We start from the raw sequence: 57671 nt of genomic DNA, 5'->3' as shown, positions 1-57671 counted from the left end.
CGTTAATCGCAGGACGTACGCCAGCGTTAAACAAGTCAGTTTCCAAGAAGATCTGACCGTCGGTAATCGAAATGACGTTTGTTGGAACGAATGCAGAAACGTCACCAGCTTGAGTTTCAATAATTGGCAGCGCGGTCAAAGAACCTGTTTTGCCTTTTACTGAACCATTTGTAAATTTCTCTACATATTCAGCATTTACACGAGCAGCGCGCTCAAGCAAACGTGAGTGGAGATAGAACACGTCGCCAGGGTAAGCTTCGCGGCCTGGTGGGCGACGCAAGAGCAAAGAAATCTGACGGTATGCAACGGCTTGTTTTGTTAAATCGTCATAAACGATCAATGCGTCTTCACCACGGTCACGGAAATATTCGCCCATTGTGCAACCTGCATATGCAGAAAGGTACTGCATCGCTGCAGAATCAGAGGCACTCGCTGCAACAACAACGGTGTACTCCATCGCACCCAATTCGGTAAGTTTGCGAACCACGTTAGCAATAGTAGAAGCCTTTTGACCAATCGCAACATAGACGCAATAAACGCCTTTGCCTTTTTGGTTAATGATCGCATCAATCGCAACAGCTGTTTTACCGGTTTGACGGTCGCCAATGATCAACTCGCGCTGACCGCGGCCAATTGGAACCATTGCATCAATCGCCTTCAGACCAGTTTGAACTGGCTGGCTAACGGATTGACGTGCAATCACGCCTGGAGCCACTTTTTCAATAAAGTCAGTTAACTTTGCATTGACTGGGCCTTTGCCATCAATCGGCTGACCGAGTGCGTTTACAACGCGACCGAGCAACTCTGGACCAACTGGAACTTCCAAAATGCGGCCAGTACATTTAACTGGGTCGCCTTCTTTAATGTGGGTGTATTCACCCAACACCACAGCACCAACTGAATCACGCTCAAGGTTCAAAGCGAGGCCGATTGTGTTGTTTGGAAATTCCAACATTTCGCCCTGCATAACACCAGACAAGCCGTGTACGCGGCAAATACCGTCGGTCACTGAAATTACAGTGCCTTCGTTGCGAAGTTGGGAATCAACACCCATTTCGCTAATTCGGCTTTTGATCAGTTCACTGATCTCGGAAGGGTTGAGTTGCATTACTTACTCCTGGGTCTTATTTCGTATGTTCTTAATAGGGATAACTTATGCGCCAAGACTTGCTTGCATTTGAGCTAACTGTGCCTTTACTGAACTATCCAATACCTCATCACCAACTTGAATGCGAACTCCGCCAATCAATGCTGGATCTACTTGAATAGTTGGGCGCAATTCCTTACCCCCAAAGCGCTTCTTCAAACTTGACAACAAATCATTTAGCGCAGAACCCTCTAATGGGAATGCGCTAGTAATCATTACTTCTGCTGCACCTTCGCTCTTATTCTTCATCGCCTCAAATTGACTTGCGATTTCAGGGATAGCGGATAAGCGGTGGTTTTGATTTACAAGACTCAAAAAGCTTGCGATTTTGCCGTCCAGCTTTGTCTTCACCATGCCGGAAAGCAATTTGCTTAAATCCTCCGCAGAAACTTTTGGATTGTTTGATAAAGCAGCAACCTCTGGCAATGCAGCAAGCTGCGCCAGCTCATTTAACTGCTCCAAACAAGTGGCAAGCTCTGCAGGCTTAGTGCTTTGAAAAAGCGCTTCAGCATAAGGGCGTGCAATCGTGGCTAATTCAGCCATATCAAAGTTCTGCCTTTAGTTGATCAAGCAATGCGCCATGGGCTTTTGCATCAACTTCACGACGCAAAATTTGCTCGGCACCTTTAACAGCCAACACAGCCACTTCAGCACGCAACACTTCACGAGCTCGAGTTACTTGTTGATCTGCATCTTGCTTAGCTTGAGAAATGATGCGGGCTGCTTCTGCTTGTGCATTGACGCGAATTTCTTCAGCGGACATTTGCGCACGTTTTTCTGCTTCTGCAACACGCTGCACACCTTCTTGGCGTGCTTTAGTTAATTCTTGCTCTGCTTCGTTACTTGCCAATGCGAGCGCTTCTTTACCACGCTCGGCAGCAGCTAAGCCTTCGGCAATTTTGCTTGAACGCTCGTCTAACGCCTTAACCAGCGGTGGCCACACGAAGCGTGCAACAACCCACCATAAGACGAAGAAAACGATCATTTGCGCGAATAGGGTCGCGTTCAGATTCACGATATTCCTTTCAGTATTGTTGAGAACGGTTGGATGACCCGGTGGTCATCCACGCCAAAACAATTACTTAATAACTGCGAGCAGTGGGTTTGCGAAAGCAAACAACATTGCAACACCAACGCCGATCAAAAACGCAGCGTCGATCAAACCAGCCAAAAGGAACATCTTAGTTTGGAGTGGCTCCATCAATTCTGGTTGACGTGCACATGCTTCGATGTACTTACCACCCATCAATGCAATACCTAAACAAGCACCGATCGCGCCGAGGCCGATGATGATGCCGATAGCGATTGCTGTGAAACCTTGAATGTTTGCGAGAAATTGTTGCATGTTGCTGACTCCTGAAGTTAAAGAGATAAGTTAAAAATAAAAATCTTAGTGATGGCTATGCGCTTGCCCGATGTAGACCAAAGTCAACATCATGAAAATAAAGGCTTGCAACAAAATAACCAAAATGTGGAAGATGGCCCAAGCTGATCCAGCAATAACATGGCCCACCAATCCGAACAGGGATAAATCTAAATTAAATGTCCACACGCTACCTAGCAAGGCGATCAAAAGGAAAACCAACTCGCCAGCATACATATTGCCGAACAGTCGCATACCCAAAGAAACACCTTTAGCAAGATATTCGATGATGTTCAAAGCAAGGTTGAATGGGGCCAAATACCACTTCGCGCCAAATGGGGCAGAAATGAGTTCATGTAAGAAGCCGCCAAAACCTTTTACTTTAAAGCTGTAAAAGAAGACTAATAACAAAACAGACATAGACATGCCCATAGTGGCATTCAGGTCTGTTGTCGGCACCAACTTGTGATGGGGCACATGGACACCAAAACTCTCGATGAAATGGTTTACGCCCAAAACCCAATCCACAGGAACCAAATCCAAAGTATTCAGGAGGATGATCCAAAAGAATACAAACAGGGCCAGTGGCGCAATATAACTACGATCACCATGAACAATGCTCTTGGCTTGTGTATCAGCCATTTCCACAATCATTTCCACGAAGCACTGGAAACGGCCTGGAACACCTGGGGTTGCGCGACGCGCTGCAATCAACAAAATAAATACAGCGAGCAGGCCCATGGCGGATGCCCAAAAGATGGTATCTAAATTGATGATGCTGAAATCGACAATAGAAGCTTGATGCTCACCAGTGCTGGTGAGATTTTGTAAATGCTCAGAAATGTACGCTGTTGGCGTCATTTGCTCGGCTGCCGCGTGGGCTTGGTTTACTTCGCTAGACATCTCTTAACTAGTCCTTTGGTTCAATCTCATTTATTACTACTAGCGCCACAACCACGCCAGCCACACACACTTTAAGGCAAGTACATAAGTCACCAATAGCGGGACCCAAAGCACTCCTGGGATTAAATAAGCAACCCCAATAAACAACATCAGTGTCACGGCAATTTTGATAAATTCGCCTGAAACCAATGCCGCCAAATAATTCCCTGGATTCAATATCGGCGTTTTCTTCGCCAACTCCAGCCTGGTTAAAAACAAGGCCGACGGCAAGACGCTAATTAAACCACCTAAAAAGGCCGACTGAGTATAAAGGCTTACCCCTACCGGCTCCCCAAAAACTGACCAAACCACCATGCTAAGCACGGTAACCACTACTTGTGCAGCCAAAATTCTCCAGGGCGATAGCGGGGGATGTTTTAGGGCATTGCTTTTTTGCAACGCCGCCATTTCCGCCTTACTGAGTACCTGATACACCTCTTCTTCAGGCTCATCCCAGTCATTTGCCTCGGAAAATTGATTTTTTTGAGGAATCAATTTAGCCCCGTGAGTTTAATGTGTGCACTGCAATAGGTCAAATGTTTTAGGGTCATTTATGAAGACTTTTAAGACTCAACGCCTAGCTTTTTCAATAGTGAATCTAGCTCGTCAAACTGGCTAAAGCGGATTCTCAGCTCACCACCCTTGCCTTTGAACTTAAATTCAGCATTTAGGCCTATCAAATCGGCAATTTCTTGGGTTAAACGGCGCAGATCGGGATCGCGACTTGGTGTACCTGAATCGGCCTGAGTTTTGGCTTTTTTATCCCCAATTTGCCCCCCGGCTCGCGCCAGGGCTGTAGACATCCTCTCAGCCTCGCGAACGGATAGGCCCTGTGCAGCAATTTTTTGCGCCAAAGCTATCTGGCTTGCCCCAGGTAAAGGCAAAAGCGCACGCGCATGGCCCATGTCAATGTCACCCGCCAAAAGCATGGCTTGTACCGGCTTTGCTAGCTGGCTTAAGCGCAGCAAATTGGTGATTGCACTCCGAGATTTACCCACTGCTTTGGCGGCCTGCTCATGAGTAAAGCCAAACTCTTCAATTAATCGTGCCAAGCCCTGTGATTCTTCCAGCGGATTTAAATCTTCACGCTGCATATTCTCTATTAAAGCCATTGCGGCGGCAGCTTGATCATTAGCACCAGAAACTAAAACCGGCACCTCTTTTAAGCCAGCTAAAGTTGCCGCACGAAAGCGGCGCTCACCAGCAATAATTTCGTACTTTCCAGGAGCAACCAAACGCACCAATAATGGTTGCATCACACCTTGCTCGCGAATACTTTCTGCCAACTCTTGCAGTGCACTCGCTTCCATTTTTTGACGCGGTTGATATTTACCAGCCTGCAATGCGGTCAGCGGCAAACGATTAATTTCAGCCGTCGTTTCTTTTTGAGCCTTGTCACCGAGCAATGCCTCTAGTCCGCGGCCCAACCCTTTTTTCTTTATTGCAACCATGATATTTTTATTATTCCTAGGTTTTACATTTGTTTAATACGGTCAATCATTTCGGCACCAAACTCCAAATAGGCTTTTGCACCACGTGATGAGCCATCGAACGCCACCCCAGGAAGCCCGTAGGACGGGGCTTCAGCCAGGCGAACGTTGCGGGGAATAATGCTCTTAAATACTTTGTCGCCAAAGTGCTCGAGCAATTGATCTGAAACTTGTTGTTGTAATGTCATGCGCGCATCAAACATCACGCGCAATAAACCAATGATCACCAAATCGGGATTTAAGTTTGCGTGAACTTGTTTGATGGTGTTTACCAAATCCGACAAGCCCTCCAACGCAAAATACTCGCACTGCATTGGCACGATCACGCCATTGGCTGCACATAATCCATTGAGCGTTAACAGCGATAGCGCAGGGGGACAATCAATCAAAATAAAGTCGTAGTCATTCGCAACAACAGCAAGCGCATCTTTCAATCGTTGCTCGCGAGAATCCAAATCCACCAATTCAATTTCAGCGCCCGCTAGATCACGATTTGCCGGCAACACGTCGTAGCCAGAACTCTCGCAATGAACTGCCGATTCTTTCACTGATGAGAGGCCAATTAATACTTGATACACCGTGCTATTGAGATCTGCCTTTTCAATTCCAGATCCCATCGTCGCATTACCTTGTGGATCCAAGTCCACCAACAAAACACGTTGCTGATGCCCAGCTAAACCGGCGGCCAAATTAACAGCAGTGGTTGTTTTTCCAACCCCACCTTTTTGATTCGCAATACAAAATATTTTGGCCATAATTTTTTCTTAAAAATGTCGTGCTTTAAAGGGGTAATTTTCTCACGGGAGATAAGACCAAAAGCCGACGCTCCACCGCTAAATTTGGAATTTGCAGAGGAACATCCGCCACCAGTCGCCATTGATCCATACAAACATCCTGCAGCTCTTCGTCAGCTCGTTTAGCCTTCATGGCAAATACCAAGCCGCCGGGCTTAAGAAGGGGGAGGGAAAGCTCCAGAAAGTGGGCTAGATTGGTAAATGCTCTAGAAATCACGGCATCAAACTGTCCAGGCTGAGATTTTGCAACCGCCTCGACTCGCTCGCTCAGCACCTGAATATTCTTTAAACCCAACTTGCCACGCACGTGTTGCAAAAAAGCGGTTTTTTTGCGGATAGCCTCAATTAGAGTCACTTGCCACCCCGGCTGCAGAATGGCAATAGGGATTGCAGGTAGGCCGCCGCCCGACCCAAGATCGGCAATCTTGGGGTTTTGTAAGTCTAAAAATTTTCGCATTACCGGTAAAACTGTAATAGAATCAATAAGATGCAATCGTACTGAGTTTTTTTCACCCTCAATTGCTGTGAGGTTATGAACTTGATTCCAGCGGCCCATTTCCTGTAAAAAGAGCTCTAAATTACCGATATTGATGGGACTTAGATTGAGGCCTAAATCCTCAATTCCCAAGGAAATCAACTCATCACTCATGGGCTTCTTCTTGAGTGCGTCCCAAACCTTTTTTTAGATGCACAAGCAGCAAGGAAAGCGCTGCAGGCGTCACACCAGAAATTCTTCCAGCTTGACCTAGCGTTCCCGGCTTATGTAAATTGAGTTTTTGCTGCACCTCTTTCGATAAACCAAGAACCTGGGTGTAGTCCAAAAACTCCGGCAAAGGGAAGCTCTCGTTATGCTCTTGACGGGCAATTTCAACAGTCTGCCGCTCTATGTACCCTTGATACTTAATGGATATTTCTACTTGATCGCTAATTTGCTGCGCTAAACCCAAGTCATCATCCAATGTTCCGGGCGACCACATTCCGTCTGCCAACCCCGTAATAGCCTCATAAGTGATGCCTGGACGCCTCAAAATATCGGCCAAACTGCACTCGTGGGATAAATCCTGGCCTAAAAGCCCAGAAACTGCCTGCGCAGAACTATGTTTTGGCCCAATCCAAACCTCTTGCAAGCGGGATGTTTCACGTGAAACAGCCTCTTGTTTTCTACAAAACGTATTCCAACGGTAGTCATCAACCAATCCAAGCTCGCGGCCAATCGTAGTTAAACGCATATCTGCATTATCTTCACGCAAGCTAAGGCGATATTCTGCGCGACTCGTAAACATCCGATAGGGCTCTTGGACCCCCAAAGCAATCAAATCATCGACCAGAACACCAATATAAGATTCGCTGCGTTTTGGAATCCAAGGCTCTTTCCCTTTTGCTGCCAAGCCCGCATTAATACCCGCGAGCATTCCCTGGGCAGCAGCCTCTTCATACCCGGTAGTGCCATTAATCTGGCCGGCAAAGTACAGGCCAGCAATCGCCTTAGTCTCTAAACTATGGCGTAAATAGCGTGGATCAAAGAAGTCGTACTCAATGGCGTAACCTGGGCGCACAATCACGGCAGACTCTAGGCCGCGGATACTGCGTACCAAACTCCACTGAACATCAAACGGAAGGCTGGTAGAAATGCCATTGGGATAAAACTCATTGGTTGTTAAGCCTTCTGGCTCCAAAAAGATCTGATGACTATTTCTGGAGGCAAAACGGTGAATCTTGTCTTCAATAGAAGGGCAATAGCGTGGGCCAACACCCTCGATAACGCCGGTATACATTGGGGAGCGATCTAAACCGCCCCGAATAATGTCGTGTGTTTGCTCATTGGTATGAGAAATCCAGCAGGGAACCTGTCTTGGATGTTGCTCTGGCCGGCCTAAATAGGAGAATACGGGCACAGGATCTAAGTCGCCCGGCTGCTCCAACATCACGGAGAAATCAATAGTTCTTCCATCAATCCGTGGCGGAGTACCCGTTTTTAATCTTCCCTGGGGAAGCTTTAGCTCTTTTAGTCTTGCGGATAAAGAAACGGCTGCAGGATCACCAGCGCGCCCGCTGGCGTAATTATTCAAACCTACATGAATTTTTCCATCCAAGAAAGTACCGGCCGTTAGCACCACCTTCTTAGCCATAAACTTCAGGCCCATTTGCGTAACCACGCCCTGAACCTCATCCCCTTGTACCAGCAAGTCATCTACTGCCGCCTGGAAGAGAGTGAGGTTTTCTTGATTTTCAAGGCGGCGGCGAATCGCTGCCTTATATAACACCCGATCACCCTGTGCGCGGGTCGCGCGAACAGCGGGGCCTTTGCTGGAATTCAGGATCCTAAACTGAATGCCAGCCTCATCTGTAGCCGCAGCCATGGCGCCACCCATGGCGTCGATCTCTTTGACTAAGTGGCCTTTGCCAATACCACCGATAGAGGGGTTGCAACTCATGGCACCTAAATTCTCAATGCTATGGGTAATTAAGAGGGTGTCACAGCCCATGCGCGCAGCCGCAAGCGCGGCCTCGGTTCCGGCGTGACCGCCGCCAACCACAATGACATCGAAGTTCTTTGAATAACGCATGATTTGCCCCTGATAGGGCGATGATCATAGCATTTTGTAGGTTTCACGTGAAACAAATATGATTATGAAACGAAAATATTATCTATTAACTCTGCAAGCCCTTGATTTGATTGAGTATTAATAAAAATAGCTTCGTATGAGGTAATCATCAAGGCATGTCTTGGCCATGAAAATTTATAAATAAGTACGGCGCCGAAGCGCCGCACTAAAACCAACTAGAAGTAAATGAGCTTAGTTTCTGCTTTTAAAGAGGTGGATAATTTCGCCAACAACCCCACGACGAAATGCCAAAACACAGATCACAAAGATAAAACCGGTGGCAATCGTGCTCCAAGATCCGATATTGGCAAGGTAGTTTTGCAAGCCGACCACAATGCCAGCACCAACCACCGGACCAAGAATGGTGCCCATACCGCCAAGTAAAGTCATTAACACCACCTCACCAGACATATGCCAATGAACATCGGTCAATGTTGCCAACTGGAAAACCAAAGTTTTCAGAGAGCCGGCCAAGCCGGCGAGAGCCGCCGAAATAACAAACGAAATTAATTTAAAGCGATCAACGTCGTAACCCAAAGAAATTGCACGGGGCTCATTTTCACGAATAGCCTTTAGGACTTGTCCGAAAGGTGAGTGGACAGTGCGCACAATTAAAGCAAAGCCTAATAAGAAGATCGCCAATACAAAGTAATACATGCTCACGTCATCTTTTAAATCAATGAGCCCAAACAGCATTCCACGTGGCACACCTTGAATACCATCCTCACCACCCGTAAAGGGAAGTTGAACGGCCAAGAAGTAAACCATTTGGGAGAGGGCCAATGTCACCATCGCAAAATAAATACCTTGCCTGCGAATTGCTAAAGAGCCAATCAAAAATCCCAGCACTCCAGAGCCCAGCACACCCAAAATAATTCCGAACTCTGGTGATAGTCCCGCCTCTTTGCAGAGGTAGGCGGTAATGTAGGCAGAGGTACCAAAAAATGCCGCGTGACCGAATGAGAGGAGGCCAGTAAAACCCAACAGCAAATTAAAGGCGCAAGCAAAAAGGGCGAAGCACAACACCTTCATTGCAAATACTAAATAGATGAAATCCTGAAAGGGCAACAACAAGGCAATACACACCAAGATGCCGTAGAGTAATTTTGTTTTTGAGTTCATGTTATTTCTCCCGGCCGAAAAGTCCAGCAGGACGAATAAGCAACACGATTGCCATGATCACAAAAATAACAACGCCTGATGCTTCTGGGTAAAACACCTTAGTTAAACCCTCCACCAAGCCCAAAGCCAGCCCCGTCAAAATGGATCCCATGATGGAACCCATGCCACCAATGACGACTACCGCAAAAACCACAATAATTAAGTTCGAACCCATGAGTGGGTTCACTTGAAAAATGGGTGCAGCCAAAACACCAGCAAAACCTGCAAGGCCCACGCCATAAGCGTAAGCCAAAGAAATCATTAGAGGAACATTAATACCAAATGCTTGCAGTAGTTTTGGGTTCTCGGTGCCGGCGCGCAGATAGGCGCCTAACTTGGTCCTTTCAATCACATACCAAGTAGAGAAACAAACCACCAAAGAGGCGACTACAACCCACAAACGATACTTCGGCAAAATGATGCCGATTGACTCTAGCGGAATGGCGCCTTGCAACAACTCAGGGGCTGAGTAGCTCTCACCAGAGATGCCATACCAATGACGAAACATGCCCTCAATAATTAAAGCCAAACCAAAGGTCAGCAATAAGCCATAAAGATGATCTAGGTGGTAGAGGCGACGCAGCATGGTTCGTTCCAAAATCAAACCAAAACCCGCCATAACTAAGGGCACAAGAATTAATGCAAACCAATAATTAATTGAGAACTCAGGAAAGCCAATCCACTGACCAACTTGTGTCAAGCCAATCCAGGCAACGAAAGCGCCCATGGTGTACTGAGCGCCGTGGGAAAAATTAATGATGTTGAGTAGGCCAAAAATAATGGCCAAACCCAAGCTCAAAATGGCATAGAAGGAGCCATTAATAAGCCCCACCAAGAGCTGAGCAACCAGCCCTTGTGGGGTAATTCCAAGAAGTTCAAACATGCTTAATTAGAAATTAGTTACTTGTTAGTAACCAGCTTGCATCGTGACAATGAAAGTGGTTGAGTAGCCTCAGCAGCAGGAATCACTGCTTTGACGTTGTAATAATCCCATGGGCTCTTAGATTCAGAAGGTTTCTTCACTTCTAGCAAATACATATCATGCTCAAACTTGCCGTCAGCGCGGATTTTTCCTTTGAATAAACCATCGTCAATATTGGTCGACCTAAGCGCCTTCATAACAGCTTGGGTGTCATCTGTACCAGCCTTTTGAACTGCAGCTAGGTAAGCAAGAACGGATGAGTAAACACCGGCCTGAACACTAGTAGGCATGCGCTTATGTTGTAGGATAAAACGTTTAGCAAACGCGCGAGTCTTATCGTCTTTATCCCAATAGAAACCTTCAGTCAAATACATGCCTTGTGCAGCATTTAAACCCAAAGAGTGAACATCAGAAATAAACATCAACAAAGGAACAACGGTTTGCTTCTTATTAATACCAAACTCTGAAGCTTGCTTAACACTATTAATGGTGTCTTGACCCGCGTTTGCCAAAGCAACAACGTCTGCTCCGCTAGCTTGTGCCTTTAAGAGATAAGAAGAAAAATCACTATTGGGGAATGGGTGCTTACTAGTTCCCAACACTTTACCGCCGTTAGCATTAACAACGTTGGTTGAGTCCTTCTCCAAAGCGGCGCCGAAAGCGTAGTCAGCCGTAAGGAAGTACCAATTCTTTTTACCCTGCTTTACAACAGCTTTGGCTGTGCCATTTGAAAGCGCATAAGTGTCATAAGTCCAATGCACGTTATTAGCGGTACATTTTTCATTGGTGATTGGTAATGAAGCTGCGCCAGAAACCAAGGTGATTTTATTTTTCTGTTCAGCAACTTCCATCACAGCCAAAGCCACATTGGTGGATACCAACTCAACAATGACGTCTACGCCATCTTTGTCATACCACTCGCGCGCTTTGTTTGCGGCAATATCTGCTTTGTTTTGGTGATCTGCGCTAACCAATTCAATCTTTTTACCAATAACAGTGCCGTCTTTAGAAAAGTCAGCGATCGCCATTTTTGCCGCAATCACTGCGCCAGGGCCAGCCAAGTCAGAGTAGGTTGACGATAGATCTGTCAATACACCAATTTTGATTACATCACCACTGACTTTAGATGTTTGCGCAAATGCTGGGTTTGAACCAAAAAAGGTTGCCGCCACCAGACACGCGGTAATTTGCTTTAGCTTCATTTTTGTCTCCTATAAATAACTACTAAACACCAAGATACTCATTTAACAAGCTTGCTTTCTCCGTAAGTTCGTTTTGATTGACAACCTCAACCACGTTGCCGTGTTCAACCACATAATGACGATCAGCTAATGGCGCAGCAAAGCGAAAGTTTTGCTCTACCAACACAATGGTGAAGCCTTTATTGCGAAGGTTGGTAACCACCTCGCCCAGCTTTTGAACAATTACCGGCGCCAATCCTTCGGTAATTTCATCTAGTAATAGAAGTTTCGCGCCCGTTCTGAGAATGCGAGCCATGGCCAACATTTGCTGCTCACCTCCAGACAGGCGTGTGCCAGGGCTGTTACGCCTTTCGTAGAGGTTAGGGAACATCTCGTAAATCTCATCCAAGCCCATACCGCCAGGAGCAATCTCTGGCAACAGCATTAAGTTCTCTTCTGTACTTAAGCTTGCAAAAATGCCCCGCTCTTCTGGGCAGTAACCAACACCTAAGCGAGCAATTCTGTAAGTTGGCATGGTAATCGTTTGCGCGCCATAAATCTCCACCGAGCCCGTTCTTTTGCTTGTGAGGCCCAAAATGGTTTTTAAGATGGTGCTTCGGCCAGCGCCGTTACGGCCTAATAGGGTAACAACCTCACCATCACGGACAGCGAAATTTACACCATGCAGAATGTGGGACTCGCCGTACCAAGACTCTAGGTTTTTAACCTCTAATGCCATGGTACTCATATGGTGTCGCCCCCATGGCTGCCCATATAAGCCTCTACTACCAGCGGGTTGTTTGAAACCTCATGGTAGGAGCCTTCAGCCAAAACGGAGCCACGCTGCAAAACAGTGATCCGGTCAGCAATAGAAGAAACCACCTTCATGTTGTGCTCAACCATCAAAATAGTTCGACCTTTGGCCACCCGATCAATAAGCTCTGTAACGCGCTCTACATCCTCGTGCCCCATACCCTGTGTTGGCTCATCCAACAACATCAACTCAGGCTCCATAGCCATAGTAGTGGCGATTTCTAAGGCTCTTTTACGTCCGTAAGCCAAGTTTAGAGTCTCTTCGTGGGCAAAGTCAGCCAAACCAACCTCACACAAAAGCTCTTCAGCACGCTCATTGAGCACATTAAGAGAGTCTCCAGATCTCCAAAAATGGAACTCCGTCCCCAAACCTCGCTGCAGTGCAACACGAACATTTTCCAATACGCTTAGGTGTGGGAAAACGGCAGAAATTTGAAATGAGCGAACAACGCCGCGCCGCGCAATTTGCGCCGGCTTTTCTTTGGTGATATCAAAACCATTAAATAGGATTTGGCCACTGCTGGGCTCTAGAAATTTCGTTAGAAGGTTGAAGCAGGTTGTTTTACCAGCCCCATTGGGCCCAATCAAAGCATGAATGGTTCCCCGAGTCACATCTAAATTGACGTCGCTCACCGCGGAAAAACCCTTAAATGTTTTTCCAAGGCCAATTGTTTTTAATATTGTTTCTTGCAAGCTCAAATCCTCATACCCTTCCTTGGGCAAGACTTTGAGGATACCTGAAGACAACCCTTACCAATATAGCGATAACCCTAAACGGGATGGGGAATAGCTATTAAGTAGTTTGGGTGGTTTTTAAAAACTGATGGATTGCCGCCTGAGCAACCCCATCCAAAACATCCATGGGGACTCTTTGAGAACCTTGAACAATCATCAACGCATAAGGTTTTGCAAGTGCTACAGCCTCTGGACATAAGCGAAGCTCTTCACCCAGGGCTGGTGATTGGCTGCGCCAATAATTAATGGCAGCCTCTAGATCTTGGATGGTGAGAAACAGCATTACAAAAAGTATTACTTGTTATCAAGAGACAACATGGTTCCTCGACACTTCTTCGCACCACAACGACACTCATAATCTTTTTTCATTTGCTTGGTAATACGGCCCTCTACTCCAAGAGAGTAGTCGTAGAAAAGCTCCTCGCCCACCTTGAGGTCTCTTTTTGCATAAATGAAAACGCGGGGCTCACCACCAAAATTATCTTCATGTGTTTCACAAATTGGCTTGCATGAGTGGTTAATCCAACGCGCAGCATTACCTCCGTATTTGGCGTCAATACAGCGACCATCTTCTAGGGAAAAATAAAAGGTGTGGTTTGGGTCTTTTGGGTCATGGGGGTGGCGCTTCTCCGCAAGCTTCCAGCTGATACGCTCACCCTTGTATTCAATGATCGCATCGCCCTTTTTAATAGGATTCGCGACGAAGACGCCCCTCCCATGAATGGGTGAAGATTTCACAACAATACGGGAACGATCAATTTTTGGTGCTACTAATTTCTTTTTGCTCATAAATAATTACACATCGAGGTTGCGGGCGATTAAAGCATTCTTCTCAATAAAGGCGCGGCGCGGCTCAACCTCATCACCCATCAGGGTAGTAAAGACCTGATCCGCAGTAATCGCGTCTTCAATTTTTACTTGAAGTAGGGTACGTGATCCAGCATCCATGGTGGTTTCCCATAGCTGCAAAGGGTTCATCTCACCAAGGCCTTTGTATCGTTGACGACTGAGAACGCGCTCAGCCTCAGAAAGTAACCACGCAAAGGCTGCCCTGAAGTCTTGTACGGATTGTTCTTTTTGGTTTTTATCTGGATCACCGCGGCGAACTTTTGATCCTGGCAACACCTTGCCAGACAAGACGGCGGCTGCGTTGGCTAGGCTCTGATAATCATCACCATGGACAAAGTCAGAGTTGATGGCAGATAACTTCAGGTTGCCATGAATACGGCGTGAGAGCAAAAGCTTGAAGCGATCTGTACGCTCCTCTTTTTGCACGATAATTTCTGGGGGTAACGCCAAGGGGTTTAAGGCATCATCAAGAGCAACTCGCAAACGCCCTGCAGATTCTTGTGCGAACTGTTCGGTGTCTAGGTTTAGTTGTGTGCCAGACGCAATAGCACGCAGAGCATCCTCATCAATATTGCGTGATAAGCGATCAACAATCGATTGAATTACTTGATAATGTGTAGCAAGCTCACTTAGTGCGGCACCTTCAATGACCTCCCCTGTAGGTGTTTGAAGTGAGGCGGACTCTAGTGCAATCTTCAGTAGAAGTTGGTTGAGCTCAACATCATCTTTAATGTATTGCTCATTCTTGCCAAACTTCACTTTATATAAAGGTGGTTGAGCGATGTAAATATGACCACGCTCAATTAACTCCGGCATTTGTCTATAAAAGAATGTGAGTAAGAGTGTACGGATATGGCTGCCGTCAACGTCCGCATCGGTCATGATAATGATGCGGTGATAACGAAGTTTGTCCGCTTTGTATTCTTCAGCACCAATACCTGTACCAAGAACGGTAATTAAAGTAACCACTTCTTGGCTTGCTAACATCTTATCGAAGCGCGCCTTCTCAACGTTAAGAATTTTTCCCTTAAGTGGAAGGATGGCTTGGAAGCGACGATCGCGCCCCTGTTTGGCAGAGCCTCCCGCGGAGTCTCCCTCGACAATAAATAATTCGGATTTTGTCGGATCCTTCTCTTGGCAATCCGCCAGCTTTCCAGGAAGACCCAAACCATCAAGCACACCTTTACGACGAGTCATATCGCGTGCTTTGCGTGCAGCCTCTCGAGCGCGTGCCGCATCTACAATTTTTCCACACAGTATTTTGGCGTCAGCCGGACGTTCTTGAAGGTAGGCGCTTAAGGCCTCTGCAACAATCTCTTCCACAGGTCCACGAACCTCACTGGATACCAACTTATCTTTTGTTTGGCTTGAAAATTTAGGCTCTGGAACTTTGACGGATAAAACGCAGGCAAGGCCTTCACGCATGTCGTCACCAGAAATTTCTACTTTAGCTTTTTTAGCAACCTCATGCTCATCAATATATTTATTAATGACGCGCGTCATCGCTGCACGTAAGCCAGTTAGGTGGCTACCGCCATCACGCTGAGGAATGTTATTAGTAAAACAAAGAACTTGCTCACTAAAACTATCATTCCATTGCATTGACACTTCAGCGGTAATGTTGCCACCTAGGTCTGATGGGCGAATACCTTCTGCATAAAAAATATTGGGATGTAGAACGTTTTTGGTTTGATTAATGTATTCAACAAACCCTTTAACACCACCTGAGAATGCAAAATCCTCTTCTTGACCAGAGCGTTGATCAATTAATTTGATGTGCACCCCATTATTTAAGAATGAAAGTTCACGGATACGTTTGACCAAGATCTCGTAATGGAACTCCACATTCCCAAAAATACCTTCGTCGGCCAGAAAATGGACCTCAGTTCCCGTTAAATTTGTATCGCCGGTAATAGTAATTGGTGATGTAGCAACACCATTTTCTTCTTGAATGTTGCGATTCTGAATTACGCCACAGGCAAACTCCATGTAGTGGGCTTTGCCATCACGACGGATAGTCAATCTCAACCATTTTGAGAGTGCGTTTACACAACTAACACCAACCCCATGTAAACCACCAGAAACTTTGTAGCTGTTTTGGTCAAACTTACCACCAGCATGAAGCTCGGTCATCACAATCTCAGCCGCACTTCTCTTTGGCTCATGTTTGTCGTCGAATTTAATGCCAGTTGGAACGCCGCGTCCATTATCAACAATAGAAATAGAGTTATCAGTTTGAATGACAACGGTAATTTCGGAACAGTATCCCGCTAAAGCTTCATCAATGGAGTTATCAAGAACTTCGAAAACCAAATGGTGTAAGCCGGTGCCGTCGGAGGTATCCCCGATATACATCCCTGGGCGCTTACGAACAGCTTCAAGACCTTCTAAGATTTGGATCGATGATGCACCGTACTGCTCTACTACCTTTTTTTCTTCAGTCATTTTTTTCTAAATTAAATACGCATTGGCATCACAACATACTTGAAGTCTTCGGAGCCGGGTAGCGTAACCACCGCACTACTATTGGCATCACCCAGGCTAATTTGAATTTTTTCGTTCTTCAAGTTTGATAAAACATCTAACAAATAACTTACATTAAAACCAATTTCAACAGCATCGCCGCTGTATTCAGTTTCAATTTCCTCTTGGGCTTCTTCTTGCTCAGCATTGGTTGATTGAACTGTAATGCGATTGGGTGATAAAGAAAAGCGGACACCCTTAAATTTATCGGTAGTTAAAATTGCAGCACGTTGTAAGGCGGATTGCAAAATATCCCGACCAACAACTAAAGAATTTTTGTGGCCCTTTGGTATGACCCTTTGAAAATCTGGAAACTTACCTTCAACCAATTTTGAGATTAATTCAATATCACCAAAAGTAAACTTTACTTGATTGGATGTGAGGCTTATCTCAAACATTTCATCCGAGTCCTCAAGTAGATGCTGGCACTCAAGAATAGTTTTACGAGGAATAATAATTTCCTGTTTTTGCCCAGACCCAACCGGGGCTTCTGCCAGTTCAACCTGGGAATAAGCTAAGCGATGGCCATCTGTTGCTACAGCAATCACTTGTTTACCTTCAACAACCAACAACATGCCATTGAGGTAGTACCGAATATCTTGTTGCGCCATTGCAAAGTGGACTTGACTAATTAATTGGCGAAAACTCTTTTGAGTCATTTTCCAATTAGCAGTAACTTCACCAACACTTTGCATTACAGGAAACTCTGCTGCAGATAAAGTTTGTAGGGAGAAACGGCTTTTACCGCTCTGCACAACCATCTTATTATCTTTAAGATTAAGCGATACCGGTCCTTCAGGTAGAGCGCGCAAGATATCTAATAACTTTCTTGCTGCCACAGTTGTGGTGACATCTTCTGCGCCAACCCCAAAACTAGCATTGGTTGTAATTTGAATTTCAATATCAGTCGACACAAAAGATACTTTATCGCCCTGTTTTTTAAATAACAGATTTGCCAGAATTGGCAACGTGTGTCGACGTTCAACAATGCCACTAACAACCTGAAGTGGTTTTAACAAACTGTCACGTGAAGTGTTTACGAGTTGCATTGCTTTTAAATCCTTGTATATATCTTATTAGTAGTAGTAGTAAGGGTTGAGATTTCGGTGGATAAGTCAAAAACCATATATAAATCAACCCATTAGAACCAAAAAAACCTGTGGAAAACTTTTGTATAAGCCCTGCATAAATATTGGATAACTTTTTATCAACACCCTATTTTTGCATGAAGCGCGTGCTTTCCACAATTTATCCACACACTATCCCCAAAGTTATCCATTGAGCTATCCACAACCTTATCCACAGGCAAAAAAACCTAAGATTTCAAGGTTTGTTCAATAACATGGATTTCATGGTTAAGTTGACCATCATGCGAGCGCTCTTCACCAATCTTACGTACAGCATGTAAAACAGTGGTGTGGTCGCGCCCACCAAACAACTCCCCAATCTCTGGGAGACTTTTTTGAGTCAACTCTTTGGCCATAAACATGGCAATTTGGCGTGGGCGAGCAATATTTGCCGGACGTTTTTTGGAGTACATGTCTGCAACCTTAATACTATAAAAGTCTGCCACCGCTTTTTGAATATTTTCCACTGATATTTGCCGATTTTGTATGGAAAGCAGGTCTTTTAAGGCTGTGCGGGCTACATCAATTGTTACTTCTTTGCCATGAAAACGCACATAAGCCAAAATCTTTCTCAGTGCCCCCTCCAACTCTCTCACATTGGATCGGAGATGTTTGGCCACAAAGAAAGCTACATCCTCACTCATAGGGATGCCCTCACTCAAAGCTTTTTTCATTAAAATAGCGACTCGCATCTCAAGCTCAGGGGGTTCAATGGCAACCGTGAGGCCAGAGTCAAACCGTGAAATTAAGCGGTCATCTATCCCCGCCATCTCTTTAGGGTAGGTATCACTTGTAATGATGACTTGAGCTTTATTACTTAAAAGCGCCTCAAAAGCATAAAAAAACTCTTCTTGGGTCCTAGATTTACCACTAAAGAATTGAATATCGTCAATCAACAATAGATCCAAAGAGTGGTAATAACGCTTAAAACGATCAAACGCCTTTTGTTGATAAGCCCTAACCACATCTGAGACGTACTGCTCAGCATGGATATAGCGGATCCGAGCGTTAGGTTTTTCTTTTAAGAGGTGGTTGCCAATCGCATGAATTAAATGGGTTTTACCCAAACCAACACCGCCATATAAAAACATGGGGTTATATGAGGTGCCTGGGTTGTGGGCAACCTGAATTGATGCAGCCCTTGCCAGCTGGTTTGCCTTACCGGTTACAAAAGTTTCAAATGTAAGGTTTGGATTGAGTTTGGAGTGATCCTCAATTTCAAAGGCCTGCTCCTCTGTAGAGGTGTTATCTGGGTTAATTACCACCTCTTGAAGCTCAACCCGCTCTTGAGGGGTATTAATTTCTGGGGCCTGGGCACACACACCCTCAACACTAAGTACAAAACTTAAAGTAATTGGTCGACCGAAATATTGGTCTGCCATCTCCTGGAAGCGGTCTGTAAAGGTTTTCTTAATCCAATCAAGCTTAAATCTGTTTGGGGCTCCCACAATAAGTGATTGCTCACTCTCATCATAAGAAACCAAGCTTAAGGGCTGTATCCAGGTTTTAAATTGTTGGGGGGATAACTCGCGAGCAAGTATGCCAAGGGCGTCATCCCAAAACCCTAGTGGGCTAAGTGAATTCAATGTGGGGGGATTCTGTAAATTACTCATATTTTTGGAGGATCCATTGTAGCGATCCCCTAAAGTTATCCACAAGCTAGAAAATCGTGGAAAACCTGTGGATAACTTGTGTACAAAGATAAAAATTCTAATTAAAACAAGGGTTTATTAAATATAAGCCCAGAAAATAGAGAAAAATACCTATATATTCTTCGGTAGCGGTTGACCTTTTGCCATCCAACAAGGAAAATACTGGGTTTTGCAGGATGAATCATGAAAAGAACATACCAACCCTCAGTAACACGTCGTAAACGCACTCACGGATTTCGTATTCGTATGAAAACTAAGAGTGGGCGCGCAGTATTAAATGCACGTCGCGCTAAAGGCCGCAAACGTCTAGCTGTTTAATTTAGCAGTTGAACAGCGCCAGGATTTCTGAATTACTAAAAACACGCCCCAAGACAAGTTTGTATTGGGGTTTGTATTTGGCTTCCTCGGATCAAGGCGCAAAACCAGATTTAGGCATTGCAGTAGCTAAAAAATTAGCTAAGCGTGCGGTAGATCGCAACCGATTGAAGCGCATGATCCGTGAAATGGTCCGTAGCGCCCAAGCCGCAGGCCTCAACAACGATGTTGTTGTTAAGCTGAAAAAACCAATTGGTCGCGAAACTCGCGGCAGACTCAGAAGAAAAGAAAAAGAAGTTCTGCGAACTCAGATTGCAGGGCTGATTTAACGTGCGCCTATTAAACATGTTGGCCATTAAAGTTGTGAGGTTCTATCAAATTGCGCTGAGCCCTTTTATTGGCATGCACTGCAAGTTTGTGCCCTCTTGCTCCCAATATGCGTGCGACTGCTTTGCCCATTACGGATTTTTCAAAAGCTTTGGGCTAATGGTGTGGCGCATTTTGCGTTGCAACCCATGGTCACAAGGCGGTCATGACCCCGCTGTAAAACCAAGATCTCATCATTATTAAGTGAATGCAAATGGACTTTAAAAAAACAATTCTTTGGGCGGTCTTCTCCATGTCAGGCCTGATGTTGTACAACAACTGGCAGGTTCATGAAGGCAAACCATCGATGTTTGGTGGAAACTCCGCAAGCAATGTTGTGGCCACCGATAAGGCACCAAGCAACAAGGTGGACATTCCATCCCCCGTACAGAATCCAAATATTCCAGCCTCGAACCAAGCCCCCGCTGTGAGTTCGAGCGCAATAGAGTCATCAGAAAAGTTTGTTTTGCAAAATGATGTGCTGGCTCTAGAAATTAGCGCCAATGGCGGCAACATTATTAATGCGAAGTTGCCAAAGCAGCTAACCCCAGAAAAAAAACCGGTTGAGTTGTTTCAGTACACACCAAGCCATAAATATTTTGCCCGTTCAGGCTTAATTGCTTTGGGTAATGCAGATCTACCCAATCACACCAGCAGCTTTAAATTAGTTCAATCGGGCAAAGATGGAACTGGAAAACCTTTTATTGTTTTGGCTAGTGAGCGCAACGGCGTCAAACTAGAGAAGACGTTTATTCTGAGCCCAGGTAGTTATGTTGTGGATGTGGGCCATCGCGTGACACAAAGCAGCGCAAATGCAACACCACTGGTTTTGTATACGGAGATTGTTCGCGACGCCTCCCAAGAACAAAAAATCGGACCCTTTGACGGTGCGTTCTCTGCGAGTACATTTACTGGGCCAGCAGCTTACACAGAAAAAGAAAAATTCAATAAGCTTGAGTTCACGGCTATTGATAAGAACAAAATTACCATTCCTACACAGGTTGCGGCCGGCGATCCTGCATGGGTTGCCATGGTGCAGCATTACTTTGCCAGCGCCTGGATTCCTAGCGACAAAGCGGCGCGCGACATTTATGCGGGAAGGATTGATAACAACCTTTATCGTATTGGTATGCAAACACCGTTGGGTATAGTTGCGCCAGGAACAACGGTTGTTGAAAAAGCAAAACTGTTTGTTGGTCCGCAAGAAGAAAGCGTTTTAGAAACAATTGCCCCAGGCTTTGCTTTATTGAAAGACTATGGCTATCTCACCATTCTTGCGAAACCCATTTTTTGGTTGCTAGAAAATATTCACACTTATGTTGGTAACTGGGGTTGGGCAATCATTCTCCTGACCATCTTGATCAAATTGGTGTTCTTCCCACTTTCTGCTGCAAGCTATAAATCGATGGCGCGCATGAAAGAGGTTCAGCCACGACTGCTTGCAATGAAAGAGCAATACAAAGGCGAGCCACAAAAACTAAACCAAGCCATGATGGAGATGTATCGCAAGGAAAAAATTAATCCTTTGGGTGGTTGTTTGCCTGTGGTGATTCAGATCCCCGTGTTTATTTCTCTGTACTGGGTGCTACTTTCTTCCGTAGAAATGCGCAATGCCCCTTGGATTGGCTGGATTCAAGATTTATCGGTTCCAGACCCGTACTACATTTTGCCAATCATCATGGCCGCCTCAATGTTTGTACAAACCAAACTCAACCCTACGCCGCCCGATCCAATTCAGGCAAAGGTAATGATGTACATGCCACTCGTGTTCTCTGTCATGTTCTTCTTCTTCCCTTCCGGCTTGGTTTTGTACTGGGTGGTAAATAATTTGCTATCCATTGCTCAACAATGGCAAATCAATCAAATGTTTGGAAAGAAACCAGCTAAATAAAGTTTTAGCTGTTTAGAGATGAATAATGGGTGCCCGCAATGATGACTAGAAAGCTGCCCATCATTGCGGTTGCCACCGCACCTGGTAAAGCGGGTATTGGCGTTATTCGAATTAGTGGCCCTCAACTTGGGCCCATTGCGCAGGCCCTATTTCAGAAAACACTAGCGCCGCGGCAAGCAAACCTATTCACTTTGCGCGACAGTGATGGCGCAGCAATTGACCAGCTCATTGCAATTTACTTTGCTGGCCCTGCCTCTTTTACCGGAGAGGATGTTTTAGAGCTGCAATGCCATGGTGGGCCACAACTCCTTGAACTGGTAATGAAGCGATGCTTAGAGTTGGGCAAAGATCAAGGCTTGGTCATAGCGGAGCCTGGCGAATTTTCTTTGCGGGCATACCTCAACGACAAAATTGACTTAGCCCAAGCAGAGGCGATTGCAGATTTAATCGATGCACAAAGTGAGGCTGCAGTTCGTGGCGCAGCGCGCTCATTGCAGGGCGTTTTCTCAAACGACATCAATAGCTTGATTGAAGAAATCACCCAACTTCGAATTTTGGTGGAGTCCACTTTAGATTTTCCCGAGGAGGAAATTGAGTTTCTCCAGAATGCTCATGCTCGCGAGCGCCTAAAAACGGTCATACATCAATTACATGCTTTAAGGGACGGCGCAAAACAAGGAAAGATTTTGCGTGACGGCATTCAGTTGGTTTTGGCTGGTGCCCCCAATGTTGGCAAAAGCTCTTTGCTAAATCGCCTTGCGGGTGAAGAGGTCGCCATTGTGACGCCTATCGCTGGAACTACGCGAGATCGTGTGAAGGAAAGCATCACCATTCATGGCGTTCCTATACACATCATTGATACCGCTGGATTGCGTGACACTAGTGATCTAGTTGAGGCAAAGGGTATTGAAAGATCTTGGGAGGCCATTCGCGCAGCTGATCTAGTGATATTTCTACAAGACCTCGGATCCCCTGGTGAGATAGAGAGCGCCAATGCTCTGGAGTTAAAGACCCAAATAGTAAAAGCGCTCCCACCAAAGTGCCCCGTTTTAGAGGTCAGTAATAAATCGGATTTGTTGATGGAGCTATCTGCTAACCAAAGCGATGAGGGGGTTTTGCTCATTTCAGCCAAAACCGGTGATGGCATTGAGGCTTTGAAACAAAAAATCCTAGAGTCGGTGGGCTGGGGTGGCTCACAAGAGGGGGCAATTGTGGCACGCCGTCGGCATCTAGATTGCCTAGATAGGGCTGCTAGCCATTTAGAAAAATCACAACAATTCGCTGCAGATGGCAACATATCACTAGAGTTATTTGCAGAAGAGCTACGTTTGGCGCAGGATCAGTTGGGGCAAATTACCGGGAAGCTACTTCCCGATGACCTTTTGGGCAAGATTTTTAGTCAGTTTTGCATCGGCAAATAAAGGGTTTGCTCTTGGTGGGGCTCCCCAAAAAATATGCCCAAAATGTTAAAATAGTGCGATCAAAATTATTACTTTCCATAGGAATCTCATGACCACGACAACAAATGGGCAAATCAATGTCAATGCGCCTGATTATGTAAAAAATCAGCAATTAATTCAGTGGGTTGCAGATGTAGCGGCCCTAACAAAGCCAGACCAGATTCACTGGTGTGATGGTTCCCAGTCTGAATACGACCAATTTTGCGAGCTTTTAGTAGGTGCCGGCGTATTTAAACGCCTCAACCCAGCTAAACGAAAAAATTCTTTTTTGGCCTTATCTGATCCGGATGACGTAGCTCGTGTTGAAGACCGCACTTTTATCTGCTCTGCAAAAAAAGAGGATGCTGGCCCTACCAATAACTGGGTAGAGCCAAGTGAAATGCGTGCCACCCTCAAGCCTTTGTTTGATGGTTGTATGCGCGGCAGAACAATGTATGTTGTGCCCTTCTCGATGGGCCCAATCGGCTCCCCAATTGCCCATATTGGTGTTGAGTTATCCGACAGTGCTTATGTTGCTATCAATATGCGTTTAATGACCCGTATGGGTAAAGCGGTGATTGATCAGCTTGGCGCTACCGGTGAATTCGTTCCCTGCATTCACACCGTTGGCAAGCCTTTGGCTGCTGGCGAAAAAGATGTTGCTTGGCCTAATAACAAAAACAAGTACATCGTTCATTATCCAGAAACTCGTGAGATTTGGTCCTTTGGATCTGGTTACGGCGGAAATGCTTTGTTGGGCAAAAAATGTTTTGCTTTGCGCATTGCTTCAAACATGGGCCGCGACCAAGGTTGGTTGGCCGAGCATATGTTGATCTTGGGCGTCACTTCACCCGAAGGCAAGAAATATCACATCGCTGCCGCATTCCCATCTGCTTGCGGAAAAACCAACTTCTCCATGATGATTCCTCCAAAAGGATTTGAGGGTTGGAAGGTCACGACGGTTGGTGATGACATTGCCTGGATCAAGCCACGCAAAGATACTGTTACTGGCAAAACCCGCTTGTTCGCGATTAATCCTGAGTCTGGCTATTTTGGCGTTGCCCCTGGTACAAATCGCCTGACTAACCCGAACTGCCTTGATTCATTAAACCAAGATGTGATCTTCACCAACGTTGGTTTAACGGATGATGGTGATGTTTGGTGGGAAGGTTTAACTGATACACCCCCAGCACACTTAATCGACTGGCAAGGCAAGGATTGGACTCCTGCTGATGGCGCCGCTGGACGTAAAGCAGCACATCCAAATTCACGCTTCACAGTAGCTGCCACAAACAACCCAGCGGTTGATCCTAACTGGGATGATCCAGAAGGTGTGGCAATTGACGCGTTCTTGTTCGGCGGTCGTCGCTCAAATACCGTGCCACTAGTGAGCGAGGCACGTGACTGGGTGGAGGGCGTTTATATGGCCGCCACAATGGGCTCTGAAACTACTGCAGCAATCACTGGTCAGGTTGGTGTTGTTCGTCGCGATCCATTTGCGATGATTGCATTTGCTGGCTACAACATGAGTGATTACTTCCAGCACTGGCTCAACATTGGTAGCAAGCTTGCTGCCGAGGGCGCAGTATTGCCAAAAATCTATTGCGTGAACTGGTTCCGTAAAGATGAAAACGGCAAGTTTGTATGGCCTGGTTTCGGCGAAAACATGCGCGTGTTGTCTTGGATCTTGGGTCGTGCTGAAGGCAAGGCTAAAGGTACAGAGACTGTGTTCGGTATTTGCCCAGAACATGCTGATATGCATTGGGATGGTCTTGACTACTCAGTAGAAAAATTCGAAAAAGCCATTACGGTTGCGGTTGACGACTGGAAGAATGAGCTCAAACTGCACAACGAATTGTTCGAGCATTTAGGTGAGCGCTTACCTAAAGAATTGATCGAAGCCCGTAGCAAAATTGAAAAGCGCTTAAACGCCTAGGTAGCCCCTAGAAATTTAAGAAGCCTTTTCAAAAACACGCTTATTTAATGACCTCACCCCAACACCATGACATCGTGGTGATTGGGGCAGGCATTGCTGGCGCAACCATTGCGAATGAGCTGCTCGAGCGTGGCCAAGCTGTTTGTGTTGTCGATGCTGCATCTCTCCCTGCCTCTGCATGTTCTAGGCACGCCTATGCCATTGCTCACCCACATGTTGGTCGTGGAGCCCCTCGCTTATTGCGCTTAACTCGCATTGCCTTTTTGATGGCAGAGGCGCGCTGGAGTAAGGTCTGGAATCAGCATGGCATCTTTCAGCCAAGCAAGAAAGATAAGCTGTTTAATCGCAATGAGGTGGCGGGTTATTTGCAATCGCTGAACCTTGATGAAGGCACGGCACAAGCACTTTATGCCGAAGAGGCAATACAAGTTTGTGGCATTCAACAGGATGGTATTTGGCTTCCACGTGGTGCATCTCTCAACTTATCTGCGGCTACAAATGATGCATTGAAGACGCACCCACGGCTAACTTGTTGCTGGAATACTTCCGTGGCTCGATTGGAAAAAACCAGCGCTGGCTGGAAATTATTTAATCATCAGGATGAGTCCATCATGACTGCTGGCAAGGTCATCATCGCAGCCGCTTTGGAAACCAAACAATTGGCTGCCAGTATGGATGTGCGGCTACCTTTGAGGCCGGTACGTGGGCAGCTGAGTATTTTTGCTGTTGCTGAAAACACTGCTTGGGCATCACTACTTCCTAAAACGGCAATTTCTGGTGATGGTTATTGCTTGCCAGCAAAGCGCTTGCCAGATGGCAGTTACCAATGGATAGTGGGTTCCAGTTTTGATGAGGGTGAGTTTGACCTTCAAGACTGGGATTTAAGCGATAACTTCAATCGCGAGCAAGCAAAGGGTTTGTTGGACTATGCGAGGGGCGATGTAAGTCTTCTTCACAAGTCTGGAAGTTTTGTAGGTGTGCGTTGCGTTGCCGGCGATCGCTTGCCCATCATTGGCGCACTAACTCAACGCCCAGGGATTTTTTTGGCCACAGCCCTGGGGTCGAGAGGCGTTCTCTGGTCAGCCTTAGCGGCCAAGCTCATTACCGCTCAAGTGCTAGGGGATGACTTTGCTTTGCTAGCCCGCTTAGGTTTTGCTGCAGACTTGGTGGCCGCACTTGCACCCGCTCGTTTTTTTGCTGGAGCCTTAGCAGCAGCTCCTGCTTTAGGCGCTTTGGCCTCGAACTCAAAACCAATTTTGCCATCAGCACCCAAGGCAAGATAAGCCTTAAAGCCACGACCGGTGCGGTTGGATTTGAAGTTGGTTAACAAATCTGTTTTGCCTTCTGTGAGCAACTTTTGAACTTGCTCTGCAGAAATTTCTTGTTGCAAAACAACCTTACCTGTTTTGAAATCACAAGTCTTATCTGGACCAGTATTTTTTTCGCACAAGTAGCGCATGCCATCTTCATAAACGGCCCCCGAGCATTTTGGACAAACACCTAAAGCTTGGCGACCAGTAAAGTCGATTGCTTCGGACTCATCCTCTTGGGAATTGCCAAAATCAAACTCGAGTTTGAATCCTGCATTGGGATAATCGGCGTCATCCTCAGGAATCTCACTCAACTTAATGATCGCTGCAAACGGCCTACCCATTTTGCTGCGGAACCCCTGTAATGGTCCGATGGTTTTTTCACGAAGCAGCTCTTCAACTTCTGGATACTCAAACGCGCGCCCACCGGGAGTTTTGCTAATCGTAAATCCACACTTCTCACAAGCAAAGCGACGATAGTTTTCTTTAACAGCACCCTTGCAGTGTGGGCAAGGTGTTGACATGGTTGCATAGTCACCCGGGATGGTGTCGCTGTCGTATTCCTTCGCACGTTTGACGATGCGTTGCGTCATCTGTGCAATTTCTTGCATGAAAGTGTCGCGGTTCATCTCGCCGCGCTCAATCAGCGATAGTTTGTTCTCCCAGTTGCCCGTTAGATCGGGCCTAGTTAATTCTTCAACGTCTAGTCCGCGCAAGAGCGTCATGAGCTGGAATGCTTTGGCGGTTGGAATGAGTTCACGCGCTTCACGAACCATATACCGCTCTGCTAGTAAGCCTTCAATAATGGCTGCGCGAGTTGCTGGTGTTCCTAAACCCTTTTCAGCCATGGCTTCGCGCATGTCATCATCATCAACCCACTTACCAGCGCTTTCCATTGCCGACAACAATGTTGCTTCCGTATAGCGGGCTGGTGGTTTTGTTTTTAATGGAACAGCAGCAATGGATTCGTTTTGCACAGTTTCACCTTCTTGCACCGCCACCAATTCATCATCTGCTTGATTGGATCTGCCATATACCGTTAACCAACCAGGAGTGACCAGCACACGACCTTCGGTCTTAAAGTGGTGTCCCGAGGCTTCAGTGATGCGGGTGGTTACGCGAAACTCGGCTGCAGGATAAAACACGGCCAAGAAACGACGAACAACTAAGTCATATAGTTTTTGCTCTGGCTCACTGAGGGTCTTAGGAGACTCTAAGGTGGGGATGATTGCAAAGTGATCAGATATTTTTGAGTTATCAAAAATACGCTTGTTTGGTTTGATCCAACCATAACCGGCTTTAGCTTTTGGATCTTTGGGATCGCCTTGCAAAATTTGCTTAGCGAATGGTCGATATTCTTGTGAGTGCTCAGCCAAATTTTCCATGGTCTGCTTCACGGTATCCAAATAATCTTCAGGTAAAGCCTTGGCATCGGTACGTGGATAGGTGAGCACCTTGTGGCGCTCGTACAGCGCTTGGGCTAGGCCCAAAGTATTTTTAGCGGAGAAGCCAAAGCGCGCATTTGCTTCACGTTGTAAGCTAGTCAAATCAAACAGCTGAGGCGCTAGTTGGGTGGCAGGTTTCGCCTCTTCTTTAACGCTCGCTTTTTTATCACGACACGCGGCAACAATGCTTTGCGCGGCAGCTTCACTCCAAAGGCGATTCTCGCGAGCATCTGGAGCGGCAGCATCTTTCTTAAATTTGGGATCAAACCAACGGCCCTCATAAATACCAGCCGCAGCAATAAATTCTGCTTTCACCTCCCAATAATCTTTGGAAATAAATTTACGGATCAGCTCTTCACGCTCAACCACGATGGATAGAGTTGGAGTCTGTACTCGACCTACAGTTGTCAGAAAGAACCCACCACTTTTGCTATTGAATGCTGTCATGGCACGTGTGCCGTTGATGCCTACTAGCCAATCTGCTTCGGATCGGCAACGTGCCGCATCGGCCAGCGGCTGCATGTCGCTATCGCTGCGTAGAGAAGCAAAGCCATCACGAATCGCTGCAGGTGTCATTGATTGCAACCAGAGTCGCTTAATTGCCTGTGGCGCTTTTGCATGCTGCGCAATTAGGCGGAAGATCAGCTCACCTTCGCGACCCGCGTCACATGCATTAATGAGCTCATTAATATCTTTGCGCTTAATGAGTTTTTGTAAGACCTTAAGCCGCGACTCCGTTTTGGCGATCGGGCGTAAATCAAAATAGGGAGGGACAACCGGTAAGTTGGCAAAAGACCATTTACCGCGTTTGACATCAAACTCCTCAGGGGCCGCAATCTCTAATAGGTGACCAACTGCAGAAGAAATGACAAAGTCATCACTCTCAAAATAATCTTCATATTTAGTAAAGCCACCTAAAGCCTTGGCGATGTCGTTCGCAACGGAAGGTTTCTCCGCAATGATCAGTGCCTTGGGGTGATCCCCAGCCGAAGTCTTTGGACTGCTTTTTTTGGTAGATGCTTTAGTTGCCACGCGTTTTGCCTAAATTTGAGCTTGAAATGATGTTTTAAGAGGGAAAACAGAGAGCCAATTTAAACCTAATACCAGCCTGACGCTCCCCATGCCCTTTTTTTATTATTAACCGATAAATTGTTAAAAGTCCAAAAACCCCATTTTTTTAGGCCCATCTAGACCCTATTAAGGAGCTTATTTTTGTCAATACAGCGCTTTAAATGACTTTAAATGCGGTTTTTGGCCATTTCGGTAGATCCTCGAGAATATCTTGTGGGGACTGGACGAGTTTGGCCCCTTGCTGAATTAGCTGGTGGCAGCCCTTAGAGAGAGGGCTATGTATCGATCCAGGAACTGCAAATATTTCACGTCCGAGCTCACAGCCTAGTCTTGCCGTAATAAGCGAGCCCGATCGTTCTGCAGCCTCGATCACCAAGATTCCGAGTGCAAGGGCTGCAATGATGCGGTTTCGGCGCGGGAAGTTGCAAGCTCTTGGTCCAATGCCAGGGGCTAGCTCCGATATCAAAAGCCCGCGCCTACCAATGGCCCTAGCTAGCCCAATGTGTTCTCGTGGATAGACGACATCTAGCCCAGTCCCGCATACCGCTAGTGTTGGATGATCCTGTCTCGGGCCAAGCGCGCCCCAATGGGCGGCACCATCGATGCCCCTAGCTAGCCCTGAAATCACTAGATATCCCGCTTCAGATAAGGCTCGCCCAAAATAGCGAGCATTGTTGATTCCTTCAGGGCTGGAGGCACGAGATCCAACAATGGCGAGCATGGGTAAGTTGAGCAGTTGGATGTCACCATATATATAGAGTGAGTTTGGTGGATCGCATAAATCCAGCAGGCGAATTGGATAGTTGGGATCATGCCGCTGTATTTGGACCATGTTTGAGCTTTTAGGGGTGTGTATAAAGCCATTTTCGGCGTGGCGCTGGCGAGAACTATCGGGACAGCCTGATTACTCTGTTGGATAATTCCTTCATGGCTTTATTAACTGTCCTTTGTTATCCAGATCCACGCCTACACAAGGTTGCTAAACCGGTAGCGCAGGTGGATGCGCGCATCAAAAAAATTGTGGCTGATATGGCACAGACAATGTACGACGCCCCTGGGGTTGGCTTGGCTGCAACTCAGGTAGATATTCATGAGCGGATTGTGGTGATTGACGTTTCAGATAACCAAGACGAGTTGCTGGTGTTTATTAATCCAGAATTAGTTTGGGCAAGCTCAGAAAGAAAATCTTGGCGCGAGGGGTGTCTCTCAGTACCTGAGTATTACGACGAAGTGGATCGTCCCGCTGTTGTGCGAGTGAAGGCGCTTGATATTAACGGCAAAGAATTTGAAGTGGAGGCAGATGGTTTGTTATCAGTCTGCTTACAGCATGAGATGGATCACTTACAAGGGAAGGTATTTGTTGAGTACCTCTCGATGTTGAAGCGCAATCGCATTTCTCTCAAAATGAAAAAGCGCGCCAAAGAACTAGTAGGCGAGCGCTAAGCGCCCAATGAAAATTGTTTTCGCAGGCACTCCGGAGTTCGCCGCACAAGCAATGCGTGCGATAGATCAGGCTGGCCATGAAATTGTCTTGGCGCTAACGCAACCAGATCGTCGTGCAGGCCGAGGTATGCATCTTCAAGCAAGTCCTGTAAAAGTATTTGCGCAAGAGAAAAATATTCCGGTGTTGCAACCAGAGACCCTCAGGCAGGGCCATGCAGACTTACAAAAAAGAACTGCAGCGCAAGAAGCCTATCAATATTTATCCAGCATTGATTTTGATGCGATGGTGGTGGTTGCCTACGGATTAATTCTTCCTCAAGACATCCTAGACCTTGCTGCTCAAAATGGGCGATATGGTTGCTTTAATATTCACGCTTCCTTGTTGCCGAGGTGGCGTGGCGCCGCCCCGATTCAGCGTGCTATTGAGGGTGGCGACGAGAAGACTGGCGTTAGCATTATGCAAATGGATGCTGGCTTAGATACTGGCGATACTGTCTTGGTGGGCAATCTGAAAATCACCCCACAGGAAACGAGTGCATCACTGCATGACCGTTTAGCAGTTCTGGGCGCAGAGCTCATGGTAAAGACGCTAAATATGCTAGATCAAGGCATTGTCATTACTAGAATCCCGCAGCCTAGTGAAGGCATTACTTATGCAGAAAAAATATTAAAGAGTGAAGCAGAAATTGATTGGCAGTTAAGCGCCGTTGAAATCGATCGACGCATTCGCGCTTTCAATCCATTTCCTGGCTCCACGAGTAGCCTGCATGGTGAGCAGTTTAAGTTTTGGAACTCTTGCTTGCCCAGTAAGGTGCAAACACATCCAGCGGCCACCCCCGGACAAGTTTTGGGTTTTGATGGAGATGGAGTGTATGTTCAGTGTGGAGATGGTGTGATTGAGATTTTAGAAATGCAAAAGCCTGGTGGAAAAAGAGTTGCTGCCAGCCTATGCATTTCAAATGGGGCCACGGCAGAGTTTGTAATCAGATTTGAAAAGCTCGCTAATCAGCAAGGAGGTGCGAATGTTTAACTTGGTGAAGACCGCTATTTTGATGGCCGCAATCACTGCACTTTTTGTAGTGGTGGGCGGCATGTTGGGTGGCGAAGAAGGCATGTTCTTGGCGCTATTGATGGCTATTGGTATGAACTTTTTTAGTTATTGGTTTTCAGACACGATGGTGCTCAAGATGACCAATGCGCGACAAGTAGACGAACACTCGGCTCCGCAGCTCTATTCCCTGGTCAAAGAGCTGGCTAATAAAGCTGGGCTGCCTATGCCTAAAGTATTTTTGATTGACGAAGATGCTCCCAATGCATTTGCAACCGGCCGAAATCCTGAGCATGCTTCTGTTGCGGCAACCACGGGCATTCTTAGAATTCTTTCGCCCCGAGAATTGCGCGGCGTCATGGCTCATGAGCTGGCGCACGTTCAGCATCGAGATATCTTAATTTCTACTTTGGCAGCAACTATGGCTGGAGCAATTTCTGCGTTAGCCAATTTTGCAATGTTTGCTGGTGGCAGAAGTTCGGAAGGTCGACAAGGTAATCCGCTGGCATCATTATTGGTAATGATTTTGGCCCCGCTCGCAGCTAGCCTGATTCAGATGAGCATTTCGCGTGCACGTGAGTACGAGGCAGATCGAGGCGGGGCTGAAATGAGCGCTGATCCTGAGGCGCTTGCGCAGGCCCTACAAAAAATTCATGCCTTTGCTCAAGGCATTCCATTTCAAGCAATCGAGCGGCATCCTGAAACGGCGCAGATGATGATCATTAATCCCCTGACTGCCGGTGGGCTCTCACAACTTTTTTCTACTCATCCCCCAATGGAGGAGCGGGTAGCTCGTTTAATCAGTATGGCTAAAAACGGGGCTTACCCCGGAGCGGAATAATTTGACCGACCAAAAAACACCACGCAGTCTTCCGCTATCAGAGGCGATCACTATTTCTGCGCAAGCAATTGGCGAGGTGATGGTAGGTCGATCACTCACAGAGGTGTTAGATCAGCTGGATGCCCATGAGCGCCCCATTGTGCAAAGCCTCACATTTGATGCCTTGCGTAAGTGGGTGAGATCACATGAGTTTATTCAGCAATTCATTCCAAAGGCACCACCACCGGAAGTAGAGTATTTATTAAGCGTAACGATTGCTTTGTTTTTGCAGAGTGGCGCAGAAGGCAAGGGCTATGCAGCACATACGATTGTCGATCAGGCAGTAAAAGCCTGTAGTGAATATGAGCCCACGATGTATGCCAAAGGTTTGGTAAACGCTGTTCTTCGTAAGGTAAGTCTTGCCGTGCAAGCCGAAAATGAGAAACCTTATCCGCCAGACCCTATTCCGATGTTTTTCCCACCTTGGTGGCGCGCCAGTCTGAAGCGAAACTATTCAAAGTCTTGGCAGGCTATGCTGATTCAGCAGGCGCAACGTGCGCCACTTATTTTGCGAGTGAACGTCAAGCAGCATACGCGTCAGGAATATCAGGACTTACTGCAACAAGCAGGAATAGCGGCAGAGCCTATTCAGGAGATTGCAGGCATCACATTGGATTCGGCCTTGCTGTTACGCGAGCCGGTACCTGTATCAGATTTGCCAGGATTTTATAGTGGCGCCGTTTCTGTTCAAGATACTGGAGCTCAAATTGCAGCCGTACTGCTCGACCCTAAACCGGGCGAGCGCATATTGGATGCTTGTGCTGCACCTGGCGGAAAAACCGCTCATCTATTAGAGCTGGCGCAATGCGAGATGGTGGCTTTGGAGTTGGATGGTCATCGCCTTGGAAAAATTGGCGGTAATTTAGATCGCTTGCGACTTCAGTCGGATGACGTTCAAGTGGTGCGCGGAGATGCCTCAAAGGCAGCCTGGTGGGACGGCAAGCCATTCGACAAAATCCTATTGGATGCGCCTTGCTCCGCATCAGGCATTGTTGCAAGACATCCCGATATTCCCTTCTTGCGTCGTGAGGCAGACATTAAAGCCCTACAACTTAGACAGCGCGCTATTTTGGAGCAGGCTTGGAAGATGCTCAAGATGGGTGGCACGCTTTTATATGTGACTTGCTCCGTCTTTCCTGAGGAGGGTGAGGAGCAGGCAGCTTGGTTTGCTGCAGGGCATGCTGATGCGTTACGATTAAGCGCCCCCGGACAAATTTTGCCCGCCGAGCTAAATGATGGTTTTTACTACGCTTTGTTTAAGAAAAATGGGCCATGAGCCAAGGCATTAAACAATTCATTCTTTGTGTTTTGATGGCGCTGAGTCTATTTTCAGCAGCAGCGAGCGCAGAAGGTATCAAGCTTAAATCTGCTGATCTTGAGCGGGTGGATAGTGATTGGCTATTAAATGCCACGTTTCAGATTGAATTGACTCCGGGCCTAGAGGATGCGGTTCAAAAAGGCGTTGTCTTATATTTTCAAACTGAGTTTGACTTAACGCGTTCACGTTGGTACTGGTTTGATGAAAAACCCGCGCTTGCTCAACGGTCAACACGCCTGTCTTATCAGCCAATGACACAACAATATCGCATTGCTTCCGAAGGCTTCACCTTTTCTGCTAGGACGATGTTTGAAGCCCTTCAAGCCGTAGGTAGTATTGGCGGCTGGAGAGTGATTGATAACAACCAAATTGATTCAAGCAAGTCTTACACTGCAGCATTAAGAATGACTTTGGACTTAAGCAAGCTGCCAAAGCCGTTTCAAGTAAATGCATTAAATAATCGTGACTGGAATGTCACTAGCGACTGGCTACGCTTTCCATTTTCGCCAAACGGTCCAAACGTCATTAAACGATGAAAATATCTTTAGACTTCATTGGGTCAAATGCATTTGAGAAAGATGTCTGGAAAAGGCGCGCGTTGCCTACGGCGATGGCGGTGATTGGCGCCTTTGCACTCTTACTCTTAGTGCTACTGTCAATTGCAACATCAAACACTGAGTTTTTTGATAACTATTTTATTTGGCTCTATGCAGCCAATGTAATCATTGGCATTTGTTTAACCTTGGTCATTCTGACCTTGGTGATTGTGATCGCAGTTCGTTGGCATAAGGGTCGATTTGGTACGCGCTTGGTTGCCAAACTAGCCATGATTTTTGCCTTGGTTGGTGTCGTCCCTGGATTAATTTTATATGGCGTCTCTTTGCAGTTCGTATCACGTAGCATTGAAACCTGGTTTGATGTCCAGGTAGAGTCTGCGTTAGATGCCGGACTTGAATTGGGGCGAGTCACCTTACGTATGGCACAAGAAGAAATCTTGGCCGAGGGAAATTACATTGCCGAGCAAATTGTGCAGGTCCCTTCTGGGGCGACCTCTGAACAAGTTGGCGCCCTGGTAATGAAAACTCGCAATCAATTTGGTATTCAAGAGGTCAGCCTATTTAATATTCAGCGCAACTTGATCTTGACCAGTGAGTCACGGCCAAAAAAATATTTGCCCGCTCCTAGTGCCGATGTCATTGCTGAGGCATTTAAGAAGAAGGGCATCACCGCAATAGATCAAATCGAAATGGATGGGGGGCAGCGCGGCTATCGAGTAAGGGCGATTGTGCCGATTGTGCGGAAAAAACCCATTCAAAGTAAATTAGATTCAAACAAAGAGGCGGACGATAAATATTTTTTGCAGTTGGTGCGCTTCATTCCGAGCCCATTGGCCAAGAATATTGTTGCGGTTGAGTCTGCTTATAGTGACTATCAAGAAAAGTCCTTGGGCCGCACCGGCTTACGTAAGATGTTCGTGGGCACCCTTACATTAACGCTGTTCTTCGCGCTATTCGTTGCAGTGACTTTGGCGTTGATACTTGGGCGACAGCTTGCTAGACCATTGCTAATGCTCTTAAAAGGCACGCAGGCGGTCGCTCAAGGTGACTTATCTCCCAAGCCAGAGCTGGATACCGGGGATGAGCTTGGTATGTTGACCCGCCAATTTAATGTGATGACCCGGCAATTGGCAGACACAAGAACCTCGCTAGAGGAATCCAAGTCATTTTTAGAAACGGTATTAGGCAGCTTAACTGCAGGCGTTTGTATTTTTGATAAAAACTTCAATGTGGTTTCTAGCAACGCTGGGGCTGACCGCATCTTTCGGCAAGACCTGACCCAAATAGATGGCCATCCTTTAAGCGACAATCCAAGTCTTGTTGAATTTGAGCAAACCATTAAAGAGGGCTTTGCAACGATGAAGCTTTCAGTTGGGGTGGAGGGCGGTCAGCCAAACTCAGACATAAGTAAGGCTACACCAGTGTGGCAAAAGCAGATTCAACTCCACAGTACAAACGAATTTGAGAATGAACCTGGTGTCACTTTGTTTGTGCGCGGGACTGAGCTGACTTCAGATTTGCGCATGGTGGTATTTGATGACATTACTGATGTGGTGAGCGCGCAGCGATCCATTGCCTGGAGCGAGGTAGCCAGGCGCCTAGCACATGAGATTAAGAACCCACTAACTCCTATACAGCTTTCAGCAGAGAGACTGCAGCATAAGCTTGCAGGTAAATTGAGCCCTGAGCAAGAAGAGATGATGAATCGCAGCACGGAAACCATCATCGGCCAAGTTCAAGCCATGAAAGAAATGGTGAATGATTTTAGGGATTTCGCAAAAACACCGAGCCCGCAACTGAAATCGGTCTCTATCAATACTTTGACACAAGAGATCCTCGGCTTATATGAAGGAAGCCCCATAAAAACCCAACTAGATTCACGCTGCCAAAATATCATGGGGGACCCTACGCAACTGAGACAGATTATTCATAATCTTTTGCAGAACGCACAAGATGCTACCCTTGAGGGCAAGCATCAGGCTGAGCCAGTTGAAGTAAAAACAGAGTTAGTGCCTTATGGTGAGCTGAATGGTGTCGTACAAAATGCGGTACGGTTAACAATAAGTGATAGCGGCTCAGGATTTCCAGCTAAGATATTGGCAAGAGCGTTTGAGCCGTATGTAACAACGAAGAGCAAGGGCACTGGATTAGGTTTGGCGGTAGTAAAGAAAATCGTAGATGATCACGGCGCCAAAATTGAAGTCCGCAATCGAATGCGGGGCGATGAAGTGATCGGTGCGCAAGTATCAATTTTGTTTATGAATCTGGCAAAAGAGGCAGCATAAGAATGGCAAGTATTTTGGTGGTCGACGATGAGATGGGAATCCGCGAGCTTCTCAATGAGATTCTGACGGATGAGGGCCACACTGTTTATGCGGCAGAGAGCGCTATGCAGGCGCGCACTATTCGTGAACAAATGCGCCCAGACCTTGTCTTGCTCGATATCTGGATGCCGGATGTTGACGGCATTACTTTGTTAAAAGAGTGGTCTAAGACCGGTCAGCTCACGATGCCAGTAGTCATGATGTCAGGACATGCCACGATTGATACTGCGGTTGAGGCAACTCGTATTGGTGCCCTCAATTTTTTAGAAAAGCCGATCGCACTCCAAAAGTTACTCAAAACAGTCGCTAAGGCCCTCGAGAGCTCTCCTAAATATGTTGAGCCCGCCGAAGAAAAGGCATCTCTAGCCCCCTCATCCAGTCCAAACCCTAAAGTAGCAGTGAGCGAGCAGGCATCGCAGGCTCAAGATGATGCATACATTAGCGGGATAGCAAAAACCTATTTTGATTTGCCGCTCCGGGAGGCTAGAGACTTATTTGAGAAGGCCTACTTTGAGCATCAAATGATCATTATGGGCGGCAGTATGACCAAGATTTCTGAATACACTGGGCTCGAAAGAACCCATCTCTATCGCAAGCTAAAAGCATTGGGAATTGATACTTCGCGCAATAAGGCTGAGCAATAAGGCTTTGAGCGTTTGCTGAAGCATTGGTATAGGACACGATATCGTCATTGCGACGGATAATAGCGCCTACATCATTTCGGATTTATTCCCATGGAAATTAAGGTTAACTTTCTCGATAAGCTTCGTCTAGAAGCTAAGTTTGACGACTTCACGGTGATTGCTGACCAGCCTATCCGATATAAGGGGGATGGTTCGGCCCCAGGCCCTTTTGATTACTTTCTGGCCTCATCAGCCTTGTGTGCGGCTTATTTTGTGAAGCTGTACTGTGACACTCGCAATATTTCCACTGAGCATATTCGTCTTTCACAAAATAATATTGTCGATCCAGAAAACCGTTATCAACAGATTTTCAAAATTCAGGTTGAATTACCAGAAGAAATCTCCGCCAGCGATCGCCAGGGTATTTTGCGTTCCATCGAGCGCTGTACGGTTAAAAAAGTCGTTCAAGCTGGACCCGAGTTTGTCATTGAGGAGGTAAAAAACCTAGACGCAGATGCGCAGACTTTACTGACCTTGAAGTCAGTTTCTGAGGCTAGCACTTATATTGCAGGTAAGGATCTGCCACTAGAGCAAACCATTGCCAATATGTCTGGCGTGTTGGCAAATCTCGGAATTAAGATTGAAATTGCATCGTGGCGCAACATCATTCCTAATGTGTGGTCCTTGCATATCCGTGATGCGCACTCGCCGATGTGTTTTACCAATGGAAAGGGTTCGACAAAAGAAAGCGCATTGGCATCGGCCCTGGGCGAGTACATCGAGCGACTGAGCAACAACCATTTCTATGCCGGCGCATTCTGGGGTGAAGACATTGCTAATGCTGCGTTTGTTCATTATCCGAATGAGCGCTGGTTTAAGCCGGGACCCAAAGATTCACTCCCCGCAGAAATTCTGGACGAGTATTGCCTAGAGATTTTTAACTCTGATGGTGAGTTGCGTGGTTCACATTTGATTGATACCAATTCTGGCAATGTGGGGCGCGGGATTTGTTCTTTGCCGTATGTTCGTCAGTCAGATGGTGAGACTGTTTATTTCCCATCTAACTTAATTGAAAATCTTTATGTCAGTAATGGCATGAGTGCAGGCAACACGCTGGCCGAAGCCCAGGTGCAATGTCTGTCAGAGATTTTCGAGCGGGCGGTCAAGCGTGAAATTCTGGAAGGTGAGATCGCCTTACCGGATGTGCCGCAAGAAGTCCTCACGAAATATCCTGGCATTCTGGCGGGCATTCGGGGCTTAGAAGAGCAGGGCTTTCCGGTGCTAGTAAAGGATGCGTCGCTGGGTGGCGTCTACCCGGTCATGTGCGTTACCTTAATGAACCCAAGAACAGGCGGTGTATTTGCATCCTTTGGTGCGCACCCAAGTCTAGAGGTGGCACTGGAGCGGAGTTTGACTGAGTTGCTGCAGGGCCGCAGTCTGGAAGGCTTGAATGATTTACCTCCGCCTACTTTTTCAAGTGAAGCGGTGACCGAGCCAAGCAACTTTGTTGAACACTTCATTGATTCCAGTGGCATCGTGTCGTGGCGCTTCTTCAGCGCAAAATCAGATTACGATTTTGTTGAGTGGGATTTTTCTGGCAAAGGCGAAACCTCAAATGCAGAGGAAGCCACAACTTTGTTTGGCATTCTCAAAGCGATGGGTAAAGAAGCTTACGTTGCGGTATATGACCAACTGGGCGCAATTGCTTGCCGAATTTTAGTGCCAGGATATTCTGAGGTTTACCCAATTGAAGATTTGGTTTGGGATAACACCAATAAAGCATTATTGTTCCGCCCCGATATTTTGAATCTATCTAACTTAAATGATGCGGGCTTAAGCGCGTTGCTTGAGCGTTTAGAAAATAACGAGCTAGACGAATATGGCGACATCGCTACTTTGATCGGCATTGAATTTGATGAGAATACTCCTTGGGGTCAGCTTACCGTTCTAGAGTTGAAGTTGCTAATACAGCTCGCCTTAAAACAATTTGATGAGGCGCATGAGCTAGTAGGTGCGTTTCTTCAATACAACGACAACACAGTTGAGCGCAAATTGTTTTATCAGGCCTTAAATGCGGTGCTGGAGATTTTGCTAGATGACGATTTGGAGCTTGATGACTACCTAGTCAACTTCCGCCGAATGTTTGGCGATGAGAGAATGAATGCTGTCATCGGCTCAGTTGACGGCAGCGTGCGCTTCTACGGTCTGACCCAAACCAGCATGAAGCTCGAGGGCCTCGATAGGCACCATCGCCTGATTGACAGCTACAGAAAATTACATGCTGCTCGATCCAAAGCTATACCCGCCGCCAGCTAGTATGGGTAGCAGGAGCAAGAGCTTTTTGCCAAGGATTTACAGCATTCACTCACGGGTTGGCTGCGATTGACTGATTTTTCAGGCTGGAATGCAGTTTCATTTATAAATCCAACTCTTGGCCTGGTAGCTCAGTCGGTAGAGCAGAGGATTAATACATCCCTGCCTCACCCCTCAAATATTCCCCATCACTATCCAATAAACACAGCTAACGCCACCCCATCCAAAAAGTGGCAACACTACAAACGCAAATTGAGTGGGTGCTCTAGAGCGCGTCAGATCCAGTAGTTATGGGCTAGTAGGGGTGTAGTTGAGGCAGAATTTCAACAGTAAAAATAATTTCTTAAGCTGCTCTACAGTGGTGCCGCTGTCATAAAAAACTACCCCCTGTTCATGCGCTGTCGTTTAAAACGACATGCTAGCTAGCGCCTCTTATCCACTCAGTAGTAGCCGTTCAAAATAAGCAGTTTTGGGGTATCTGAGAGGCAGAGAACGGCCATTAAGAGTCATTTATAACTCTCTCTGACACCCCTTATACCAAGCCACATCAAAACCAACTTCTGATGGTTTTTTGTTTAGGGGGACAATCCATGAGATTTTTGTTTAATATCAGCTAAGATTTACTCCTAAGAGTAATTTTCAATAAAGGTTTTAAATGAAACGTTTTATTCAAACTGCGTTTATCTCATTTGTCACTATTGGTACATTACACAACACGCAGGCAGCACCAAGCCAAGTTGCCGACACTATTTTTTATGGCGGCCCAATATTGACTGTAAATGCAAAGAATGATGAGGCTCAGGCGCTTGCAGTGCAGGGCGGCAAGATTGTTGCCGTTGGTTTCAAGGATGCGGTAACGAAAGACTGGAAAGCCAGCACAACAAAAGTGATTGATCTTAAAGGTCAAACACTTATGCCAGGCTTCGTAGAACCCCACATTCATATTGTGATGACAGCGATGACAGAGGTTCTCTGGCTCAATCTATCGAATTTCACGCCCAAATACGACACCATTGATACTCTCAGTCAAAAACTCAAGGTAAGGCTGAAGACCCTACCAAAGGGTCAATGGTTAGGGGCTTTTGGTGTTGATCCATCCCGTACGGAACCATTTATGGCCGAGTTAACTGCGGATGTTTTGGACAAAGTCTCAACAGAGGTGCCAATCGTCGTAATGAATCAATCCGGCCACATTTTGTATGTGAACCATAAAGCTTTTGAGGTTGCCGGCATTACCGATAAAACCCCTAATCCTGGGGACGGCGGTATTTATATGAAGGATGCTCAAGGTCGCTTGACCGGCGTGGTGGTGGAGGCATCAGCAATTCTCTCTATCTTGAAGCATGCGCCTACTCCATCTGAAGCTGAATTAGCGGCAGCTATGCGAAAAACAGCAAAGATGATTGCCTCAAGGGGCGTAACCACCTCAGCAGAAATCACTTTGGGTTTGATGTTGGGTCTAGATAATGAAGTAAAGCTATTTAACAGCCTCGTTCATAGCGATGATTTTCCATTGCGTGTTAGGGCATACCTATATGGCCCGCTGTTAGCTAATGGTACAAATGGCCTAAAGCCAAATGATGGTGATGATAAATTGCGTTATGTGGGCGTGAAGTTTGTTTCTGATGGCTCCACTCAAGGTATCACGGCAGCTTTAAATGAGCCCTACATATATCCTAAAGGGACTCAATTTCGGGGTAATTTAGATTACTCCGATGACCAAATTTATAAGATGACAAAGCCGATTTTTGATCAAGGTTGGCAGATTGCCACCCATGCAAATGGTGATCGGACTATTGAGCAAACTCTGAACACATATGCTAAGTTGTTGGCTAATTCACCTGATCCTAAAGCGCGCCGATTGCGTATTGAGCATTTCACTATCAACACCCCAGAACAAGTGAAGCGTGCAGTGAAGTTAGGCGTAATCCCGGGTTTTACTATTGGCCACGTGGATTATTGGGGCGAGGCATTTCATGACAAGATCGTAGGTCCAGAACGTGCTAATCGCATCGATCCGTCGGGCTCATTCAAAAAAGAGGGTGGACGATTTGCATACCATAGCGATTCGCCAGTCTCCAATGTGGGGCCCCTCAATTACATTTCTGAGGGTGCTGGTCGCCTATGGCAAAAAGCGCCTCGCAAAGTATTGGGGTCTGATGAACGTGTCACCGTTGATGACGCAATTCGTGCTGTAACTATCAACGCTGCTTATGCAATGTTCTCTGATGACAAGGTTGGTAGTCTTGAGGTGGGCAAGCAAGCTGACTTGGTTGTCTTGTCGGCAAACCCTAAAAAGACTCCTGTTGATCAAATCCGAAATATTCAAGTTAAGGAAACTTGGATTGATGGAAAAAAACAGGCTTGGTATTGAGATTGGGCCATGCTCCCTCTGACTCAAACAGGTTTAATGACAAGGTGGAGGAATACTCCACCAAAGACTGCTATGGGTCGATAAGCGCCCAATCGGTTAAGCTAACTTGGATGTCTCAAATCGGCCAATTAAGCGACATTAAGGCATTCCAAAACTGGACGGTTGGATGCGTTGGTTTGTCGGGTTATCCGACGGGATGACGTGGCTGATATTGACCCGTAACTACTATTTAATACTTTGGTAGTATCAATAGTGTTGATTCATCCATTCGATAAAACATGCCAATCTGAAGTTAAATTGAGATTTATATATGAAAAAGTTTATTTCATTAGTTTTGTGTGCTGGCATAGGAAGTCTTGTCATTTCTTGTGGCGGTAATGGAGATTCAAGTTCATCTGGTGCTACGGGTACATTCACTGCAACGGGCATGATGACGTCTCCTCGCTCGATGCCAACCGCCAATTTATTACTTGATGGGCGCGTGCTTGTGGCCGGCGGCGTAGGTTCTGGGGCAATTGCGGTTGCCTCAGCCGATCTCTACGATCCTGTCTCAAGGACATTTAGCGCAACGGGATCTATGAATAACCCACGCTATGGTGCCGCCTCTGTGCGACTTTTAAATGGACATATTTTCGTGGCAGGGGGTGAAGGTGTAAGTTTTACCGGTATTGACACTGTTGAAATTTATAACCCTACAGCTGCTACATGGCAAACGACGAGCAATATGAGTACTCCGCGTTTAAACCCCACTGCAACCATGCTAGATAATGGTAGGGTACTAGTGGTTGGCGGGTATGACTACGATAGCGCTTGTTGCGCACTTGCTAGCGCTGAAATCTATGATCCTGCAACGGGAATATTTTCTCCCACAGGGTCTTTAACGACTGCCCGTCGGAATCAAACGGCAACCTTACTCAATAACGGTAAAGTATTAATAGCTGGTGGCTACAACGGAGCCAATTTGGATGCCCCAGAAATTTACGATCCTGCTACTGGTGTATTTACTGCGACAGGATCAATGGGTCAACCTCGGCGCTATCCAACAGCCAACCTGTTATTGGATGGAAAAGTACTGATTGCAGGTGGATATGGTGTGAATGATGCCACTCTTGCATCTGCTAACTTGTATAACTCAGGAGCCGGTACTTTTTCTAATACAGGTTCAATGAACACTCCGACTGGTCGACAAACATCAACACTATTGATCGATGGCAAGGTTCTAATTGCTGGTGGATATGATGGAGTAAATGCACTTTCTTCTGCAGAGCTTTATGATCCAGCTGCCGGTACATTTTTAGTCACTGGATCTATGACGGTACCTCGCTGGCGTCAGGCTGAAGCACGTTTATTAAATGGAGATGTTTTGATAGTAGGTGGCGCAAATGCAGGTGCTGCACTTGCATCGGCAGAGACGTATACAAGAAAATAGTGATTGCAATGCGGGCATTGGGTCGTTTCCTGTCCATCGCAATTAATGAATCTGAGTGACTGCCCCTCACTTCATAACAGCCAACCCCCACCCGCCAACTGTCGTCTTAAACGACGCCTCAATCACGCCCCACCACCAAACCACAACAGAGCAGAGGATTAATACATCCCCGCCTCATCCCTCAAATATTCCCCATCACTATCCAATAACTACGCCCAACGCCACCCCATCCAAAAAGTGACAACACTACAAACGCAAATTGAGTGGGTGCTCTAGAGCGCGTCAGATCCAGTAGTTATGGGCTAGTAGGGGTGTAGTTGAGGCAGAATTTCAACAGCAGACCATAATTGGCAGCTTAGAAAGCAGTTTCATTTATAATTCCAACTCTTGGCCTGGTAGCTCAGTCGGTAGAGCAGAGGATTGAAAATCCTTGTGTCGGTGGTTCGATTCCGCCCCGGGCCACCAAGAATACAGGGCTACAGCCCGAAAGTGTGTCACAAAATTCTATAACACACTCTTTACACAGTTTTGAAATGGGTATACGCTGTAAAACATTACATTCAATGTTTATCAGCCTCGCAGAGCGATATGCCCAAAAAACTTTCAGTTCCTCGCAAAAATACAAACATCAATTCTGTAGCTATCAGCGACAACTTAATTCACCTACGCGATGGTGATGTTGTTCTCTACAAAAGAGAGAACAGCGACAAGTGGCAAGCACGATACAAACTAAAGAACAAATGGCATCGCATAAGCACTAAAGAGCGAAACGCTGACTATGCAGGTAAGGTAGCTTGCGAGGAATATGACAGAGCAAGATTTTTGGATGATGAAGATATTGTCATTACAAGCAAGAAGTTTGGTGCTGTTGCAAAAGTGGTTGCTGAGGGCTTGCAAGCACAGTTAGATGGTGGCAAAGGTAAGGTTGTATATCAAACCTACATCTCTGTTATTAACAAATACCTTATCCCCTTTTTTAAAAACTACAACATCAATGGAATTGACTATGAGGCATTGGTTAAATTTGATGAGTGGAGAGAAGAGGAGATGGGCAAGAAACCTCGTGCAAGCACCATCACCAATCACAACACAGCATTAAACAGAGTATTGGAATACGCTGTGGATATGGGGTATATGAGTAGAACCCATATCCCAAGCTTAAAGAATGATGGAAGCAAGAGCAAGCCTCGTCCTGCATTTAGTAAGAGTGAATATAAAAGTCTTACAAGCTTTATGGCAACTTGGTGCAAAAAAGGGCATATGCAACGCACTAAAGATATGCGTGAGCTTCTAAGAGACTATGTGCTAATACTTGCCAACACAGGTATGAGGCACGGCACAGAGGCGTTAAACCTAAAGTGGAAAAACATACAGTGGATAACCACAGATGGGGAGCGATTTTTAGAGATTACAGTGGATGGCAAAACAGGTAAACGAGAATTAATTGCAAGACATAACACGCAAGATTATTTAGAACGCTTACAGCTTCGCAATCCTGCAATTAGCAAATTAAGTTTTGATGGGTTGCTTAAGAAGCGTGTTGATGACTATGTTTTTAAGTTGAGGGATGGCACAACAAGCAACCACTTGAATGGCACATTTAGGCACTTAATGCGAGATAGTGGTTTGAATAAGAATGGTGAAAACAAGACTCTGTATAGCTTGCGACATACTTATGCCCACTTATCCTTATTAGAGGGTGAAATGGATGTGTATGAGCTATCAAAGCAAATGGGAACAAGTGTGCCAATGATTGAAAAGTATTATGGACATATAACACCTGCACACATAGCGAGAAAAGTTGCAGGAAAGCGTATGGGTAAGAGGAAGGTTGGTTGATATGGAGAATTATCTGCTTACAGCATTGATAACACTTGCATCAGGCTTTATTAGCTCATACATCACAATTAAGCTTGGCTTACACAGGGATTTGGTAAAAACTAAACGAGAGCGTATAGAAAAGTATGCAATGTCTTTAGTAAGTATTGACTATATGGTTGAGAAATTAAAAGAGCGATATTTGTTTAGTAAGGATGAGATAGAGATTGATGAGACGGCATTGGGGACTGTTGAGATGCTGACGAAACTATATTTTGAGGATATTAAAGATGAATTTAATAGCTTTAATTTGGCAATTAATACCTACAAGTCATATTTGTATCAAACCCAATATCAATTATTGGTTGCTCAGCAAGCAAGCTCAACCCCATTGATTAAATCAATACCAACCCAAAAAATGATTGATAGCGTCACAAATCAAGCTTTGATTATTTACGGAGAAAGAAATAAGCTATTAGATACTTTGACTAATAGATATGGTGCCTTAATAAAAAAAGGAGTTTTATGAAATATTTTGCGATTGCATTTCTATTCCTATCCACATTAGCATTTGCTCAAACCACCTACTATTCAGACTCCAATGGGATGCCATTAGGAACGGCACAAAGGAGTGGTAATACAACTTACTACTCAAACGCTAATGGAATGCCTATGGGAACTGCACAGCAAAGTGGTAATACAACTTACTACTCAAATGCTAATGGGATGCCAATGGGAACTGCACAATCACCACAGCCCATACAGCAATTTCAACAAGCACCAATGAATGCACCATCTGCACCAACATTTCCAACGAGTCCAATATTTCCAAGTAGTCCACGCGGGATGTAATTATGGACAAGGAGACGCATAAACAGTATTCGTTGAAGTTTGCTGAGGAGGCAGTGGAAAGTCTCAATAAGAGTGTTCAAGCTGAACAGCCAATGCCTAAAGATATCCTTGCTGAGATATTTGAAAAGAGTGATGAAGAGTTCTTATTGAGTTGTTACGAGATTCACAAAGAGTTTGAGGCAAAGGCAGGAAGGCAACCGCAAACAATAGAAGAATTTACGAAAGAGTTTTACAGAGAGAAAACTGAAGAAGAAGTAAAACAAGCAGAACAATTTCAAGACGAGATGGACACTTACTTAAGGCACAACGGTCCAATAGGCTCTCGTGCTCGCACTAAACCAAAATTAACTTTGTTTGCCAAACTTCAAAAGTTCATTCATAAACTTTTCAGTTAGCTTTTGATGTTCTTTGCCTAAATGGTTCAAATACTCAAGTGAATCAGTGCTTAAAGGATTAAGGAATTTAGTGTGCGAATTAGCAAATGCTTCTAAAGACTTTTGGATGTAATCGCTAAACATATCTCTTTGCTCTTCAGTGTATCCATATAAGCAAATAATCTTTTTAAGGAATTCGTCAGAGAATTGACTAAACAACTCTGTGTTTTCCAATACAAGACTAACAATTACAGGGCGAGTGACATCCTCTTTGGTTTTGGCATCAATAATTTTTAATGGGATGCCTTTAGCAATAAGGTTCTGCAATTCTTTGAATGCAATATATTCGCTTTCAAAGGTGTCATATAACCTTCTGCTTGCATACTTCTTAATGATTCTTTCTTTATCAGCCATAGCCTGAATGATACGGAATTTAGACAAGGTTTGCCTTAGTAGTAATGCTACTGTGTATGTAATGCTGTATTGAGGCTTTTTTGTGCCTTTGCAATCCTTTGTCTGTCTCGTTCTGCCTTAAGAGCCTTATTGGCATTATCTTTTTGAGTCTGCAATGCTTTGATACGAGCCTTTTCAGGTGTTAGTGGTTTGATGGTTGCAATCTCTTTAATTAGCATATTAGGCAATAGGTTGTGGTTGATGTGGAACATTTGAAGAGCCAAAGATTGCTTGGAATATTTTGTATGCCTGAGCTTGATTTTGAGCATAGAGAATTGTCTCAACCCACATACCACTTGCATTCACTATCGCTTTATATCTCTTCATATATTTATTTATTTTTTTCTTATATTTAGATGAGAAATTTGCAAGTAATTAAATTAACACCTTCAAAATAACATCACGCTTTTGTTCAAGTGTGTAGCCAACAGTCCCATAGGTATTAAATTCACTTCCCCCACTGCTATGCCCTGTAATACTCTCAGCAAGTCGCGTAGGTATGTCATTGCAAGCCTTCAACCTGTCTATGATTGCGTGCCTAAACATATGACTCTTAAAGTCAAACTCTTTTAAGGTTTTCTTAATAATTTGTGAACAGCTTGTATTGCCATTATGTCTTGCATAGTGTGGAATGAACCACTCGCTGTTTCTTCTTTGGGCAATCTTGTAGAGCTCTTTGGCAGCATCTAATGAAACTCCACACAACGGCACACAACGAATACTTGATTTTGTTTTTCTATCGCTTAATGCATTCTTCCTAACCCACAAGTGAGGAATGTCGTGCTCCAACACGCAATCTTCTAATCTTGCAAATAGAGGTTCAGATAGTCTAAATCCCGTATTAAGCTGTATTAGGGCAACAAGCTTGTGTGGGGTTGGCTTCTTTAGCAAGTGCTCTTTAACTTGATATATGAGTTCTGTAGTGATGGTTGGCATTGGACGCTTAACATCCCCTTCGCCCCTTATTTTTAGTGCCCTAAATGGACTTAGCCTATCTATATCTAAGTGCTTGAATGCAACATTCAACATAGCATTTAGCGTGTTGTTATGTTTGCGAATGCTTGTTGGGTTTAGCCCTCTTCCAAGCTGAAAATCTCTATATTGTGTGATGTGCCAATGCTTTAACTCATCTAAAGTTAAGTCACCAAAGAAATCTTTAAAGCTACGGAAGTGGTAGGAGGCGTGTTTTACAAATGTTGGGCGATGAGCAGAGGCACTTTCACTCATATAGATTTCAAAAGCATCTGTAATTGTGGGAAGCTTCCCATTCTTCTGTCTTGCCAAATGCTCGCTAATAACTTTAGCAATGAATTCTTCTTCAAAATTCATCCCATTGACATTGATTAATCGCTCTACCTTATCAAAGACAATGGGATGAGGTTTTACAACAATATTTCGCATAGTTCTATTTCAGTAAATTAAAAATAGCAGGCAATGACAAATGGGCAATTAATGCCCATTAGCCTATTTGCCAAATGCTTGTCGTGTTGCCAAGCTCATATCATTGATGGCATCGTCAAGCTCACCATTTAATACGGCAACCTTTAGCGACTTAAGCGTAGCAATAAGCTCATCGCCATTGTTAAGTTCAATCGCGTTCGCACCTTTTTTATTAAGTGGCAAAGTTTTTGCACCATACTTAACAGCTAAATTAATCTTGCCTGTATCACCAATCCAAAACCATTCACGCACACGCTTAACCGTTTCAACAGTCATACGCTCACCCGTGTGTTTATTTGTGTAACTCTTAAGCTTCTTTGGTGCAAAAGTATTGCCTGCTTTTTGAGCTTCACAAAGCTCAATTTGTTCGTGTAGCTTTGCACAGAGCTTATTGCGACGCATAACGATGGGTGCTACAGATTGATGCTTTTTACTGACAACTAATTTAAGTGCGTTTAATGTGCTCATTTTTTTCTCCTATAAGTTAATGGGCACACTTAATTTATTGCCTGAAAATGGACGAGGACAACCTCTATTTGCCTAAATAACCTACGAATAGATAAGAAAAAAGCTAATTAAGTATGGTTTTAATAGGGAGGGGGTAGGGGTAAAAGGCATCTGCCATCAAATCGCATTCATACGCTGAAAATGGCTTAAAACGATACCTTCGTAAGTATCTGATTTATATAAGAAAAAACACTTTATTTTCACCTTTTATTAGGTATAGATAAATAAAGATATGAACATACAACAAATAAGACAAAAAACAGCTTTTTCACCTAATGCACAGCCTACGCAAAAGGAGGCTACACGCAATTGGCTTAGTAGCATTCATAAAGACTATCCAATTGCTTTAACCCTTACCTTAAAGCAATTTATTGAAGTTAAAAACGATAAGGGAACTTACTTTAAGAAGATTGATAAGGATGACATCAGACGCATTGCCACACACTTTCAGCACAAATTAAACAGACAAATTTTTGGTTGTAGGGGTGCAAAGATTTATGGAATGAGCTTGAAGTATGTAGTTGTGATTGAAGGTGAAAGAACGCATAAGAATTTACATATACATATGGCTATTGGAGGTTTGCCTGACTATGTGAAATGGAATGAGATTGATGGTTTTGTTAGAAAAGCCAAATTAAGCGTTGATGAATTAGACCAACAGCACAAAGTTGATATTGCAGGAGATAGTGGGTGGATGGGGCAATACTTAACTAAGGAATTAGGAATAAAAGACACAGACAATGTGCTGTGGGATTTAGCGTAATACAGCACTACTGACTTAAGTTGTCTCTTGCTGATGGCACTTAAAGCTGAATGAAGCTTTAATTAGCGAAGCTTTGCTAAAAATTTAACAAACAGAAACAGCCATAAAAACCTCTAATGAAAATCTTCTGTAGAACTTAACAAAGCTAAGGTAAAAAATAAATGAAATTACTGAAAGCAATATAAGCAAAGTGATAATGTGAGTATTAAATCCATAGACGCAAAATGCCTTATAAAACACAACCCAAAAGAGAGATACTGAGAGCAAAGTGAGTGTTCTTAGAAAACCAAACAAGGCAACATAATTTTGCATTTTTGGTAGATGAGCTTTGGAGTTCTCAACAGCATAATGATAGAAATATCTAAAGAAGCCATCATTTGTGTTTGAAGAATAGTTGCCCGTATTGTTTATTAATGCATTTAACCTTTTATTGATTAGAGTTGAGAGATTTTCTTCAAGTCTTTTGGCATATGAAGTCCTAAGCGATAGCCACTTGCCCAATATCAATTCAGGTATTGATATTGGCAGGAGAGCAAGGAACATAGCAAATCTAACTATGTAGTGAATCCAACTTTTACCTCCAATATCAAAATAACCTTTAGTCTCGTCAGACAATAAGAACTTAGATGGAAATCCTAATGTCCATTCAGAGTATCTTTCTATAGTCATTGATGAGCAGTAGCTCAAAAAATGCCCACTAACATAAGCAATTAAGATGATTGGAATATATGAGCTTGTAGTTAAATCATTTATTGATTGGAGTTGTTCAGACAAGGGGGACGATGGAAGTGCCAAATGATTGCTTAAAACTAATATTCCAAATACAAATAGCAAGCCTGGTATCAGGTAGCCTAAAAAATCGTATAAAGAAAATGGATTTTGCTTAAGTTCCATAGTAGCCTTAGAAGATGGGGTTGACAAAGGCAGTCTAACAAAAGAATAAAAAGTATGAGAAAAATAAAAGACGAAACAAATAGCTATGTTGTGGGTGAAATGGCTTGTGTAGCTGTTTATTTCAAAAAGAAATTAAATGGAAGTAGTGCAAATTTATCCTTTGACTCAAAAATTAAGAGAGGAATGGATAAATGGGAGGGGCAATCAGCGTATGTAGATATAGACAATTTGGAGTATGTTGCAGTTGGTTGGCTTAATGAGGAAGAGCCAAACACCCATAAGCTATTTTCTGCATCAACGGCACAATTGGTAATTAGCTATGGCAGACAGGAGTGGCAGAGCAAACATCCATCACCACACGATATTTCATTTAGCGATAACAAGGCATTCATTAATTGGCAAGTTGAGAGTATGGATTATTTGAATGGCATCGCAAATGCCATCAATGCAAATAAAGAGCTAAGCGTGAAGATTGAGATTGCTTGTAATGACAAAAAAATTGGTGAGCGACTTAATGAAAAGGTGATTAAGGAAGATATCTACAAAATTTCAGTGATGTTTGACAAATGACTAAGACTGTTTATTACTTGACAGGAATGGGTGGACGCTTAGATAAGGGCTTAGGTAGAGGCTTGTTGGATAAGGGTTTCAATGTAAAGGGTAGAGAGTTATATGGTGATTTTAGAAAATATGACTTCCAACTTCAAATTGAGCTTATAGCCAAAGATTTAACCAATCTGTTTTGGGATGAGAGTTGTTGTGTTATTGCCAATTCATTTGGTGCTTACCTCTTTCTAAATGCACAAGCGATAATGAAACCTTATATTGGCAAGGTGATTTTGCTATCCCCAATAGTTGGTGAATTTTCTAACGAAGAAACCTTAACCACCTTTGTTCCACCTCGTGCAGGCAGGCTATTTGAGCTTGCTAAGGCTGATAAATTACCAACTCCAAAGAATTGCGAAATTTATGTTGGGGAAGAGGATTGGCAAAGTAACCCAAAGAGCGTTGTTAATTTAGGTGCAATGTTAGGAATTAAAGTAAACATTGTTCCTAAAGCAGGACATATGTTGCCTGTGGCATATGTTGAGAAGATATTGGATGGATTAATTTAATAAATGGCTGAATCATTTCGTCATTTGGAAATTCTTATATTTGGTATCAAAACCAATGGCTCTCATCAAGCAGTAATGTGAATAAGTCAAAATGAAAAAGCATCTTAAAAACGGAGTAATAGCCTTCTTAATCATCTATGTGTTGATGATGATTTGGGCTTCATTGGGTATGCTCTTTGACTATGAAGTGCCTAATTCACCAATTGCATTTACTTTGCAAAGACATTGGTTGCTTGCTTGGACAATTATTAGTTTGGTGTTTAGCTTTATGGTTATGGTGCTTGTAGCAATTAGCTCTCTACTTTTAGCTATGCTTAAAAGAGCAAGTAGCTAACTACACACCTCAAATCCACGCTACACAAGCTTAATTAGCATCAGCTAATAGCAATACAGCAGAGAAGTGCTCAAACAGCTTATAGACGCTGTATGCAAGTCTTCCAAATTCTGTGGGAGATAGACGACAAATTAACTAAATAATTCAATATAAGGAAAGTCACATTTCCTTATATTTCGTTACTTAGATAGCGTATCTCGTTGATTATTGGAAGGATTCTAATTTGTCGCTTAACAGTCTGAAAAAGGTAGGAAATTTAATAGTAAGAAAACATACTTACGACATAGCAAAACTTTGGTTAGGAAGAAAAACTATGTCTAAGCAAGCAAAAACACTCACACAAGCAGAAATACGCAGAGTATTGGATTACATCGCAACACGCAAACATAGCTTACGCAATAGAGCTATGCTGATGACAACTTATTTGAGTGGTATGAGGGTTGGAGAAGTTAGTAGTTTGCGATATAGCGATGTTGTTGATTCAGAGGGCAATATTCGCAATGAGATTAGACTAAGAGCAGAGCAAACAAAGGGCAATGAAGCTCGTGTTGTATTTGTTAATGAGAAGTTACGCAAAGAATTGGAACAATACATAAGTGTATATAAGCCCACAAACTTAAATCACAAGTTCTTTTATAGTCAAAAGCGTAATAGCGATGGAATGAATGCTAATACAGCTACTCAGTTCTTTCACTTCTTATATAAGAAGGCAGGTATTGAGGGTGGTTCAAGTCACAGTGGACGCAGAACCTTTATTACCAACTTAGCAAGTAAGGGTGTAGGGGTTCGCGTCTTAATGAGCTTGGCAGGACATAAAAATATAGGCACTACACAAGCGTATATTGATGTGAACGACGATATGAAACGAAAGGCTGTTGAGTTGGTTTAGATGAATTGATGGCAGGTAAATGCAATTTGCTTGTATGGGATACATTTTTTACTGATTCAGATATTTCATCCTCTTCATTTTCGTTGATTGCTATTTCGTCATCTAAAAAGTAATCAATAGCCTTTTTCTTTTTATTCTCAAAAACAGTTGCTGACTTGTTAATTCTCTCGTGTTTGATAATTATGTCTGTAAGTTCAAATTTACTATTGAACATTTCCTTGTTTGCCATAATGCGTGTAGTGACAACTTTCTTATTGATGCCTATGGCTACAAAAAGAAATACAGCACCCTCATTAAGCTGAAGATTAAAGTCTACCTTCCATACAGCATTGCCATCCTTGTCCAACATTGGAATAACTTTATCTGCAAACATATAGGGAAACACTTCACTCATTTTGCCTATTAGGTGTTGTTGATAGCTTTCAAATACTCCTTTTTCGCAAGCTATAAAAGTCTTTGAATAATCTTGCTTCCATTGGGCTGCACTAAAATCATATTTGTCAGTAGCTTTAATGTAGGCTTTAACAAGCTGAATGAATAAGTCTTCATTTTTCATTTTCATAATTTATCCTTTGAAATTTAGTATTGAATAACTCAAACCACAAGGGGTATTACCCCTTGTAGTGTTTATGCTCCAACGATTTCATACCCTCCATTTATACAAACCCACTGTTCAGTATGTTTTGCAATTAATTCAGCCACATCATCGCAATACTCTTCTGCTTGATATGTATCTCCAAATTGGTATCTGACAACATCAAGTAGTTTTGGTTTTCCATATCTGTAGTCACCAACCCTAATGTCTTCTTCAACCTCCCTTCTATCCCCCCAAACATTTTCTAAAAGATGTTTGTATAGAGAGTCTTCATATTCAAACTTGATTGGTTTAATTGGATAAACCACAAATACTGTTGATTCATTTTCGTAATTTGAAAGCATTTTTTTTCCTTAAAAAATAGCAAAATTGCTATATTGTTATCATCGCATTTTTCGACTTTTTACGACAATGCGACTTTTATAAGATTATTAAAGTGTTAGTGTTTTTCTTATTAGATGGTGGATTCCCCCATCTAATAAGCACCCATCACTAAGCCGCTAAGGGATAGAACTCAAAGTCACTTTCACTTAAAACCCCATCCAAAAACTCTGAGCAAATGTCAGCGATTTGTTTGCAAATGAATTCAGCCTTTTCAATCTCATTTGCATCTGCATAGCCATAGTTAATGCCAACTATCAACTCATCAGTAATGGCAAGACTTGCTTTGCCTTTAAGCTGAAGGTTAATAAGTAGCTTGGTTAGCTCCAAATAAAGCTCTTCCTTATGCTTTGCATTGATAAGAGAAACATCAATTTGGCTAAATTTAGAATTGCAACAACTGCATACTTGAACTAATTCACACATATAAAACTCCTTAATAAAAACAGCGAAATTGCTGAATTATTAGTATGCCCAAAAAGTGCTATTTCTTACTCTTTCACTTTTTTAAGAGTATTAAAGTGTTAGTATTTAGATTATGAAAGCTGACGAAAAACAACCCAAAAAAGATAGGCTAATTTTCTCCACTCAAAGTTATCCAACATTTGGTGGGAGGGGAAAGGTATTTGACGAAAATAATCCACCCTCTACAGTGGTTAGCAGTCCATATTATTGGTGGTTTATGTTTTTAAGACTGAATGCTGACTATCAAGCAACTTGTAAGGCAAATGGCAAAGGCAAATTTTCAAGCTTGTATGAAGACTTTGGTGACATCTATAAAGTGACTTTCAAAGAGTGGTGGATTAATAAAGCACATTTATTTTCTGAACCTAAAAAAGGCTACAGAATGATGGTTGCTAATAGCTTGGATGAGATTGCACCATTTAACAGTAACGAAGTGATTAACTTAGTGGTGCCACTGAATTGGGCACAGCGAAGTCTCAAAAAGAGTTTTACTCAATTAGTGCTGAAGAGAGTTGAAAAGGGGAAGAGAGGTGTTAGCGTTGTAGAGAGTAACGCAACATATCGCTTGGGTAGTAGATGGAGTATTGAGGCATTGAGTGCGGCATATAAAATTTACACTCTTAAAGAGCAGTTAAAAGATGGAAAAAAGGTAGCTTGGGCAGATATAGCAATTCTTGCTGAGCTTCCTTATGCAAAGAGAGAGAAAGCTATTTTGAATAAGAAAACACCAATGACTGTTGATATAAGAGCCACACTTACTGTTTTGGCTAATAGGCATTACAAAAGAGCAAAAGCATTTATAAATGCTTCAGCTTCAGCATCATTTCCAAAGTAAGATTACATAATAAAATCAACATTAGAAATTAACAGATGAGCCTTAAATTTATAGATTTATTTGCAGGAATTGGTGGAATGCGTATTGCATTTGAGGATGCAGGAGCAGAGTGCGTTTTGACTTGTGAAATTAATGAAGATGCTCTTACGACATATAAGGCTAATTTCAAAGGCAACTCTAATCATACCTATCACAACGATATTCTTACGCTCACTAAAAATATCGTTCCTAAACACAATATTCTTGTTGCAGGATTTCCTTGTCAGCCATATAGCATTGCAGGTTTAAGAAAAGGCTTGAAGGATGAGCGTGGTGGAGATGTATTTCTCTCTATTCTTAAAATTCTGAAAGAAAGAACACCTGATGCATTCCTTTTAGAAAATGTGAAGGGTATGCTTAATCACGACAAGGGTGAAACCTTTGCGTTTATGAAGAAATCGCTTGAAGACTGTGGATATTTCACAACCCATAAAGTTCTTAATAGTATGGAATACGCTAATGTCCCTCAAAATAGAGAGCGTGTCTTCTTAGTTGGGTTTAGGGATGAAGCCAAACTTAAAAAATTTACATTCCCATCTGAAGTAAAGCTCACAAAAACAATACACGATTGCTTGGAAACTGAACAAGTTGCAAAAGAGTTCTATTACGACAATCGTTATGATTGCTTTGCTGAAATCCAAAAGTCCATAAAGTCGCGTGACACCATATATCAATGGAGACGACAGTATGTGCGTGAAAATAAGAGCAATGCTTGTCCAACATTGACAGCAAATATGGGCACAGGTGGACATAATGTGCCACTTGTTAAGGATGATTTTGGCATTCGCAAATTGACACCACGCGAAACAGCGAACTTTCAAGGCTTCCCTAAGAACTTCAAATTACCCAATTTGGCTAACAGCAAGCTGTATCATCAATTTGGAAATAGTGTCACAGTTCCATTGATAACAAAGATAGCAAAACAAATCGTTAAGGTTTTGTAAATAATGGCTGATGCCAAATTTGACTTTGATGTTGAAAAGTATGCCAACCTACTAAAGGCTGTGGCATCTATGTCTCGCTTATACAGCGACAACAACAAAGCATTTATTCATTCACGCTTTGTAGAAAAACTATATGTAGAGTGTGCGAAAGCTACAGACTTATCTCGCAGTGATATGTCGTTTGACGCAATCCTTCATAAGGATATTGGGGTTGGTGTTAAAACCTTTCTTGCTGACAATATCAATATAGGTAAGTCTGAAAAGGTTGCTGAATTTACTAAGAATGCTTCATTGGGTGATTTCATAGGGCTGAACCACTCAGCGTATGCAAAAAAAGCTTCTGAGCTTAGAAATAATCGCATTATTTCTGATGCCAATGAGTATGCAGTTGATATTAGCAAGTCTATCTATCACTGTTTAGTAAGAACAAATGATGGTGCATTGATACACGAAGAGCCATATAGGCTTGTTGATACTGACAATATTAAGCCAACTGATAAATTTGGGAATGAGATAGCAAGTTTCTCAGAGGTAGATAAAGGACATTCCTATTTCACAGATGGAATCTCTAAATATAGATACGATGTAGCAAAAAATGTTCTGTATAAAAAATTTGAACTGAATGAATATAAGAATTCTGAGCTTATAACGCTTGATATATATGACGATATCTTTCAAAAGATATTGAAGTGGACAAATTTAGCCCCCACCAAGCAACAAGCAATACAAGTAATCGAAGCTGTTCAGCCAAAATTTATACAGCCTGTGAAAGCAGACTATGTTGTGCTTCCTTTGTATAGCACTAAGAGTGGTAGCAAGAGAGAGGTGCAGGAAAAATCAGGCATCAATCAATGGAATGCAGGTGGCAGGGAAAGAAAGTTTGGTGAATCCTACATACCAATTCCAATGGCTATACACGATGCTCACCCTAATTTTTTCCCACCCAAAGATGTTAAGTTCAAGCTAACACTACCAAATGGAAAAGTTATATCAGCAAAGGTGTGTCAAGAAAATAACAAAGCATTGATGTCTGACCCAAATACTGATTTGTGTGAATGGCTTTACACAATCATAGATAAAAATTTGGATATAGCTAAAAAACGATTTGCTGAAGAGCGTCCATATACATATGATGATTTGCGTGAGGTTGGCAAAGACTCAGTAAGGGTGATAAAGGTTGATGGTGAGAGTAATGCATACAAGCTTGAGTCATCCAACTTGGGTTCGTATGAGGAATTTATAAACCCAACTACTGATACAGAGGTTGATGAGGAATGAATTTTAATATCTAATAGCTCGCAAATCCTTATATTATATGGGTTGTATGCGTAACACAGTTTGTCGCACATAACACAAAATAAACTTTTGAAGCTTATAAAATATAGGCTTTACGCTACCAAATGTCTTGAAAATCCTTGTGTCGGTGGTTCGATTCCGCCCCGGGCCACCAAGAAACACCGGTACGTACCGGACACATGCTTTACGTCCGGTACCGACCACATGGTTTACACCTTTACCAATCACATCCCCAATACTTTGGGACCAAATGGGTTTTCTAGGGCCTGTACCCGAGAAGACTCCATATC

58 protein-coding genes, 1 tRNA gene and 1 pseudogene (1 of these 60 running past the window's edge) are annotated in these 57671 nt (G+C 44.2%); 30 read left to right on the top strand and 30 right to left on the bottom strand.

The window, feature by feature from the left end; translation table 11 throughout:
- The 20 genes from atpA to dnaA form a co-directional block, all read right to left on the bottom strand.
- Positions 1–1108: the 5' portion of a F0F1 ATP synthase subunit alpha gene (gene atpA, locus ICN12_RS02500; RefSeq protein WP_216270512.1), read on the bottom strand. The gene continues 434 nt to the left of window position 1, outside the view; 1108 of the gene's 1542 nt are visible here — the first part of the coding sequence; the start codon lies at positions 1106–1108; its stop codon lies off the left edge, out of view.
- Positions 1109–1153: 45 nt separating this feature from the next.
- Positions 1154–1690 carry a F0F1 ATP synthase subunit delta gene (locus ICN12_RS02495; RefSeq protein WP_216270511.1) on the bottom strand — a complete coding sequence of 179 codons (537 nt, stop codon included), beginning with the start codon at positions 1688–1690 and terminating at the stop codon, positions 1154–1156.
- 1 nt (position 1691) lies between these two features.
- On the bottom strand, positions 1692–2162 hold the full coding sequence (locus tag ICN12_RS02490; RefSeq protein WP_216270510.1) for a F0F1 ATP synthase subunit B: 471 nt from the start codon (positions 2160–2162) through the stop codon (positions 1692–1694).
- 63 nt (positions 2163–2225) lie between these two features.
- Positions 2226–2492, bottom strand: coding sequence for a F0F1 ATP synthase subunit C (gene atpE / locus ICN12_RS02485; RefSeq protein WP_012357116.1), 267 nt, complete (start codon positions 2490–2492; stop codon positions 2226–2228).
- Positions 2493–2537: 45 nt separating this feature from the next.
- Entirely contained in the window at positions 2538–3413 is an 876-nt protein-coding gene (gene atpB / locus ICN12_RS02480) for a F0F1 ATP synthase subunit A (RefSeq protein WP_216270509.1), read from the bottom strand.
- Positions 3414–3452: 39 nt separating this feature from the next.
- Positions 3453–3947, bottom strand: a complete 495-nt coding sequence (locus ICN12_RS02475) for an ATP synthase subunit I (RefSeq protein ID WP_216270508.1) — start codon at positions 3945–3947, stop codon at positions 3453–3455.
- A gap of 68 nt (positions 3948–4015) precedes the next feature.
- The gene (locus ICN12_RS02470) at positions 4016–4906 is read right to left on the bottom strand and encodes a ParB/RepB/Spo0J family partition protein (RefSeq protein WP_370624925.1); all 891 of its coding nucleotides are present in this window, start codon (positions 4904–4906) and stop codon (positions 4016–4018) included.
- A gap of 20 nt (positions 4907–4926) precedes the next feature.
- Positions 4927–5697 carry a ParA family protein gene (locus ICN12_RS02465; protein WP_216270506.1) on the bottom strand — a complete coding sequence of 257 codons (771 nt, stop codon included), beginning with the start codon at positions 5695–5697 and terminating at the stop codon, positions 4927–4929.
- Between the two features lie 25 nt (positions 5698–5722).
- A complete protein-coding gene (gene rsmG / locus ICN12_RS02460; RefSeq protein ID WP_216270505.1) occupies positions 5723–6385 on the bottom strand; it encodes a 16S rRNA (guanine(527)-N(7))-methyltransferase RsmG in 663 nt (220 codons plus the stop codon).
- Positions 6378–8303: a tRNA uridine-5-carboxymethylaminomethyl(34) synthesis enzyme MnmG gene (mnmG, locus tag ICN12_RS02455; RefSeq protein WP_216270504.1), complete on the bottom strand. Its 1926-nt coding sequence runs from the start codon at positions 8301–8303 to the stop codon at positions 6378–6380. The genes rsmG and mnmG overlap by 8 nt, the downstream gene beginning before the upstream one ends.
- Before the next feature lie 231 nt (positions 8304–8534).
- Positions 8535–9464: a branched-chain amino acid ABC transporter permease gene (locus ICN12_RS02450; RefSeq protein WP_216270503.1), complete on the bottom strand. Its 930-nt coding sequence runs from the start codon at positions 9462–9464 to the stop codon at positions 8535–8537.
- A gap of 1 nt (position 9465) precedes the next feature.
- On the bottom strand, positions 9466–10386 hold the full coding sequence (locus ICN12_RS02445; RefSeq protein ID WP_216270502.1) for a branched-chain amino acid ABC transporter permease: 921 nt from the start codon (positions 10384–10386) through the stop codon (positions 9466–9468).
- 17 nt (positions 10387–10403) lie between these two features.
- Positions 10404–11627, bottom strand: coding sequence for an ABC transporter substrate-binding protein (locus ICN12_RS02440; RefSeq protein WP_216270501.1), 1224 nt, complete (start codon positions 11625–11627; stop codon positions 10404–10406).
- 22 nt (positions 11628–11649) lie between these two features.
- Positions 11650–12354 (bottom strand): ABC transporter ATP-binding protein, encoded by a 705-nt coding sequence (locus ICN12_RS02435; RefSeq protein WP_216270500.1) that lies wholly within the window; start codon positions 12352–12354, stop codon positions 11650–11652.
- Positions 12351–13118 carry an ABC transporter ATP-binding protein gene (locus ICN12_RS02430; RefSeq protein WP_216270499.1) on the bottom strand — a complete coding sequence of 256 codons (768 nt, stop codon included), beginning with the start codon at positions 13116–13118 and terminating at the stop codon, positions 12351–12353. The genes ICN12_RS02435 and ICN12_RS02430 overlap by 4 nt, the downstream gene beginning before the upstream one ends.
- A gap of 94 nt (positions 13119–13212) precedes the next feature.
- Positions 13213–13437, bottom strand: coding sequence for a DUF3717 domain-containing protein (locus tag ICN12_RS02425; protein WP_216270498.1), 225 nt, complete (start codon positions 13435–13437; stop codon positions 13213–13215).
- 11 nt (positions 13438–13448) lie between these two features.
- A complete protein-coding gene (locus ICN12_RS02420; RefSeq protein WP_216270497.1) occupies positions 13449–13943 on the bottom strand; it encodes an SET domain-containing protein in 495 nt (164 codons plus the stop codon).
- A gap of 6 nt (positions 13944–13949) precedes the next feature.
- The gene (gyrB, locus tag ICN12_RS02415) at positions 13950–16448 is read right to left on the bottom strand and encodes a DNA topoisomerase (ATP-hydrolyzing) subunit B (RefSeq protein ID WP_216270496.1); all 2499 of its coding nucleotides are present in this window, start codon (positions 16446–16448) and stop codon (positions 13950–13952) included.
- Positions 16449–16459: 11 nt separating this feature from the next.
- Complete coding sequence (dnaN, locus tag ICN12_RS02410) at positions 16460–17575, bottom strand: DNA polymerase III subunit beta (RefSeq protein ID WP_216270495.1); 1116 nt, start codon at positions 17573–17575, stop codon at positions 16460–16462.
- Positions 17576–17841: 266 nt separating this feature from the next.
- Complete coding sequence (gene dnaA, locus ICN12_RS02405) at positions 17842–19266, bottom strand: chromosomal replication initiator protein DnaA (protein ID WP_216270494.1); 1425 nt, start codon at positions 19264–19266, stop codon at positions 17842–17844.
- A gap of 222 nt (positions 19267–19488) precedes the next feature.
- Here dnaA and rpmH point away from each other — a divergent pair, with 222 nt between their 5' ends.
- The 7 genes and pseudogenes from rpmH to mnmC1 form a co-directional block, all read left to right on the top strand.
- Positions 19489–19623, top strand: coding sequence for a 50S ribosomal protein L34 (rpmH, locus tag ICN12_RS02400; RefSeq protein WP_011903922.1), 135 nt, complete (start codon positions 19489–19491; stop codon positions 19621–19623).
- Between the two features lie 8 nt (positions 19624–19631).
- On the top strand, positions 19632–19949 hold the full coding sequence (gene rnpA, locus ICN12_RS02395; RefSeq protein WP_216270493.1) for a ribonuclease P protein component: 318 nt from the start codon (positions 19632–19634) through the stop codon (positions 19947–19949).
- A 16-nt stretch (positions 19950–19965) separates the two neighbouring features.
- Entirely contained in the window at positions 19966–20190 is a 225-nt protein-coding gene (gene yidD, locus ICN12_RS02390) for a membrane protein insertion efficiency factor YidD (RefSeq protein ID WP_216862123.1), read from the top strand.
- Between the two features lie 10 nt (positions 20191–20200).
- On the top strand, positions 20201–21877 hold the full coding sequence (gene yidC, locus ICN12_RS02385) for a membrane protein insertase YidC (RefSeq protein ID WP_216270491.1): 1677 nt from the start codon (positions 20201–20203) through the stop codon (positions 21875–21877).
- Between the two features lie 41 nt (positions 21878–21918).
- Positions 21919–23298 carry a tRNA uridine-5-carboxymethylaminomethyl(34) synthesis GTPase MnmE gene (gene mnmE, locus ICN12_RS02380; RefSeq protein WP_216270616.1) on the top strand — a complete coding sequence of 460 codons (1380 nt, stop codon included), beginning with the start codon at positions 21919–21921 and terminating at the stop codon, positions 23296–23298.
- An 88-nt stretch (positions 23299–23386) separates the two neighbouring features.
- Positions 23387–25252, top strand: coding sequence for a phosphoenolpyruvate carboxykinase (GTP) (locus tag ICN12_RS02375; RefSeq protein WP_216270490.1), 1866 nt, complete (start codon positions 23387–23389; stop codon positions 25250–25252).
- 47 nt (positions 25253–25299) lie between these two features.
- Positions 25300–26391: pseudogene (gene mnmC1, locus ICN12_RS10850) on the top strand (FAD-dependent 5-carboxymethylaminomethyl-2-thiouridine(34) oxidoreductase MnmC1); the annotation flags it as partial.
- Here mnmC1 and ICN12_RS02370 read toward each other — a convergent pair.
- Both ICN12_RS02370 and dprA read right to left on the bottom strand, forming a co-directional pair.
- Entirely contained in the window at positions 26361–29039 is a 2679-nt protein-coding gene (locus tag ICN12_RS02370; RefSeq protein WP_216270489.1) for a DNA topoisomerase III, read from the bottom strand. The pseudogene mnmC1 and the gene ICN12_RS02370 sit on opposite strands and share 31 nt — an antisense overlap.
- 196 nt (positions 29040–29235) lie before the next feature.
- Complete coding sequence (dprA, locus tag ICN12_RS02365) at positions 29236–29910, bottom strand: DNA-processing protein DprA (RefSeq protein WP_216270488.1); 675 nt, start codon at positions 29908–29910, stop codon at positions 29236–29238.
- A 95-nt stretch (positions 29911–30005) separates the two neighbouring features.
- Here dprA and def point away from each other — a divergent pair, with 95 nt between their 5' ends.
- The 15 genes from def to ICN12_RS02290 all read left to right on the top strand — a co-directional run bounded on the left by def (position 30006) and on the right by ICN12_RS02290 (position 46452).
- Positions 30006–30521 carry a peptide deformylase gene (def, locus tag ICN12_RS02360; RefSeq protein WP_216270487.1) on the top strand — a complete coding sequence of 172 codons (516 nt, stop codon included), beginning with the start codon at positions 30006–30008 and terminating at the stop codon, positions 30519–30521.
- 7 nt (positions 30522–30528) lie between these two features.
- Positions 30529–31551 carry a methionyl-tRNA formyltransferase gene (gene fmt / locus ICN12_RS02355; RefSeq protein ID WP_216270486.1) on the top strand — a complete coding sequence of 341 codons (1023 nt, stop codon included), beginning with the start codon at positions 30529–30531 and terminating at the stop codon, positions 31549–31551.
- The gene (gene htpX / locus ICN12_RS02350; RefSeq protein WP_216270485.1) at positions 31544–32410 is read left to right on the top strand and encodes a zinc metalloprotease HtpX; all 867 of its coding nucleotides are present in this window, start codon (positions 31544–31546) and stop codon (positions 32408–32410) included. Before fmt ends, htpX begins: the two co-directional genes overlap by 8 nt.
- Position 32411: 1 nt before the next feature.
- Positions 32412–33725: a 16S rRNA (cytosine(967)-C(5))-methyltransferase RsmB gene (gene rsmB, locus ICN12_RS02345; RefSeq protein WP_216270484.1), complete on the top strand. Its 1314-nt coding sequence runs from the start codon at positions 32412–32414 to the stop codon at positions 33723–33725.
- The gene (locus ICN12_RS02340) at positions 33722–34303 is read left to right on the top strand and encodes a DUF4390 domain-containing protein (protein ID WP_255537650.1); all 582 of its coding nucleotides are present in this window, start codon (positions 33722–33724) and stop codon (positions 34301–34303) included. The genes rsmB and ICN12_RS02340 overlap by 4 nt, the downstream gene beginning before the upstream one ends.
- Positions 34300–36609 carry a sensor histidine kinase gene (locus ICN12_RS02335; RefSeq protein WP_216270483.1) on the top strand — a complete coding sequence of 770 codons (2310 nt, stop codon included), beginning with the start codon at positions 34300–34302 and terminating at the stop codon, positions 36607–36609. The genes ICN12_RS02340 and ICN12_RS02335 overlap by 4 nt, the downstream gene beginning before the upstream one ends.
- A 2-nt stretch (positions 36610–36611) precedes the next feature.
- On the top strand, positions 36612–37292 hold the full coding sequence (locus ICN12_RS02330; protein ID WP_216270482.1) for a response regulator: 681 nt from the start codon (positions 36612–36614) through the stop codon (positions 37290–37292).
- 90 nt (positions 37293–37382) lie between these two features.
- Positions 37383–39587, top strand: coding sequence for an OsmC domain/YcaO domain-containing protein (locus ICN12_RS02325; RefSeq protein WP_216270481.1), 2205 nt, complete (start codon positions 37383–37385; stop codon positions 39585–39587).
- 652 nt (positions 39588–40239) lie between these two features.
- Positions 40240–41958 carry an amidohydrolase gene (locus ICN12_RS02320; RefSeq protein ID WP_216270480.1) on the top strand — a complete coding sequence of 573 codons (1719 nt, stop codon included), beginning with the start codon at positions 40240–40242 and terminating at the stop codon, positions 41956–41958.
- A 310-nt stretch (positions 41959–42268) separates the two neighbouring features.
- A complete protein-coding gene (locus tag ICN12_RS02315) occupies positions 42269–43387 on the top strand; it encodes a Kelch repeat-containing protein (RefSeq protein WP_216270479.1) in 1119 nt (372 codons plus the stop codon).
- Positions 43388–43776: 389 nt separating this feature from the next.
- Positions 43777–43852: transfer RNA gene (locus ICN12_RS02310), tRNA-Phe, on the top strand.
- A 123-nt stretch (positions 43853–43975) separates the two neighbouring features.
- Entirely contained in the window at positions 43976–45226 is a 1251-nt protein-coding gene (locus ICN12_RS02305; protein ID WP_216270478.1) for a tyrosine-type recombinase/integrase, read from the top strand.
- Positions 45219–45734, top strand: coding sequence for a hypothetical protein (locus tag ICN12_RS02300; protein ID WP_216270477.1), 516 nt, complete (start codon positions 45219–45221; stop codon positions 45732–45734). Before ICN12_RS02305 ends, ICN12_RS02300 begins: the two co-directional genes overlap by 8 nt.
- Complete coding sequence (locus tag ICN12_RS02295) at positions 45731–46057, top strand: hypothetical protein (protein ID WP_216270476.1); 327 nt, start codon at positions 45731–45733, stop codon at positions 46055–46057. Before ICN12_RS02300 ends, ICN12_RS02295 begins: the two co-directional genes overlap by 4 nt.
- A gap of 2 nt (positions 46058–46059) precedes the next feature.
- The gene (locus ICN12_RS02290; RefSeq protein ID WP_216270475.1) at positions 46060–46452 is read left to right on the top strand and encodes a hypothetical protein; all 393 of its coding nucleotides are present in this window, start codon (positions 46060–46062) and stop codon (positions 46450–46452) included.
- On the opposite strand, the gene ICN12_RS02285 is transcribed toward ICN12_RS02290, so the two are convergent.
- From ICN12_RS02285 to ICN12_RS02270, 4 genes are all read right to left on the bottom strand, one after another.
- Positions 46402–46845, bottom strand: coding sequence for a polyhydroxyalkanoate synthesis regulator DNA-binding domain-containing protein (locus ICN12_RS02285; RefSeq protein WP_216270474.1), 444 nt, complete (start codon positions 46843–46845; stop codon positions 46402–46404). The genes ICN12_RS02290 and ICN12_RS02285 overlap by 51 nt on opposite strands.
- Positions 46846–46892: 47 nt before the next feature.
- Complete coding sequence (locus ICN12_RS02280; protein ID WP_216270625.1) at positions 46893–47153, bottom strand: hypothetical protein; 261 nt, start codon at positions 47151–47153, stop codon at positions 46893–46895.
- 106 nt (positions 47154–47259) lie between these two features.
- The gene (locus ICN12_RS02275; protein WP_216270473.1) at positions 47260–48285 is read right to left on the bottom strand and encodes a tyrosine-type recombinase/integrase; all 1026 of its coding nucleotides are present in this window, start codon (positions 48283–48285) and stop codon (positions 47260–47262) included.
- A gap of 63 nt (positions 48286–48348) precedes the next feature.
- Positions 48349–48792, bottom strand: coding sequence for a DUF6641 family protein (locus ICN12_RS02270; protein ID WP_216270472.1), 444 nt, complete (start codon positions 48790–48792; stop codon positions 48349–48351).
- 271 nt (positions 48793–49063) lie between these two features.
- On the opposite strand from ICN12_RS02270, the gene ICN12_RS02265 reads away from it, so the two are divergent.
- Positions 49064–49594 (top strand): hypothetical protein, encoded by a 531-nt coding sequence (locus ICN12_RS02265; protein WP_216270471.1) that lies wholly within the window; start codon positions 49064–49066, stop codon positions 49592–49594.
- Between the two features lie 84 nt (positions 49595–49678).
- On the opposite strand, the gene ICN12_RS02260 is transcribed toward ICN12_RS02265, so the two are convergent.
- Positions 49679–50488 carry a hypothetical protein gene (locus ICN12_RS02260; protein ID WP_216270470.1) on the bottom strand — a complete coding sequence of 270 codons (810 nt, stop codon included), beginning with the start codon at positions 50486–50488 and terminating at the stop codon, positions 49679–49681.
- 54 nt (positions 50489–50542) lie between these two features.
- On the opposite strand from ICN12_RS02260, the gene ICN12_RS02255 reads away from it, so the two are divergent.
- The 4 genes from ICN12_RS02255 (at position 50543) to ICN12_RS02240 (ending at position 52826) form a co-directional block, all read left to right on the top strand.
- Positions 50543–51058: a hypothetical protein gene (locus ICN12_RS02255; protein ID WP_216270469.1), complete on the top strand. Its 516-nt coding sequence runs from the start codon at positions 50543–50545 to the stop codon at positions 51056–51058.
- 17 nt (positions 51059–51075) lie between these two features.
- The gene (locus ICN12_RS02250; protein WP_216270468.1) at positions 51076–51603 is read left to right on the top strand and encodes an alpha/beta fold hydrolase; all 528 of its coding nucleotides are present in this window, start codon (positions 51076–51078) and stop codon (positions 51601–51603) included.
- Positions 51604–51694: 91 nt separating this feature from the next.
- Positions 51695–51937, top strand: coding sequence for a hypothetical protein (locus tag ICN12_RS02245; RefSeq protein ID WP_216270467.1), 243 nt, complete (start codon positions 51695–51697; stop codon positions 51935–51937).
- Positions 51938–52250: 313 nt separating this feature from the next.
- The gene (locus tag ICN12_RS02240) at positions 52251–52826 is read left to right on the top strand and encodes a tyrosine-type recombinase/integrase (RefSeq protein ID WP_216270466.1); all 576 of its coding nucleotides are present in this window, start codon (positions 52251–52253) and stop codon (positions 52824–52826) included.
- Here ICN12_RS02240 and ICN12_RS02235 read toward each other — a convergent pair.
- From ICN12_RS02235 to ICN12_RS02225, 3 genes are all read right to left on the bottom strand, one after another.
- Positions 52765–53388 (bottom strand): hypothetical protein, encoded by a 624-nt coding sequence (locus ICN12_RS02235; RefSeq protein ID WP_216270465.1) that lies wholly within the window; start codon positions 53386–53388, stop codon positions 52765–52767. The two genes, ICN12_RS02240 and ICN12_RS02235, sit on opposite strands and share 62 nt — an antisense overlap.
- Before the next feature lie 65 nt (positions 53389–53453).
- The gene (locus ICN12_RS02230) at positions 53454–53765 is read right to left on the bottom strand and encodes a hypothetical protein (RefSeq protein ID WP_216270464.1); all 312 of its coding nucleotides are present in this window, start codon (positions 53763–53765) and stop codon (positions 53454–53456) included.
- A gap of 148 nt (positions 53766–53913) precedes the next feature.
- Entirely contained in the window at positions 53914–54228 is a 315-nt protein-coding gene (locus tag ICN12_RS02225) for a hypothetical protein (protein ID WP_216270463.1), read from the bottom strand.
- 112 nt (positions 54229–54340) lie between these two features.
- Between ICN12_RS02225 and ICN12_RS02220 the strand changes: the two genes are divergently transcribed.
- Genes ICN12_RS02220 through ICN12_RS02210 form a run of 3 tightly spaced genes read left to right on the top strand, consistent with a single transcriptional unit; the run spans position 54341 to position 57363 of the window.
- Complete coding sequence (locus ICN12_RS02220; RefSeq protein WP_216270462.1) at positions 54341–55102, top strand: hypothetical protein; 762 nt, start codon at positions 54341–54343, stop codon at positions 55100–55102.
- A 35-nt stretch (positions 55103–55137) separates the two neighbouring features.
- The gene (gene dcm, locus ICN12_RS02215; RefSeq protein ID WP_216270461.1) at positions 55138–56085 is read left to right on the top strand and encodes a DNA (cytosine-5-)-methyltransferase; all 948 of its coding nucleotides are present in this window, start codon (positions 55138–55140) and stop codon (positions 56083–56085) included.
- Between the two features lie 3 nt (positions 56086–56088).
- Positions 56089–57363, top strand: a complete 1275-nt coding sequence (locus ICN12_RS02210; protein ID WP_216270460.1) for a phospholipase D-like domain-containing protein — start codon at positions 56089–56091, stop codon at positions 57361–57363.
- Positions 57364–57671: the final 308 nt, after the last annotated feature.

The sequence above is a fragment of the Polynucleobacter sp. AM-25C3 genome, assembly GCF_018882335.1.
GTDB lineage: Bacteria > Pseudomonadota > Gammaproteobacteria > Burkholderiales > Burkholderiaceae > Polynucleobacter.
This window is presented reverse-complemented; position numbering and strand designations above follow the sequence as displayed.

Excerpts from the sequence above, each read along its gene's own strand:
- ICN12_RS02495 (WP_216270511.1), bottom strand. The coding sequence starts at position 1,690 with ATGGCTGAATTAGCCACGATTGCACGCCCTTATGCTGAAGCGCTTTTT.
- atpE (WP_012357116.1), bottom strand. The coding sequence starts at position 2,492 with ATGCAACAATTTCTCGCAAACATTCAAGGTTTCACAGCAATCGCTATC.
- atpB (WP_216270509.1), bottom strand. The coding sequence starts at position 3,413 with ATGTCTAGCGAAGTAAACCAAGCCCACGCGGCAGCCGAGCAAATGACG.
- ICN12_RS02465 (WP_216270506.1), bottom strand. The coding sequence starts at position 5,697 with ATGGCCAAAATATTTTGTATTGCGAATCAAAAAGGTGGGGTTGGAAAA.
- rsmG (WP_216270505.1), bottom strand. The coding sequence starts at position 6,385 with ATGAGTGATGAGTTGATTTCCTTGGGAATTGAGGATTTAGGCCTCAAT.
- mnmG (WP_216270504.1), bottom strand. The coding sequence starts at position 8,303 with ATGCGTTATTCAAAGAACTTCGATGTCATTGTGGTTGGCGGCGGTCAC.
- ICN12_RS02450 (WP_216270503.1), bottom strand. The coding sequence starts at position 9,464 with ATGAACTCAAAAACAAAATTACTCTACGGCATCTTGGTGTGTATTGCC.
- ICN12_RS02445 (WP_216270502.1), bottom strand. The coding sequence starts at position 10,386 with ATGTTTGAACTTCTTGGAATTACCCCACAAGGGCTGGTTGCTCAGCTC.
- ICN12_RS02440 (WP_216270501.1), bottom strand. The coding sequence starts at position 11,627 with ATGAAGCTAAAGCAAATTACCGCGTGTCTGGTGGCGGCAACCTTTTTT.
- ICN12_RS02435 (WP_216270500.1), bottom strand. The coding sequence starts at position 12,354 with ATGAGTACCATGGCATTAGAGGTTAAAAACCTAGAGTCTTGGTACGGC.
- ICN12_RS02425 (WP_216270498.1), bottom strand. The coding sequence starts at position 13,437 with ATGCTGTTTCTCACCATCCAAGATCTAGAGGCTGCCATTAATTATTGG.
- ICN12_RS02420 (WP_216270497.1), bottom strand. The coding sequence starts at position 13,943 with ATGAGCAAAAAGAAATTAGTAGCACCAAAAATTGATCGTTCCCGTATT.
- gyrB (WP_216270496.1), bottom strand. The coding sequence starts at position 16,448 with ATGACTGAAGAAAAAAAGGTAGTAGAGCAGTACGGTGCATCATCGATC.
- dnaN (WP_216270495.1), bottom strand. The coding sequence starts at position 17,575 with ATGCAACTCGTAAACACTTCACGTGACAGTTTGTTAAAACCACTTCAG.
- dnaA (WP_216270494.1), bottom strand. The coding sequence starts at position 19,266 with ATGAGTAATTTACAGAATCCCCCCACATTGAATTCACTTAGCCCACTA.
- rpmH (WP_011903922.1), top strand. The coding sequence starts at position 19,489 with ATGAAAAGAACATACCAACCCTCAGTAACACGTCGTAAACGCACTCAC.
- yidD (WP_216862123.1), top strand. The coding sequence starts at position 19,966 with ATGTTGGCCATTAAAGTTGTGAGGTTCTATCAAATTGCGCTGAGCCCT.
- yidC (WP_216270491.1), top strand. The coding sequence starts at position 20,201 with ATGGACTTTAAAAAAACAATTCTTTGGGCGGTCTTCTCCATGTCAGGC.
- mnmE (WP_216270616.1), top strand. The coding sequence starts at position 21,919 with ATGACTAGAAAGCTGCCCATCATTGCGGTTGCCACCGCACCTGGTAAA.
- ICN12_RS02375 (WP_216270490.1), top strand. The coding sequence starts at position 23,387 with ATGACCACGACAACAAATGGGCAAATCAATGTCAATGCGCCTGATTAT.
- dprA (WP_216270488.1), bottom strand. The coding sequence starts at position 29,910 with ATGGTCCAAATACAGCGGCATGATCCCAACTATCCAATTCGCCTGCTG.
- def (WP_216270487.1), top strand. The coding sequence starts at position 30,006 with ATGGCTTTATTAACTGTCCTTTGTTATCCAGATCCACGCCTACACAAG.
- fmt (WP_216270486.1), top strand. The coding sequence starts at position 30,529 with ATGAAAATTGTTTTCGCAGGCACTCCGGAGTTCGCCGCACAAGCAATG.
- htpX (WP_216270485.1), top strand. The coding sequence starts at position 31,544 with ATGTTTAACTTGGTGAAGACCGCTATTTTGATGGCCGCAATCACTGCA.
- ICN12_RS02340 (WP_255537650.1), top strand. The coding sequence starts at position 33,722 with ATGAGCCAAGGCATTAAACAATTCATTCTTTGTGTTTTGATGGCGCTG.
- ICN12_RS02335 (WP_216270483.1), top strand. The coding sequence starts at position 34,300 with ATGAAAATATCTTTAGACTTCATTGGGTCAAATGCATTTGAGAAAGAT.
- ICN12_RS02330 (WP_216270482.1), top strand. The coding sequence starts at position 36,612 with ATGGCAAGTATTTTGGTGGTCGACGATGAGATGGGAATCCGCGAGCTT.
- ICN12_RS02325 (WP_216270481.1), top strand. The coding sequence starts at position 37,383 with ATGGAAATTAAGGTTAACTTTCTCGATAAGCTTCGTCTAGAAGCTAAG.
- ICN12_RS02320 (WP_216270480.1), top strand. The coding sequence starts at position 40,240 with ATGAAACGTTTTATTCAAACTGCGTTTATCTCATTTGTCACTATTGGT.
- ICN12_RS02315 (WP_216270479.1), top strand. The coding sequence starts at position 42,269 with ATGAAAAAGTTTATTTCATTAGTTTTGTGTGCTGGCATAGGAAGTCTT.
- ICN12_RS02305 (WP_216270478.1), top strand. The coding sequence starts at position 43,976 with ATGCCCAAAAAACTTTCAGTTCCTCGCAAAAATACAAACATCAATTCT.
- ICN12_RS02295 (WP_216270476.1), top strand. The coding sequence starts at position 45,731 with ATGAAATATTTTGCGATTGCATTTCTATTCCTATCCACATTAGCATTT.
- ICN12_RS02290 (WP_216270475.1), top strand. The coding sequence starts at position 46,060 with ATGGACAAGGAGACGCATAAACAGTATTCGTTGAAGTTTGCTGAGGAG.
- ICN12_RS02285 (WP_216270474.1), bottom strand. The coding sequence starts at position 46,845 with ATGGCTGATAAAGAAAGAATCATTAAGAAGTATGCAAGCAGAAGGTTA.
- ICN12_RS02280 (WP_216270625.1), bottom strand. The coding sequence starts at position 47,153 with ATGCTCAAAATCAAGCTCAGGCATACAAAATATTCCAAGCAATCTTTG.
- ICN12_RS02275 (WP_216270473.1), bottom strand. The coding sequence starts at position 48,285 with ATGCGAAATATTGTTGTAAAACCTCATCCCATTGTCTTTGATAAGGTA.
- ICN12_RS02270 (WP_216270472.1), bottom strand. The coding sequence starts at position 48,792 with ATGAGCACATTAAACGCACTTAAATTAGTTGTCAGTAAAAAGCATCAA.
- ICN12_RS02265 (WP_216270471.1), top strand. The coding sequence starts at position 49,064 with ATGAACATACAACAAATAAGACAAAAAACAGCTTTTTCACCTAATGCA.
- ICN12_RS02260 (WP_216270470.1), bottom strand. The coding sequence starts at position 50,488 with ATGGAACTTAAGCAAAATCCATTTTCTTTATACGATTTTTTAGGCTAC.
- ICN12_RS02255 (WP_216270469.1), top strand. The coding sequence starts at position 50,543 with ATGAGAAAAATAAAAGACGAAACAAATAGCTATGTTGTGGGTGAAATG.
- ICN12_RS02245 (WP_216270467.1), top strand. The coding sequence starts at position 51,695 with ATGAAAAAGCATCTTAAAAACGGAGTAATAGCCTTCTTAATCATCTAT.
- ICN12_RS02240 (WP_216270466.1), top strand. The coding sequence starts at position 52,251 with ATGTCTAAGCAAGCAAAAACACTCACACAAGCAGAAATACGCAGAGTA.
- ICN12_RS02235 (WP_216270465.1), bottom strand. The coding sequence starts at position 53,388 with ATGAAAATGAAAAATGAAGACTTATTCATTCAGCTTGTTAAAGCCTAC.
- ICN12_RS02230 (WP_216270464.1), bottom strand. The coding sequence starts at position 53,765 with ATGCTTTCAAATTACGAAAATGAATCAACAGTATTTGTGGTTTATCCA.
- ICN12_RS02225 (WP_216270463.1), bottom strand. The coding sequence starts at position 54,228 with ATGTGTGAATTAGTTCAAGTATGCAGTTGTTGCAATTCTAAATTTAGC.
- ICN12_RS02220 (WP_216270462.1), top strand. The coding sequence starts at position 54,341 with ATGAAAGCTGACGAAAAACAACCCAAAAAAGATAGGCTAATTTTCTCC.
- dcm (WP_216270461.1), top strand. The coding sequence starts at position 55,138 with ATGAGCCTTAAATTTATAGATTTATTTGCAGGAATTGGTGGAATGCGT.
- ICN12_RS02210 (WP_216270460.1), top strand. The coding sequence starts at position 56,089 with ATGGCTGATGCCAAATTTGACTTTGATGTTGAAAAGTATGCCAACCTA.